Below are 57,044 nucleotides of genomic sequence, written 5' to 3'. Positions count from 1 at the left end.
CGTCGTACACCGGCTCGCCGGAGGCGAACGGGTGGCCCATCTCCTGCAGCATCAGCCGTGCCGTCGGCGTGATGTCCAGCTCGGCCGCGGTGACGCCGAGCGAGTTCATCAGCTTGTGGGCGTTGTCCTTGGTGTGGTCGCTGGTGGCGAAGCCGGGCAGGGTCCAGGCCAGGATGTCGCTGCGCGGGCGGCCCGCGCGGTCCATCGCGCGGGCGGCGACGATCAGCGCGTGCGTGGAGTCCAGGCCGCCGGACACCCCGATGACCACCTTCGGGCCGCCGATCGCCGCGAGGCGCTGCTGGAGGCCTTCGACCTGGATGTTGTACGCCTCGTAGCAGTCCAGGGCGAGGCGGTCGGCGTCGGCCGGCACGAACGGGAAGCGCTCCAGGCGACGGCGCAACCCCAGGTCGGTGAGCGGCGGGTCGAGTTCGAAGGCGACCGTGCGGAAGTCGCTCGTCCGCGCCCTGTGCGTGCGGCGGTTGTCGTCGAACGTGCCCGTCCGCTGCCGTTCCTGCCGCAGCAGGTCGAGGTCCACGTCGGCCACCGCGTACTCGTCGCCGAGGGGGAACCGCTCGGTCTCGGCCAGCAGCGCGCCGTTCTCGTAGACCATGGCCTGGCCGTCCCAGGACAGGTCGGTGGTCGACTCGCCGAGGCCGGCCGCCGCGTAGACGTACGCGGCGAGGCAGCGGGAGGACGCCGAGCGGCACAGCAGCTTGCGGTCCTCGGCCCGTCCGACCGTGATCGGGCTGCCCGAGAGATTGACGAGGACGGTCGCACCGGCGAGGGCCGCCTCCGCGCTGGGCGGCACCGGCACCCACATGTCCTCGCAGATCTCGGCGTGGAGCACGAGACCGGGATCGTCCTCGGCCGCGAACAGCAGATCCACGCCGAACGGCACGCTCTCGCCGCCGAACCGGATCGATCCGCCGCGTTCGTCGGCGCCGTCGCCGATCTGTCGGCGCTCGTAGAACTCCCGGTAGTTCGGCGGGTACGACTTGGGGACCACACCGAGGATCCGGCCGCGGTGCACGATCACCGCGCAGTTGTAGATCCGGTTGCGGTGGCGCAGCGGGGCGCCGACGACCAGTACCGGCAGCAGGTCCGCCGACCCGGCCACCACCTCGCCGAGGGCCTCCTCGACCTGGTCGAGCAGCGCGTCCTGCAGCAGCAGGTCCTCGATGGAGTAGCCGCACAGCCCCAGCTCGGGGAAGACGGCGACGGCGACGCCCTCCTCGGCGCACCGGCGTGCGTGGCGCAGGACCGCTTCGGCGTTGGCGTGCGGGTCCGCGATGACGGTGTGACCCGTACACGCGGCGACGCGGGCGAAGCCATGCTGGTAGATCGACCAGAAGTTCAACGGAGGCACGCGCCCAGTGTAATCGTCAGAGCGACGCGATAGGGGGCGTGGGGTGTCGAGCACCCCACGCCCCCTGGCGCCTACCGCGTCAGCGGATCAGTGGCGACTGTACGACGAGACGTAGCCGTTCGCGGGCGTGCCCACGCCGGTCACGTTGTCGTAGCCCTTCACCGCGGACAGCGAGCTGTCCTTGCCGAGGCTGCGGACCGAGGTCGCGAGGCCGCCGGTGGCGTCGAAGCCGTTCACGAAGTCGATACGGGCCACCGCCAGGCCGGAGCCGGTGGGGTTGTCCGTGACGTCGTGGTAGGCCTTCGTGCCGAACTTGGCGTAGATCGCCGGGTTGGCGAAGCCGAGCGCCTTGCCGCCACGCGCCTCCTGGGCCAGGGCCTGGACCGCCGCGATCACCGGCGCGGCCAGCGAGGTGCCGCCGATGCGGTACTCGCTGTACTGCTCCGTGCCGTCCGGGAAGGTCTGGGTCTGGCCGACCAGGAAGCCGGTGTTCGGGTCGGCGATGGCCGCGATGTCCGGGACGACGCGGTTGCCGGCGGCGTTGTTGGCCGTGGCCAGCGCCTTCGGGACGACGTTCTTCTGGTAGTACGGCTGCGGCACGGTCTTGCTGGTGCCACCGCCCGCACCCGAGGTGAACGCGCCGGGGAAGCCGGTCCAGCTCTTGCCGTCCGCGGACAGCGTGGCCTTCTCGGTGCCCCAGCCGGTCTCCCACTGGTACTTGTCGTCCTTGCCGACGGCCAGCGAGGTACCGCCGACCGCGGTCACCCACGCCGAGTTGGCCGGGGTGTCGACCTGCTTCGTCCCGGTGTTGGCGACCTCGTCGCCGTTGTCACCGGAGGAGAAGTAGAAGCCGATGCCCTCGACCGCGCCCAGCTGGAAGACCTGGTCGTAGGCGGCCGCGAGGTCCGGCGTCTGGTTGGCCTCGATGTCGCCCCAGGAGTTGGAGACGATGTCGGCCAGGTGGTTGTCGACGATCTTGCTGAGCGAGTCGAGCAGGTCGTCGTCGTAGCAGGAGGCGGCGCCCACGTACGTGATGTCCGCGGCCGGCGCGACCGCGTGCACGGCCTCGACGTCGAGGGTCTCCTCGCCGTACCAGCCGGCCGCCCCGCACTCCTTGGTCTTCGTGTAGTTCTTGGGCAGGACCTGGTGCAGCTGGCCCGTGGTGTAGGCCGAGTCACCGTGCTTCTTCGCGTAGCTGGCCGCGTCGAAGGCGATGGTCGGAGAGGCGTACGCGTCCGTGATGGCGACGCGGACGCCCTTGCCCGTGTTGGTGCCGGCGCCGTAGGCGGAGCGCAGCTGCTTGCCGGTGTAGCCCTTGATGGCGTACGGGATCTTCGAGCCGTACGCGTCCGGCAGCGTGGTCGCGATCTTCGAGCCGAAGTACGAGGAGAACGGCCCGGAGTTCTTGAACACCGCGTCCGGCGGGGGCAGCTGCTCGTCGTGGCTCGACTTGTGCGGCGCGTTGTCCAGGCCGGTGACGGTCAGGACGGCGCCCTTCAGACCCGCCGGCACCGAGGCGGTGTGCTGCGGCGCGCGGTACGTCTTGGAGCCCTTGACGAAGTTGTGCAGCTGGGTGCCGAACGCCTTCTCGGCGGCGGACACGTCACCGGTGACGGCGATGTAGTGCTGCGTGACCTTCGTGACCTTCAGCCCGGCCGAGTTCAGCCAGGTCTTGACTGCGGCCACCTGCGCCTTGGTCGCGCCGTAGCGCGCCTGCACCTGCTTGGCGTTCAGGTACTTGCCGTACAGCGGCGAGGACGGGTCGGAGACCGCCTTCGCGTAGGCGGCGAGGCCGGAGGCGTTGCGGCCGGCCAGGTACACCCGGGCGGAGAGCTGGGCGTCGTTCGAGGTGGCGCCCTTGTCCGCCGTGGCCGTGGCCCAGGTGGGCCTGGTGCCGGTGAGCGCGTTCCGGCCCGGGTCCGCGGCGTGCGCCGCGGGTATGCCGAGCGCCAGCGCACCGGCGATCATGGGCAGTGTCGCTGCCATGCTCACCACGGCGCGCGTCTTGGCGCGGTTGGATCTCATAGAACCCCCTGCGATGCGGTTCGCATGCATGTAGTGGTTGGTCATCTGCGATCCGCTCGGGGCCCGCGGCGGCGTCGGCCCGCGAATGGATCACACGATGGGGGCCACTCTTTCGATGAACCGTTCATGCCAGGGGAAGGCAAAAGTCAAGAGAATCTCAAGGAACAGTCATCCGGGGTGAATTGCGGCTTTCGTCCGGGTGGACGTGTCACGAACGGGGCGCGGCGCCGCGCTCCTTGAGCATCCCGGCCATCAACTCGATCTCCGACCGCTGCGCGTCGACCATGCCCTGCGCGAGCCGCTTCTCCACGTCGACCTGGCACTTGGCGACACAGCCCTCGGCCATGTGGATGCCGCCCTTGTGGTGGTCCGTCATGAGCTGGAGGTACAGGACCTCCGCCTGCTTGCCGCTGAGCGTGTTCAGCTTCTTCAGCTCGGTGTTCGTCGCCATGCCGGGCATCAGCGCGCCGTCCTTGCCGGAGGCCATGTCACCCATGCCCATCCAGGTCATCGGCGGCTCGGACGACACCTTGGGCAGCCCCCACAGATCCAGCCAGCCCAGCAGCATGCCGCGCTGGTTGGCCTGCGTCTGGGCTATGTCGTAGGCGAGCCGGCGCACTTCCTCGTTCTTCGTGCGGTCGCGCACGATGTACGACATCTCGACGGCCTGTTGGTGGTGGACGGCCATGTCCCGGGCGAACCCGGCGTCCGCCGACAGTGCGCCCGGCGTCGTCGCGGTGGAGTCGTCGCCCTCGGCGACGGCATAGGTGATCGCGCCGGCCGCGACGAGCACCGCCGCCGCGGCCCCCGCGATCAGTGCCACATGCCTCACTGCGAGAGCCCGTTGGTGCAGGCCGCGCCCGGCTCGGGCGTCTGCTTGCCCTGCACGAACTCCGCGAAGAACGTGTCCACGTTCGGGTCCTTCGCCCCCGTCACCGTGCGCTGGTGCGCCCAGGCGCTGAGCACGATCGGGTCCTTCTGGTCGTCGTCCGGGCTCATCAGCGTGTACGGCGTCTTCTTCACCTTCGCCGCGAGCGCCTCGACGTCCTGCTTGGAGGCCTTGCTGTTGTACGTCACCCAGACCGCGCCGTGCTCCATCGAGTGCACGGCATTCTCGTTCTTGACCGGCTTGGTGTAGACGTCACCGTTGCAGTTCTGCCAGACCGGGTTGTGGTTGCCGCCGACCGGGGGCTCCATCGGGTACCGCACGGTCGAGGTGACGTGCGTGCGGCCCAGCGTGCCCTTCCAGGTCTGCACGCCGTCCTTGCCCATGACGAAGTGGCCGGAGTTCTTCGCGTCGCTCGCCGTGTCGGCCTTGTCGGCGCCCTTGTCCTTCTGTGAGTTCACGAGCACGACACCGCCGACGACGAGACCGGCGACGACCACCACGCTCGCGGCGATGGCGAGGAACCGGTTGCGGCGCTCGCGCACCTGCTCGGCGCGCCGCATCTCCTCTATGCGCGCCCTGCGCGCGGCGTTGCTGTTCTTGGCGGAACCCATGGCTGATGTCCTTCTGGGGGAAAGGGCCGGGACGGACGTGACGGTTGGGCCCGCTGATCGTAATCCTGAAGCGGTGCCCTTCCGTAGGGAGGGCGCGCCAAAGTTAATTTGAACCCTGAATGCGCATTATCTACGCTGCGGGGTATGCGGCTGTTGCGTTCCACCGATCTCGCCCTGCGGGTCCTCATGCGGCTCGCCGTCGCCGGCCCGTCCCATCCCACGACCCGGCAGGTCGCGGCGGACATGGAGGTGCCGTACACGCATGCCGCCAAGGTCGTCGCCGAGCTCCAGCACCTCGGCCTCGTCGACGCCCGGCGCGGCCGGGGCGGCGGGCTCGCGCTGAGCGAGAAGGGGCGCACGGCGTCCGTCGGGGCCGTGGTGCGCTCCTTCGAGGGCGAGGGGGACGTCGTCGACTGCGAGGGCGCCACGCCCTGCCCGCTGAACTCCGGCTGCCGCCTGCGCGGCGCCCTGCGCCGGGCCCAGGAGGCGTTCTTCGCGGCCCTGGACCCGGTGACGGTGGACGAGATCGTCGCCGACCCGACCGGCCCTCTGCTGCTGGGGATCTCCGGCCGACGCCCCTAGGTCCTGTCGTCAAACTCGCGTCGTCCGCCCGGAGGGCGGGCCTGGCGTCGCGGGGCAGGCGGGAGTTTGACGACAGGGCCTAGCAGCACAGCGAAAGTCCCGCCGGCCCCGCCCAGCGGGCGGACGACGGGACTTTCGGGAGAGGGGTTCTCAGCCGGCCAGCCACAGGTCGGGGCCGAACACCTCGTAGTGGATGTCGGCCGGGGCCGCGCCCTTGGCGATCAGCTGGGCCCGGGCGGCGCGCATGAAGGGCAGCGGACCGCACAGGTACGCGCGCGTGCCGGACGGGACCGGGACGTCGCCCAGGTCGAGGAGCCCCGTGCGCGTGCCGGGCTCGGCGTCCCGCTCGTAGAAGAGATGCACGGCGGCGTCCGGGAGCTTGGCGGCGTACGCCTCGTGGTCCGTGCGCAGCGCGTGGTCGGCCGGGGTGCGGTCGGCGTGCACCACGGTGACCGGGGCGCGGTGACCGCTCTCGGCGAGGTGCGCCAGCATCGCGACCATCGGGGTCACGCCGATACCGGCGGAGGCGAGCAGCAGGGGGGTGTCGGTGACCTCGTCCAGGACGAGATCGCCGTACGGCGCGGACAGCTCCAGCACGCTGCCTTCCGCCACGCGCGCGTGGAGGTGGTTCGAGACCTCGCCCTCCGGCGTCGTGGCGTCCTCGGGCACCCGCTTGACGCTGATCTGCCGCACGTCCGTGCCGGGCGCCCCGGAGAGGCTGTACTGGCGTATCTGCCGGGCGCCGTCGGGCAGCGTCACGCCCACCGAGACGTACTGGCCCGCCCGGAAGTCCCGCACCGGCCCGCCGTCGAGCGGCCGGAGCCGGAATGTGACCACGTCGGTGGTCTCCGTGATCCGCTCGGTGACCTCCCACTGAAGCCACCCGGCCTCGTCCGCGCTCTCCTCGTACAGCCGCTTCTCGATGGCGATCAGGGCGTTGGCCATCAGCCAGTAGACCTCGTCCCAGGCGGCCGCGACCTCCGGCGTGACGGCCTCGCCGAGGACCTCGGAGATGGCGGCGAAGAGGTGCTCGTGGACGATCGCGTACTGCTCCGGCGCGATGCCGAGCGAGGCGTGCTTGTGCGCGATGCGGCCCAGCATCGCGTCCGGCCGCCGCTCCGGCTGGTCGACGAGGTGCGTCGCGAACGCGGCGATCGAACCCGCCAGGGCCTGCCGCTGGGTACCGGCGGCCTGGTTGCCACGGTTGAACAGGTCACGCAGCAGCTCGGGGTGGGCGGAGAAGAGACCGGAGTAGAAGCGCGCGGTGATCTCGCCGATGGCGGCCCCCACGGCGGGGAGCGTGGCACGGACGGTGGTGGCGGACTGATCGGACAGCATCGGGTCTCCTCGGGAACTCCATGGATCGACTGCACCGGCACCGTAATAAAACTTGCATCTGAGATGCAAATTAAGCACGAGGCCGGTGATCGGTTCCGGCCGTTACGGATGTCGGTTCGAGCAGGCAAGATGGGCAACAGAGCGGTACACCTGCCGGATGCGACGAGTTCAGGCCGAGGTCGCCCGGGCGATCAAGGTCCGCAACGCGCGTGAAACGCTGTTGTGGTGTGATGCTCAGGTGCCCGACCGCCTCCGGTGGCACCGGGGAAAGGCGGCCTGACCAGCAAGGATGGGGAAGCGGAAGATGGACAAGCAGCAGGAGTTCGTGCTCCGGACGTTGGAGGAGCGCGACATCCGGTTCGTACGCCTGTGGTTCACGGACGTGCTGGGCTTCCTCAAGTCCGTGGCCGTGGCCCCCGCCGAGCTGGAGCAGGCCTTCGACGAGGGCATCGGATTCGACGGCTCCGCCATCGAGGGCTTCGCCCGGGTCTACGAGTCCGACATGATCGCCAAGCCGGACCCCTCCACGTTCCAGGTCCTGCCGTGGCGCGCCGAGGCCCCCGGCACCGCCCGCATGTTCTGCGACATCCTCATGCCGGACGGCTCCCCGTCCTTCGCCGACCCGCGCTACGTCCTCAAGCGCGCCCTGGCCAAGACCTCCGACCTGGGCTTCACCTTCTACACCCACCCGGAGATCGAGTTCTTCCTGCTGAAGGACCGCCCCCTCGACGGGACCCGCCCCACCCCCGCCGACAACTCCGGCTACTTCGACCACACCCCGCAGAACGTCGGCATGGACTTCCGCCGCCAGGCGATCACCATGCTGGAGTCGATGGGCATCTCGGTCGAGTTCTCCCACCACGAGGGCGCCCCCGGCCAGCAGGAGATCGACCTGCGCTACGCCGACGCGCTGTCCACGGCGGACAACATCATGACGTTCCGCCTGGTCATGAAGCAGGTGGCGCTGGAGCAGGGCGTACACGCGACCTTCATGCCGAAGCCCTTCTCCGAGCACCCGGGCTCCGGCATGCACACCCACCTCTCCCTCTTCGAGGGCGACCGCAACGCGTTCTACGAGTCCGGCGCGGAGTACCAGCTCTCCAAGGTCGGCCGCTCCTTCATCGCGGGCCTGCTCAAGCACGCCGCGGAGATCTCGGCCGTCACCAACCAGTGGGTGAACTCCTACAAGCGCATCTGGGGCGGCTCCGAGCGCACGGCGGGCGCCGGCGGCGAGGCCCCCTCGTACATCTGCTGGGGCCACAACAACCGCTCGGCCCTGGTCCGGGTCCCGATGTACAAGCCCGGCAAGACCGGCTCCGCACGCGTGGAGGTCCGCTCCCTGGACTCCGGCGCGAACCCCTACCTGGCCTACGCCCTGCTGCTCGCCGCGGGCCTCAAGGGCATCGAGGAGGGCTACGAGCTCCCGCCGGGCGCCGAGGACGACGTCTGGGCCCTCTCGGACGCCGAGCGCCGCGCCATGGGCATCGAGCCCCTGCCGCAGAACCTCGGCGAGGCCCTCTCCCTGATGGAACGCAGCGACCTGGTCGCCGAAACCCTCGGCGAACACGTCTTCGACTTCTTCCTGCGCAACAAGCGCCAGGAGTGGGAGGAGTACCGCAGCGAGGTCACCGCGTTCGAGCTGCGGAAGAATCTGCCGGTGCTGTAGGCGCAGGTCGGGGCGGGTTTTCGCCGTGTCGATCTCTTGGGGCCGACGGTCGTGGACCGTCGGCCCTGTCGTGTCTCATCGGTTCGTGCGCGCACGGCGTCATGGGGCGAGCCGTGACTCCCCGCTCGTATCGTGAGAAGAGACGCAGCTGCGCTGTGGCAAGGCAGGAAAGTCATGACGGAACCGAAGGTCGACTACGCGGCGGTGTTCCGGGCCCTGCCCGGGGCGGTGGCGCTGCTGACCCCGAAGCTGGTCTACGTGGACGCCAACGTGCAGTTCCTGCGCCACGTGGGCCTCACCCGCAAGCGACTGTGCCGCACCCGCGAGCAAACGGTCGGTCGTCACCTGCCCGACGACCTCCCCGACAGCGACCCCGACGCGCCCCTCCTGTCCAAGATCTCGGCGTCGCTGCGCCGGGTGGCGGACACCGGTGAGCCCGACACCATGGCACTGGTGCGCTACGAAATCGAGGACATGGAGGACCCGGACGATCCCGGGGCACGGCAGGAGCGGTATATGACCCTGACCAACGTTCCCGTCTTCGGTCCGGACGGTCAGGTGGCACTGCTGTTGCACCGGGTGGAGGACGTCACCGAACTCATCCGTGCCCGTGAAGTCGCGCTGAGCCTGCAAGAGGCGATGCTGCCCGCTCCCCGTCCGGTCGGCCGGCATCCGGCGGCCGTGCGTTACCGGCCCGCCGCCGCGGCGCTGAACGTGGCCGGCGACTGGTACGACCTCATCGACCGGCCCGGCGGCCGCATCGCCGTCGTCGTCGGCGACGTCGTCGGCCACGGCCTGCCCGCCGCCGGTGTCATGGGGCAGTTGCGCAGCGCCCTCACCGCCGCCTGTCTGGTCTCCGAGGGGCCCGCCAGCGCCCTGGAAGTCCTCGGGCTCTACGCCCGCACCGTCGACGGCGCCGAGAACACCACCGTGGCCACGGCCTTCATCGACTGGGAGACCGGCACCATCACCTACAGCAGCGCCGGTCACCCCCCACCGGCCCTCCGCCGGACGGACGGGACCGTGGAGTTCCTGGACCAGGCCACCGATCCGCCGCTGGCCGCCCGCCCGGAGCACGCTCCCCGGGTCCAGGCCACCGCGGCCTTTTGCGAGGGCGACGTTCTCGTGCTCTACACCGACGGCCTGATCGAACGCCGGCGCGAGGACATCGACACCGGTCTTGCCCGGCTCGCCGACTCCCTGGCCCGGCACTGGGCAGACGACTGTGAAGCCCTCGCCGACGCCGTGCTCGCAGACCTGCTCCCGCCCGGTGACGCCACCGACGACACCGCCCTGGTCGTCGTGCGCCTGTGAAGGGGCCGCTTGCTACTTCTTGGGGGCGGTGCGGTGGCGCTCTATCTCCAGGGCGAGGTCGCTGCGCTCCCTGCGGGCCGTGTCCGCCTCCTCGCGCACCTTGTCGAGGCGCTCCTCCAGCTGCGCGACCCGCTCGCGGTAGCGGTCCAGTTCGGCCCGTACGAACTCGGCGTCGGCCACCTGCTGCGCCGTCTCCTTGCGGATCTTCTCCGTCTCCGCTTCGAACCTCTCCTTGGCGTCGTCCAGTTCGGCGATGGCCATCTCCGCGGCCTCTTCCGCCAGCGCCGTGCGCTGCTCGGCGGCCAGGGTCCGCTGGGCCGAGGCCTTGGTCACGGTCTCGATGCGCGCCTCGGCGGCGGCCGAGTCCGTGACGATGGCCAACTCCTCGATGTAGACGGGCAGATCCGTGGCCAGCCGGGCCATGAGCGCCAGGAGATCGTCGCGGCCGCCCGCGGCCCCGTCCCGCGCGGATTCCATCGTCAGTACCGCCTCTGCGGCCTGCACGGCCTCCGCCGGCTCCCCGGACTGGGTGTCGGCCCCTGCCTTGGCCGCCTTCTTGGCCTCGGCCACCTGACGCTTCTCCTCCTTGCGCTGCTGCCGCTTGGCGCGGAACTTGCGGAAGGCCCCGAGCGCGTTGTGGTCGGGGTGAGCGCAGTAACGAGGCGCCGGGTCCTCGGGCGTCGGCGCCGCGGGAGGATGGGTGCAGTCCGGGTAAGCGCAGACCGCAAGCGTCTCGACAGTCATCTTCTCGCCTTTCCAGCGATGTTCAGGGCGTTCGTCGATCACGCTAGAGGCGGACGGGGCCGAACGGGCGTCCTGCCGACGGGGCGTCAGCGATCGGTAAGAAGTCGCCAGCCCCTGCCGAGGAGCACGAGCAGCACGAGCAGCACGCCAAGCACGCGAAGCAGCTTGCGGTCAGTGCAGATACGCGGGTGACACCGCCGCCGTGCTGATCCGTCGCGCCCGCCCCGAGCCGTCCGCCGGGACCTCGTACAGATCGGCGCCGTAGTCCCCGGGCAGGGCGTACACGATCGTGCGGGCGTCCTTCCACACCGCCTGGTCGTCCACGCTTCTCGACTCGGCCAGCGGCGTCTCGCGCATCGTGCGCAGGTCGAGGACGTACAGATGCCAGGGGGCGTCCTTCGGGAGGGCCGCCACCCGCTTCTTGTAGGCGATGCGGGTGCCGTCGGGGGAGAGGGAGGGGCATTCGACGTTGGTGTGGAGGGTGGTGACCGTACGTGCGCGCAGGTCGCCCCGGACCAGATAGGTGTGCCCCCCGGTCGCCAGCGTCGCGTAGAACGTGCGGTCGTCCCCGGCGAACGTCACGCCCCAGAAGTTCACGTCCGCCGCGCGGTAGGGACGGCGGTCCTTGACGATCCGGAAGTCCTCCAGGGACGGGATCAGCCGGCCCGTGCGGGTGTCCACGATCGCCGCGCGCGTGGAGAAGTTCGTACCGGCGTACGAGTCACCGCCCACGAACGCCGTCCAGGCGGCGTACCGACCGGTGGGGGAGACCCGGGCGCGGGACGGGATGCCCGGGACGTCGTAGCGGTCCCGGGTGCGCAGGCGGGAGTCCAGGATCAGGGCGCGGTAGGTGTCGGAGACGGCTCCGTGCACCGCCTGGAGGCACACTCCGGTGCCCGATCCGGCGTAGAAACGCAGGCACTTGACGCCCGAGGCGGTGCGCGGGCCGGCCGGGTCCGCCGCCGGGACCGTGGTGAGCTCGTCGCGGTGCGGGCCCCAGGCCATGTTGCGGAACACCATGCGGCCGGGGCCCGTGAGCGTGACCTTGCCCGAGGTGACCTCGGGGCCGCCGGCCTGGGTGTGGTCGCGGCGGTCCGCCCGGGCCGACGCGTGCAGGACGGAGGCCAGGCCGACGGCCGCGAGGACGGCGACGGCGCCGAGCAGGATCAGGATGCGGGTGCGTACGGTCATCCCGTTGCCGTGCCTTTCGGGCGCAGAGGGGTCGGGCTTTTCGGGCGGAGGGTGTAGGAGAACGCCGCGCACGCCGCCAGCGCCGCGGTCGCCGCCACCAGGGCCGTACGGTCGCCCCACAGCGTCCACGCCGCGCCGAACAGGAGCGAGCAGGCGAACCGTGCCAGCGCCTGTCCGGTCTGGACGACGGCCAGGCCCGACGAGCGCAGTTCCTCGGGCACGCGGTCCGAGGCCGCCGCCATCAGCACGCCGTCGGTGGCCGCGTAGAAGCCGCCGTGCAGGGTGAGGACCGCGTACGGCAGGGCGGTGCCGTGCCAGGAGGTGAGCAGCAGGGCGTACGCCAGGAGCAGGGAGCCGTGGCCCGCCAGGAACACCCGCCAGCGGCCGACGCGGTCCGCCAGGCGGCCCAGCGGCACCGCGAGGAGCAGGAACGCCGCGGCGGTCCCCAGTGGCAGCAGGGCGAACCAGCGGTCGGGGACGCCGAGCCGGCGTTGCAGCAGGAGGTAGATGAAGGAGTCGCTGACCGTGGCCAGGCCCAGCAGCAGGGCGCAGACCGTGAGGTGGCGCAGATCGCGCCGCCGGAGGAGGGCGAGCGCGGCGCGCAGGGTGGGCCGCACCGCGTCCGTGGCCGGCTGCGCCGCGGCGTCGGTCTGCGCCGGACCGTCCTCGCTCCCCTGAGGGGCTTCAGGGGGCGGCGCGACCGGCACCCGCTTGCCCGGCACGAACAGCACCAGTACCAGCACACCCGTCACGGCCACGCAGAAGCTCACCGTGAACACCGCGTCGTAGCCGTCCACCGTCGCCCGCAGGATCAGGAAGGCGACCAGGGGTCCGAGCAGCGCGCCCGCCGTGTCCATCGCGCGGTGCACCCCGAAGGAGCGGCCACGGGTCTCGGGCGTGCTGGACAGGGAGATCAGCGCGTCGCGGGGCGCCGTGCGCAGGCCCTTGCCGGTGCGGTCGGCGGCCAGGATCAGGCCGATGGGCGTGAGGGAGTGCGCGAGCAGCAGCAGCGGCTTGCACAGGGCCGAGATGCCGTAGCCGAGCCCGGCCACCCCCTTGTGGCGGCCCCCGCCCCGGTCGGCCAGGTGGCCCCCGGCCAGCCGGACCAGCGCCGAGAAGCCGTTGTAGATGCCGTCCAGGAGGCCGAAGCCCAGGGGCGACAGGCCCAGGCCCGCCACCAGGTACAGCGGCAGCACCGCGGTGACCATCTCGGACGAGACGTCGGTGATCAGACTGACCGTGCCCAGCGCGAGCACCGTGGGGGCGACCGCGGCACGGCGCCGCCCGGCCACAACGGGCCGGTCGGCGCCCTCCGCGGAGGCCGGCGCAGATGGGGGTCCCCCCTGCTCAAGCGGATTCGAGAGCTTGGGGGAGCTCGCGCGGCTGTCCGCTACGTACACGTCACGGCGCCCAGATGCCGGTGATGTCCCTGGCGGAGGCCGCGTTGCCCGCGTGCGCGGAGAGGCCCTGGGTGTCCTCCAGGGTGCGCAGCAGGTCGTAGTGGTTGTAGGTGGTGGAGGAGGACGACCCCGGCGTCACCTGCTGGCCGTACAGGACGGTCGGGATACGGTTGCCGCTGAGCCGGTTGTCCTCGTCGAAGGTGACGACGAGCAGGCTGTTGTGGGTCTTGGCCCAGGTGGCGTAGGCGCCCAGGTTGTTCTTCAGCCAGGTGTCACCGGTCGACACCGAGCAGTCGTGCATGTCGCTGCACAGGTTCGGGACCACGAACGACATCTGCGGGAGCGTGGAGTAGTCGCTCGGGAACTGGGCGAACGTCTTCGCCGTCGAGGTCGGTACGTTGCTGAAGCCGAACCACGGGTTGTGCTTGCGCGCGTAGCGGCCGCTGCCGCAGGTGGTCGAGCCCTGGCTGGGCAGCGACTCGTTGTAGCCGGCCCACGTGCGACCCGCGGCGATCACCTCGGAGGCCAGGTTCGCCTTCGAGGAGAAGCCCGGGGTGTAGCAGCTGTCGTCCGTGACGCCCTGGGTGGAGCCGGAGAACAGCGCGAAGTAGTTCGGCTGGCTGGGGTGGGTCTCGGCGTAGGACTGGCTGAGGTTGGCGCCGCCGGTCCTCAGCGAGTTGATGTACGGGGCGCCGGAGGAGCCGATGACCTGGCTGTAGGCGTGGTTCTCGAAGACCGCGACGACCACGTGGTCCGGGGAAGGCACGGCGCCCGCGGCGTGCGCGGAACCGTTGCCGAGGCCGGTCCACAGCCCGATCGCGGCCGCGGCCAGGGCCGTACCGGACGCCACCATGGTGCGGGCACGGCGAAACGCCGAGCTGGCAGAACTGCCGGACACATCAACCTCCGGAGGGGGGAAGGACGGGGTTGGCGGTGCGGACAGAGCATGCGCACGCCATCATTCCCGTTCCTCACGGGCCGCAACCGGGCGGATGAAGACCGTGTGAACTACTCCTGAGTGTGGGCCAGTTGAGCCGGCACTCGGTGGGGCGGTCCGGTGGCCCGCTTGCGGTACACCCGGCTCGCGCAGCCTCCCCCGGGGGCTATGCGCGGCGCCACCGGGTCTGACTGAACGGTTCGCCCTTTCCGAAGCCGAACACCGTCCCCGGGGTCACCGAGTAGACGACGGCCCGTCCGGAGTCGTGATGGAAGGACCCGTCGCGCACCTCGAAGCGCCAGCCACTGCCGTATTTCGCCTGCCACGCGGCCGCCAGGGCGCGCAGCCGCCCCTCGTCGGACACCCGCACGGCCTCGCCCTCCACCACCAGGTCGTAGCCCTTGTCCCAGGTGTTCGTGCCGGTGGTGAGGACGACGTGCGGGTCGTGCTCCAGGTTGCGTGCCTTGCGCTCCTCGGGGCCGGTGCAGAAGTGCAGCGCGCCGTCCGCCCACACCGCGAGCAGCGGAGTCACGTGCGGTCGCCCGTCCGGCCGTACGGTGGAGATCCAGAACAGCTCGGCCGCGGCGAGCCGCTCCGCCACCGTGGACCAGGCGGGCGCGGCGGCGTCCGGGTCGGAGTAACGGCGGTCCAGCTCGCCCTGGGGTTCCTGCATGGCGCCTCCTCGGATCGGCGGTTTGCCCGCGCAGGGGGACCGGTCGACGGTCTCCCCGCCGATGAGACCGGGCACGGCGGCGGAACTCATCGGTGTCCGCCCCGGAGCCGGTGTCGGCCGGTGCGGTTAGGCTCGGGCCAGGACGACCTTGATCCGAGGGGAGGCCGCGGATGACGCCGGGGCGCAGGAGCAGTACGTTCACTCGGCTGCTGCGGCACGGATTCACGGACCCCTCGGCCGCCGAGCGGCTGCTGGACAGCGACGAACTCGCACCCGTGCGCAACGACCCGTTCCTCCTGGAGGCACTGGGTGCCACCGCCGAGCCGGACCTCGCCCTGCACGGCCTGGTGCGGCTGCTGGAGGCCCAGCCCGGTCCCACGGCCCGCCGCGAGCTCCTGGACACGCTGATAGCCGCCAAGCCGCTGCGCGACCGACTGCTCGGCGTCCTCGGCGCCTCCGCCGCCCTCGCCGACCACCTCACCCGGCATCCGCGCGACTGGGAGGCGCTGGTCACGTACGAGCCGCGGGACCTGCACCCCGGGGTGGAGGAGTTCGAGCGGGGCCTCGCGCAGGCCACCGACCCGGTCTCCCTGCGCGTCGCCTACCGCCGCTGCCTGCTGTCCATCGCCGCCCGCGACGTGTGCGGCACCACCGGCGTCGCCGAGACCGCCGCCGAGCTCGCCGACCTGGCCACCGCCACCCTGCGGGCCGCGCTCGGCATCGCGCGGGCCGCCGCGCCCGACGACGCCGCGCTGTGCCGGCTCGCGGTGATCGCGATGGGCAAGTGCGGCGGTCACGAGCTGAACTACGTCTCCGACGTGGACGTGATCTTCGTCGGGGAGGCCGCCGACGGCGCCGACGAGGGCAAGGCGCTCAGGTCGGCCACCAAGCTCGCCTCGCACATGATGCGGATCTGCTCGGAGACCACGGTCGAGGGCTCGATCTGGCCCGTGGACGCCAATCTGCGCCCCGAGGGCCGCAACGGCCCCCTCGTGCGCACGCTCAGCAGCCACCTCGCCTACTACCAGCGCTGGGCCAAGACCTGGGAGTTCCAGGCGCTGCTCAAGGCCCGCCCGGTGGCCGGGGACCTGGAGCTCGGGCAGCAGTACATCGCCGCCGTCGAACCGCTGGTCTGGAAGGCCGCCGAGCGCGAGAACTTCGTCGCCGACGTGCAGAAGATGCGCCGCCGCGTCGTCGAGAACATCCCCGCCGCCGAGGTCGACCGCGAGCTGAAGCTGGGCCCCGGCGGCCTCAGGGACGTCGAATTCGCCGTCCAGCTGCTGCAGTTGGTGCACGGCCGTTCCGACGCCTCGCTGCGCAGCGGCACCACGCTGGACGCCCTGCAGGCCCTGGCCGCCGGCGGCTATGTCGGCCGCGCCGACGGTTCCCAGCTCGACGAGGCCTACCGCTTCCTGCGCTCCATGGAGCACCGCATCCAGCTCTACCGGCTGCGCCGCACCCATCTCGTCCCCGAGAGCGACGCCGATCTGCGCCGCCTCGGCCGCTCGCTCGGGCTGCGCGCCGACCCGGTGGCCGAGCTGACCCGCGAGTGGAAGCGGCACACCGGTGTCGTACGCCGCCTGCACGAGAAGATCTTCTACCGCCCGCTGCTCGACGCCGTCGCCCAACTCGCCCCGGGCGAGGCCCGGCTGAGCGCCGAGGCGGCCCGTGAACGGCTGGTCGCCCTCGGCTACGCGGACCCCGCCACCGCCCTGCGCCACCTGGAGGCGCTGGCCTCCGGCGTCACCCGCAAGGCCGCCATCCAACGCACCCTGCTGCCCGTCCTGTTGGGCTGGTTCGCGGACTCGGCCGACCCGGACGCGGGCCTGCTGAACTTCCGCAAGGTCTCGGACGCGCTCGGCAAGACCCCTTGGTATCTAAGGCTGTTGCGGGACGAGGGCGCGGCGGCGGAGAACCTCGCCCGCGTCCTGTCCGCCGGCCGCCTCGCCCCCGACCTGCTGATGCGCGCCCCCGAGGCGGTGGCCCTGCTCGGCGACGGGGACCGCGGCAGCGGGCTGGAACCGCGCGTCCGCGTCCACCTGGAACAGGAGATCCTCGCCGCGGTCGGCCGCGCCGAGAACGCCGAGCAGGCCGTCGCCGCCGCCCGTGGCGTCCGCCGCCGCGAGCTGTTCCGTACGGCCGCCGCGGACATCGTCGACTCCTACGGCACCGAGGCGAACCCCGCCGAGCCCGACCAGGGCGCGCTGGTCGACCGGGTCGGCAGCGCGGTCTCCGACCTCACGGCGGCGACCCTCGCGGGCACGCTGCGGGCCGTCGTCCGCGAGGGCTGGGGCGACACCCTGCCCACCCGGTTCACGATCATCGGCATGGGCCGCTTCGGCGGCCACGAGCTGGGTTACGGCTCCGACGCCGACGTGCTGTTCGTGCACGAGCCGTGGGAGGGCGTCGACGAACGGGAGGCCTCGGAGGCGGCCAACAAGGTGGTCGCCGAGATGCGTCGTCTGCTGCAGGCCCCCAGCGCCGACCCGCCGCTGCTCATCGACGCCGACCTGCGCCCGGAGGGCAAGTCCGGGCCGCTCGTGCGCACCCTCAAGTCGTACGCGGCGTACTACCGCCGCTGGTCCCTGGTCTGGGAGTCCCAGGCGCTGCTGCGGGCCGACCCCGTCGCCGGGGACGAGGACCTGGGCCGCCGTTTCGTCGACCTGATCGACCCCCTGCGCTACCCGGTGGAGGGCCTGGGCGACGAGGCGGTGCGCGAGATCCGGCGGCTGAAGGCCCGCATGGAGTCCGAGCGGCTGCCGCGCGGCTCCGACCCGAAGCTCCACACCAAGCTCGGCCCCGGCGGCCTGTCCGACGTGGAGTGGACGGTCCAGCTGCTCCAGCTGCGGCACGGCTGGGTCGAGCCGGGCCTGCGCACCACCCGTACCCGCGAGGCGCTGGCCGCCGCCCGCTCGGCCGACCTGATCTCCACCGAGGACGCCGAGACCCTGGACGAGGCCTGGGTGCTGGCCACCCGGGTCCGCAACGCGGTCATGCTGGTCCGCGGCCGGGCCGGCGACACCTTCCCCACCGACGGCCGCGAGCTCGCCGCGGTCGGCCGCTACCTCGGCTACGGCGACGGCCACGTCGGCGACATGCTCGACGCCTACCGCCGCACCACCCGCCGGGCCCGCACGGTGGTGGAAGAACTCTTCTACGACGCGTGAGCCACCGGACGGACGCCCCGGCCCTTGCCCGGAAGCTCAGCAGTGGCCGCCGGACCGGCCCTGGGGGGTGTCGTTTGGATCAGGCCGGCCGTGACGAACGGTGCGGATCGGCCGACCCGAGCGGGGTCATGGGGGTACCCCCTGTTCGAGCGAAGTCGAGAACTTGGGGGAGTCGGCGAGTGACGACAACGCGGCAGGGGGTCCCCCCTTGCTCGAAGAGCTTGGGGAGTGCGTGCCAGGGCCCGCGACGCCGGGATGATCCAAACGACACCCCCTAGCTAGCTAGGTCTCGCTCGGCAGCAGCGGGCCGTCCGTGCTCCTGTGGGGTGCCGGGCGGGGGAGGGCGTGGGGCAGGGCGCCGTACCAGAGCCGGGCCACGGTGAAGCCGAAGGCGAGGCAGAGGATGCCGCCGACCGCGTCGAGCCAGAAGTGGTTGGCGGTGGCGACGATGACGAGCAGGGTGGTCGCCGGGTAGAGCAGGCCCAGCACGCGCGCCCACGGCACGGAGGCCAGCGCGAAGATGGTCAGCCCGCACCACAGGGACCAGCCGATGTGCATGGACGGCATCGCGGCGTACTGGTTCGACATGTTCTTCAGATCGCCGGACGCCATGGAACCCCAGGTGTGGTGGACCATGACGGTGTCGATGAAGTGGCCGCCGCGCATCAGGCGGGGCGGGGCCAGGGGGAACAGGTAGTAGCCGACCAGGGCGACGCCCGTCGTCGCGAACAGCACCAGACGGGTCGCCGCGTAGCGGCCGGGATGGCTGCGGTACAGCCACACCAGCACACCCAGCGTCACCACGAAGTGCAGCGTCGCGTAGTAGTAGTTCATGCCCACGATCAGCCAAGACACCGAGTTCAGGCCGTGGTTGACCGACTCCTCGACGGCGAGGCCCAGGTGGTGCTCCAGCCGCCACAGCCAGTCGGCGTTGTGCAGTGCTTTGCCCCGCTGCTCCGGGACCGCGTTGCGGATGAGCGAGTACGTCCAGTAACTCACCGCGATCAGCAGGATCTCGAACCAGAGACGGGGCCGCCGGGGAGTGCGCATCCGACGCAGAAGTCCCTGCCCGCCCTCGCCCGTGACGGCCTGCGGAACGGCCACCTGGTTGCGACCTTCCGGTTCTGTCACGGTCGAGTCACTCATGGGCACAGAGTCTGCCAGAAAAGCCTTCTTCGACAGATCATCCCAAGGTCGGGTCCGTGACGCATGTCCTACGGCGCACGGACTCCCGGCTCTCCTACCAGGGAAGTGGCCGCGTTTGTCGGTCTTCCGTCCGAAGGACGATTCCGGACGATTCCAGCGAGATTCAAGGGCGATTCCGGTCACCGGGGGCCGAAGCGGTCGAACCGCGCACCACCAGTTCCGGCATGAAGACGAACTCGCTGTGCGGGGCGGGAGTCCCGCCGATCTCCTCCAGCAGCGTGCGCACCGCGGCCTGTCCCATCGCCGGCACCGGCTTGCGGATCGTCGTCAGCGGCGGGTCCGTGAACGCGATCAGGGGGGAGTCGTCGAAGCCCACCACCGAGATGTCCCGGGGTACTTCCAGACCGCGCTGCCGGGCCGCGCGTATCGCGCCCAGGGCCATCATGTCGCTCGCGCAGACGACGGCCGTGCAGGCCCGGTCGATGAGCGAGGTGGCGGCCGCCTGCCCGCCCTCCAGGGTGTAGAGGGAGTGCTGGACCAGCTCCACCTCGACCACCTCGGGGCTCAGCCCCAGCTGGTCCTGCATCGCGCGCAGGAAGCCCTCGATCTTGCGCTGCACCGGCACGAACCGCTTGGGGCCCAGCGCCAGGCCGATCCGCGTGTGCCCCAGCGACACCAGGTGCGTCACCGCCAGCGTCATCGCCGCCCGGTCGTCGGGGGAGATGAAGGGCGCCTGCACCTTCGGGGAGAAACCGTCGACCAGCACGTACGGCACCCCCTGGGCCCGCAGTCGCTCGTAGCGCTCCATGTCGGCCGTGGTGTCCGCGTGCAGTCCGGAGACGTAGATGATGCCCGCGACCCCGCGGTCCACGAGCATCTCGGTCAGCTCGTCCTCGGTGGACCCGCCCGGGGTCTGCGTGGCGAGCACCGGGGTGTATCCCTGCCGGGTCAGCGCCTGGCCGATGACCTGGGCGAGGGCGGGGAATATCGGGTTCTCCAGCTCCGGCGTGATCAGGCCCACCAGGCCCTCGCTGCGCTGCCGCAGCCGTACCGGACGCTCGTAGCCGAGCACGTCCAGCGCGGCCAGCACGGACTGGCGGGTGGTGGCGGCGACGCCCGGCTTCCCGTTGAGGACCCGGCTCACCGTCGCTTCGCTCACCCCCGCCTGCGCTGCGATGTCGGCAAGCCGTGTGGTCACGGCACTGGACTGTACCGGCCGTATCTCGCCTTGCACACCGATCGGACGTCGTGCGCGAGCGCTCCCACGGCTCACTGCGGGTTGCTGCGTCATCCGCGTCCTCGTCCTTCTCGTCGGCTCGTGGGCCGGTCGGCTGGTCATCGTCGTCCGGCCTGCAAGGGGATGATCCCCGTACCGGAAAGGTATGGCAAGAGCTTGCAGAGTCTTGCACAAGTGTCCGTCAACCCGCTGATCGGCAGCGGATCGGGGTTGCGGGGGGATGGAGCCCAGGTCACGGCGGGGTAACTGTCGTGTCCTCTTGCACTTTTTTTCTGCAAGGTCTTTCGCAACGCTTACATCGCTGTTACGTTCTCGACGCCCGGCGGCCGCAAAGGCGCAGTCGGCAAGTCGCAGGGGCGGCGGACGGGACCGCTCACTGCACCACTCGGGCTTTGACCTTCAAGGAGAACTCATGCGGCGTGGCATAGCGGCCTCCGCGCTGGTGGCGTCCCTCGCCCTCACGGCGACGGCGTGCGGCGGGAGCGACAGCGGTAGTGACAAGGCGGACGGCCCGGTCACCATTACTTGGTGGGACACGTCCAATGCCACGAATGAGGCACCGACGTACCAGGCCCTGATCAAGGACTTCGAGGCCGCCAACAAGAACATCAAGGTCAAGTACGTCAACGTCCCCTTCGACCAGGCGCAGAACAAGTTCGACACCGCCGCCGGTTCCAAGGGCGCCCCGGACATCCTGCGCTCCGAGGTCGGCTGGACCCCGGCCTTCGCCAAGAAGAGCTACTTGCTGCCGCTGGACGGCACCGAGGCCCTCGCGGACAAGGACAAGTTCAAGTCCAACCTGATCACCCAGGCCCAGTACGAGGGCAAGACGTACGGTGTGCCGATCGTCACCGACACCCTCGCGCTCGTCTACAACAAGGCGATCTTCAAGAAGGCCGGCATCACCGAGGCCCCCAAGACCTGGGACGAGCTGAAGTCCGACGCCGCCAAGGTCAAGGCCAAGACCAAGATCGACGGTTACTGGGGCTCCACCCAGGCCTACTACGCGCAGTCCTTCCTCTACGGCGAGGGCACCGACACCGTCGACGCCTCCGCCAAGAAGATCACGGTGAACTCCGACGCCGCCAAGAAGGCGTACGGCACCTGGCTGGGCCTCTTCTCCGGCAAGGGCCTGCACAAGGCCGACACGACCGCCGACGCGTACGCCCACATCCAGGACGCGTTCGTCAATGGCAAGGTCGCCGCGATCATCCAGGGCCCCTGGGAGATCACGAACTTCTACAAGGGCTCGGCCTTCGCGGACAAGTCCAACCTGGGCATCGCCACCGTCCCGGCCGGCTCCTCCGGCAAGGCGGGCGCCCCGACCGGCGGCCACAACCTCTCGGTCTACGCCGGCTCCGACAAGGCCCACCAGGCCGCCGCGCTGAAGTTCGTCAACTTCATGACCTCGGCGAAGTCCCAGTCGACCATCGCCATGAAGAACTCCACGCTGCCCACCCGCGACGACGCCTACACCGACCAGGTCAAGGCCGACCCGGGCATCGCCGGCTACGGCACGGTCCTCTCCGCCGCCCAGCCGCGCCCCGCGCTGCCGGAGTACAGCTCCCTGTGGGGCCCGCTGGACACCGAGCTGCCGAAGATCGCCGGTGGCAAGGAGTCCCTGGACAAGGGTCTGAGCAACGCTGAGCTCGCGATCCAGAAGCTGGTTCCGGACTTCAGCAAGTAGGTCCCGAGTGGCCGCCGGATCTTCCCCCGAGCTCTCGACTTCGCTCGAGCAGGGGGACCCCCACTTCTGACTGGGGGGAGAGATCCGGCGGCCACCGGCCGTGCCCAGCCCGTCCCCCTTGAACATCCAGAAGGTGTCGAACCATGACAGTCGCCATCGACCGCGCGACCGGCAAGCGCCGCGGTGACGCGCCTCGGCCCGGGCTGGGCCAGCGCCTGAAGCACGGATTCCAGAAGCACTGGTACGCCTACGCGATGATCGCCCCGGTGGTCGTCGTGCTCGGCGTCCTGGTGATCTACCCCCTGGTGTACGGCCTCTACCTGACGCTCACCGACGCCAACAGCCTCAACACGGCCCGCACCATCGGCGTCAACCACATCGATGCGACGTACAAGTTCATCGGCCTCGACAACTACAAGGACATCCTGTTCGGCCCGACGTCGTACGACCGCTTCTGGTCGCACTTCATCTGGACGATCGTGTGGACGGCGCTCTGTGTCGCCCTCCACTACGGCATCGGTCTCGGCCTCGCCCTGCTGCTCAACCAGAAGCTGCGCGGCCGCACCTTCTACCGGCTGGTCCTGATCCTGCCCTGGGCCGTGCCCACCTTCGTCACCGTGTTCGGCTGGCGCTTCATGCTCGCCGACGGCGGCATCATCAACTCCTTCCTCCACACGCTCCACCTGCCGGCGCCGGACTGGCTGGAGGACACCTTCTGGCAGCGCTTCGCCGCCATCATGGTCAACACCTGGTGCGGTGTGCCGTTCATGATGGTCTCGCTGCTCGGCGGCCTGCAGTCCATCGACGCCTCCCTCTACGAGGCCGCCGAGATGGACGGCGCCAACGCCTGGCAGCGCTTCCGGTACGTCACCCTGCCGGGGCTCAGGTCCGTCAGCTCCACCGTCGTACTCCTCGGCATCATCTGGACCTTCAACCAGTTCGCCGTCATCTTCCTGCTGTTCGGCAGCACCGCCCCCGACGCGCAGATCCTGGTCACCTGGGCCTACTACCTCGGCTTCGGACAGCAGCCGCGTGACTTCGCCCAGTCCGCCGCCTACGGCATCCTGCTGCTGGCCATCCTGATCGTCTTCACCTCGTTCTACCGCCGCTGGCTGAACCGCAATGAGCAGCAGCTCGCGATCTGAGGCAGGAGCCCCCATGAGCACCACGACACCCGAGATCACCGACGAGAATCCGGTGACCCCCGAGGCTCCCGCCACGCCGAACCGCGGCCCGGCGCGCCGGCGCGGCGCGCGCGGCCGCCTCGGCTCCCTCGCCTCCCACGGCATCCTGACCGTCGCGAGCCTGATCGCGCTCTTCCCGATCGCCTGGCTGCTCTTCCTCTCGCTCGGCCCGGACAAGGACGACTACCTCCATCCCGGAGGCATCTGGTCGAAGATGACCTTCGACAACTACTCGTTCGTCCTGCAGCACACGAACTTCTTCGACTGGCTGAAGAGTTCGCTGATCGTCTCGCTGGGCACCACGGTCGTCGGCGTGCTGGTGGCCGCGACCACCGGCTACGCCGTCTCCCGCATGCGCTTCCCCGGCTACAAGAAGCTGATGTGGGTGCTGCTGGTCACCCAGATGTTCCCGATCGCCGTGCTCATCGTGCCGATGTACCAGATCCTCTCGGACCTGCAGCTCATCGACACCTACCTGGGCCTGATCGTCGTCTACTGCTCGACCGCGGTGCCCTACAGCGCCTGGCTGCTCAAGGGCTACTTCGACACCATCCCGTTCGAGATCGACGAGGCGGGACGCGTCGACGGCCTGACCCCCTTCGGCACCTTCACCCGGCTGATCCTGCCGCTCGCCAAGCCCGGCCTCGCGGTCGCGGCCTTCTACAACTTCATCACCGCCTTCGGCGAGGTCGCCTTCGCCTCGACGTTCATGCTGGACGACAGCAAGTACACCTTCGCCGTCGGTCTGCAGAGCTTCGTCAGCGAGCACGACGCCCAGCGCAACCTGATGGCGGCCACCGCGGTACTGGTCGCGATACCCGTGTCCGCGTTCTTCTACCTCGTACAGAAGAACCTGGTCGCCGGCCTCACCGCCGGCGGCACGAAGGGCTGACCCCTTCGGGGAAAAGGCTCCCGCGCGCCTGTCCGCGCGGGTGGCGGCCGCGGTGCACCTCCGACCCCGCTGGCACCGCGGCCGCCTCACCAGCTTGTCGCCCCACCCACGCTTCCACGACCCGACAGCCCTCCGCCCTCGGCCTCACCCGGGCGGGGGACCCCCCTCGCATCAAGGACGCCATGAGCCAGCACTCCGCCGACCCGGCACCGAACTCCGCCGTCGCCACCGTCGCCAAGCGCCGCGACTGGTGGCGGGACGCGGTGATCTACCAGGTCTATCCGCGCAGCTTCGCCGACAGCAACGGCGACGGCATGGGCGACCTGGAGGGCGTACGTTCCAGACTTCCGTATCTGCGCGACCTCGGCGTGGACGCCGTGTGGCTCAGCCCCTTCTACGCCTCGCCGCAGGCCGACGCCGGCTACGACGTCGCCGACTACCGCGCCGTGGACCCCATGTTCGGCAACCTGCTCGACGCCGACGCGCTGATCCGCGACGCGCACGGGCTGGGCCTGCGCATCATCGTCGACCTGGTCCCGAACCACTCCTCCGACCAGCACGAATGGTTCAAGCGCGCGCTCGCCGAGGGCCCCGGCTCCCCGCTGCGGGACCGCTACTACTTCCGCCCCGGCAAGGGCGAGAACGGCGAACTCCCGCCCAACGACTGGGAGTCGATCTTCGGTGGCCCGGCGTGGACCCGGGTCACCGAGCCGGACGGCACCCCCGGCGAGTGGTACCTCCACCTCTTCGCCCCGGAGCAGCCCGACTTCAACTGGGAGCACCCGGCCGTCGGCGACGAGTTCCGCTCCATCCTCCGGTTCTGGCTGGACATGGGCGTCGACGGCTTCCGCATCGACGTGGCCCACGGCATGGTGAAGGCCAAGGGCCTGCCGGACCTCGGTTCCCACGACCAGTTGAAGCTGCTCGGTAACGATGTCATGCCGTTCTTCGACCAGGACGGAGTGCACGACATCTACCGCCAGTGGCGCACGATCCTCGACGAGTACTCCCCCGAGCTCTCCGAGCAGGGGGGACCCCCAGAGCGTATTTTCGTGGCGGAGGCCTGGACGCCGACCGTCGAGCGCACCGCCAACTACGTCCGCCCGGACGAGCTCCACCAGGCCTTCAACTTCCAGTACCTCGGTACGGAGTGGGACGCGCCGGAGCTGCGCCAGGTCATCGACCGCACCCTGGAGGCCATGCGCCCGGTCGGCGCCCCCGCCACCTGGGTGCTGTCCAACCACGACGTCACCCGCCACGCCACCCGCTTCGCCAACCCGCCCGGCCTCGGCACCCAGATCCGCACCGCGGGCGACCGCGAGCTGGGCCTGCGCCGCGCCCGCGCCGCCAGCCTCCTCATGCTGGCGCTGCCCGGCTCGGCGTACGTCTACCAGGGTGAGGAACTCGGCCTGCCGGACGTCGTCGACCTGCCCGACGAGGTGCGCCAGGACCCGGCGTTCTTCCGGGGCGAAGGCCAGGACGGCTTCCGCGACGGCTGCCGGGTGCCGATCCCGTGGACGCGGGAGGGCTCCTCGTACGGCTTCGGCAGCGGCGGCAGCTGGCTTCCGCAGCCCGCGAGCTGGGGCGAGCTGAGCGTCGAGGCGCAGCGGGGCGTGGCCGGTTCCACGCTGGAGCTGTACCGCTCGGCGCTGGCCGTCCGCCGCTCGCAGCCCGACCTCGGCGCCGGTGACTCGATCGAGTGGCTGCGCGCCCCCGAGGGCGTCGTCGCCTTCCGGCGCGGGGAGTTCGTGTGCGTCGCCAACACCACGGGGGAGTCGGTGACGATGCCCGCGTACGGACGTGTGCTGCTCAGCAGCGACGAGGTGACGGAGGCGGACGGCGAGGCGAAGGTGCCCGCGGACACCACGGTGTGGTGGACGGCGGCCTGACGGACCGTCAGTAGGTAACTTCTTGCATCAACTTTCAACGGCCCGCTGCCCTTTTGGGCGGCGGGCCTTTAACATCTCGCCAACCGAAAGGTTTCAGCAAGGTTTCAGCAAGAGCCTTCAACGGTGAAGGAACCCCCACATGACACGCAGAACCCTCTCCGGGGTGCTGGCTCTCACGGCCACCGCCCTTGTCATGACCCCGACGGTCGCGCAGGCCTCCCCGCCGGGCACCAAGGACGTCACCGCGGTCCTCTTCGAGTGGAAGTACGCCTCGGTCGCCCGCGAGTGCACCAACACCCTCGGCCCTGCCGGCTACGGATACGTGCAGGTCTCCCCACCCGCCGAGCACATACAGGGCTCGCAGTGGTGGACGTCGTACCAGCCGGTGAGCTACAAGATCGCCGGCCGGCTCGGTGACCGCGCGGCCTTCCAGAGCATGGTGAACACCTGCCACGCGGCGGGCGTCAAGGTCGTCGTCGACACCGTCGTCAACCACATGGCGGCGGCGAGCGGCACGGGCACCGGCGGCTCGTCGTACACGAAGTACGACTACCCCGGTCTGTACTCCTCCTACGACTTCGACGACTGCACGGCCCAGGTCACCAACTACGCCGACCGCTGGAACGTCCAGCACTGCGAACTGGTCGGCCTCGCCGACCTGGACACCGGCGAGGAGTACGTCCGCAAGACCATCGCGGGCTACATGAACGACCTGCTCACCCTCGGCGTGGACGGCTTCCGCATCGACGCGGCCAAGCACATCCCCGCCGACGACCTCGCCAACATCAAGTCGCGCCTGACGAGCCCCTCCGTCTACTGGAAGCAGGAGGTCATCTACGGTGCCAACGAGGCCGTCCAGCCCACCGAGTACACGGGCAACGGGGACGTCCAGGAGTTCCGCTACGCCTACGACCTCAAGCGGGTCTTCAACACCGAGCGGCTCGCCTACCTGAAGAACTACGGCGAGGGCTGGGGCTACATGAGCAGCTCGGTGGCCGGCGTCTTCGTCGACAACCACGACACCGAGCGCAACGGCTCCACCCTCAACTACAAGGACGGCGCGAACTACACCCTGGCCAACGTCTTCATGCTGGCCTACCCCTACGGCGCCCCGGACATCAACTCCGGCTACGAGTGGTCCGACGTGGACGCCGGCCCGCCAGGTGGCGGCACGGTCAACGCCTGCTGGCAGGACGGCTGGAAGTGCCAGCACGCCTGGCCGGAGATCATCCGCATGGTCGCCTTCCGCAACGCGACCCGGGGCCAGGTGCTGACGAACTGGTGGGACAACGGCTACCAGGCCATCGCCTTCGGCCGCGGGAACAAGGGCTATGTGGCGATCAACCACGAGGCGAGCGCCCTGACCCGGACGTACCAGACGTCGCTGCCTGCCGGGACGTACTGCAACGTCCAGAACAACACGACGGTGACGGTGAACTCCAGCGGGCAGTTCACGGCCACCCTGGGCAGTAACACGGCACTCGCGATCTATGCGGGCAAGTCGAGCTGCTGAACCGGTCGGAGGCCCGCACCGCTGTGCCATGGCGGTGCGGCTCACGGTGGTTGAAAGTTCTTACCGATGCTTTCAAGCCTCTTGCTGTAAACCTTTCGTCAGCGATACGGTCGCGCGGGCGCCCGGCATCGAAGCCGAGCCGTGGCGTGGGGTCGGACCCAACAGAGCCGCAATCGCAAGGAGTTCCCGCCTGTGATACCGAGATGGCCGGCGCCCCCGACGCGCCGCACCGCCCACGTCAGACGGGTCGCGGCCGTCACTGTGGCCGCTCTCGCCGCCGCCCTCGTGCAGCCCGTCGCCGCCCACGCGGCCGCGCCGCCCGCGCCCCCCTCGGACGCGAAGCTGGCCGCACAGCCCGCCCGGCACGACGACACCCGCGAGCAGTTCTATTTCGTCATGCCGGACCGTTTCGCCAACGGGGACAAGTCCAACGACAAGGGCGGTCTGACCGGTTCTCGTCTGAGCACCGGTTACGACCCGACCGACAAGGGCTTCTACCAGGGTGGCGACCTCAAGGGCCTGACCAAGCGGCTCGACTACATCAAGGGTCTCGGCACCACCTCCATCTGGATGGCGCCGATCTTCAAGAACCGGCCGGTGCAGGGGACGGGCACCAACGCCTCCGCCGGGTACCACGGTTACTGGATCACCGACTTCACTCGGGTCGACCCGCACTTCGGCACCAACAAGGACCTCGAAACCCTCATCTCCAAGGCGCACGCCAAGGGCATGAAGGTCTTCTTCGACGTCATCACCAACCACACCGCCGATGTCGTCGACTACAAGGAGAAGTCCTACGACTACCTCTCCAAGGGCGCCTTCCCCTACCTGACCAAGGACGGGCGGCCCTTCGACGACGCCGACTATGCCGACGGCCGCCGGAAGTTCCCGGCCGTGGACGCCGGCTCCTTCCCGCGCACGCCGAAGGTCGCGAGCGACAGCAAGGTCCCGTCCTGGCTCAACGACCCGACGATGTACCACAACCGGGGCGATTCGACGTACGCGGGCGAGTCCACGACGTACGGCGACTTCTCCGGGCTCGACGACCTGTGGACCGAGCGTCCCGAGGTCGTCAGCGGCATGGAGAAGATCTACCAGCGCTGGGTGAAGGACTTCGGCGTCGACGGCTTCCGGATCGACACCGTGAAGCACGTGAACATGGAGTTCTGGACGCAGTGGGCGACGGCGCTGGACAAGTACGCCGCCGCGCACGGCCGCAAGAACTTCTTCATGTTCGGTGAGGTCTACTCGGCCGACGCCTCGATCACCTCCCCGTACGTCACCCAGGGCCGGCTCGACGCCACCCTCGACTTCCCCTTCCAGGAGGCGGCCCGCCAGTACGCCTCACAGGGCGGCAGCGCGCAGAAGCTGGCCGGGGTCTTCGGCGACGACTACAAGTACACGACCGACAAGGCCAACGCCTACGAGCAGGTCACCTTCCTCGGCAACCACGACATGGGCCGCATCGGGTACTTCCTGAACCAGGACAACCCGAAGGCCACCGACGCCGAACTGCTGGGGAAGGACCGGCTCGCCAACGAGCTGATGTTCCTCAGCCGCGGCAACCCGGTCGTCTACTACGGCGACGAGCAGGGCTTCACCGGCTCCGGCGGCGACAAGGACGCCCGCCAGACGATGTTCGCCTCCAAGGTCGCCGACTACCTCGACGACGACGAGATCGGCACCGACCGCACCCACGCGAGCGACGCCTACGACAAGAGCGCACCGCTCTACAAGGAGATCGCCGCTCTCGCGAAGCTCCGCAGGAACAACCCGGCGCTCACCGACGGCGTCCAGATCCAGCGGTACACGGCCGACGGCTCGGGCATCTACGCCTTCACCCGCACGGACGCGAAGACCGGCGCCGAGTACGTCGTCGCCTTCAACAACGCCGGCGAGGACAGGACCGCGACCTTCGCGACCGGCTCCGCGGACATGACGTACCGCGGGATCTACGGCACGGACGCCACCGCCAAGACCGACGCCGACAAGAAGCTCACCGTCACCGTCCCGGCCGGCTCCGCCGTCGTCCTCAAGGCGGCCGGCACCCTCGCCGAGCCCGCCACCAAGCCGACGATCACCCTCAAGGCCCCGGACACCGGTGCCACCGGAACCGTCGAGCTCTCCGCGGGCGTCGACGGCGGTCAGCTCAACCGGGTCGTGTTCGCCGCCCAGGTGGGCAACGGCAACTGGCGTGTGCTCGGCTCCGCCGACCACGCCCCGTACAAGGTCACGCAGGCCATCGGCAAGAACGTGCCGTCCGGCACGGCCCTGCGTTACAAGGCGGTCGTGATCGACTCCGCGGGCCGGACCGCGAGCGCCACCGCCACGAGCACCACCGGCACCCCGCCCGCGCCGGAGGTCCCCACGGCCTCCTCCCGCGACTACGCGATCGTCCACTACAAGCGCACCGACGGCGACTACGCCGACTGGGGCCTGTACGCCTGGGGCGACCTCGCCGACGGCGAGGCCACGAACTGGCCGGCCAGCCACCCCTTCGTCGGCCGCGACGCGTACGGCGCCTTCGCCTACGTGAAGCTGAAGTCCGGCGCCTCGAACGTCGGCTTCCTGGTCATCGACAAGGACGGCAACAAGGACGTCTCCACCGACCGCACGATCGACGTCACCAAGACGGGCGAGGTCTGGGTCGAGCAGGGCAAGCCGGACGTCCTGACCCAGAAGCCCGACCACCCGGCGCAGGACGAGACCAAGGCGGTCGTCCACTACCACCGCGCCGACGGGAACTACGACGGCTGGGGCCTGCACGTCTGGACGGGCGCCGCGAACCCCACCGACTGGTCGAACCCCCTCAAGCCGGTGAAGACTGATGCCTATGGCGCGGTCTTCGAGGTGCCGCTCAGCGACGGTGCCACCAGCCTCAGCTACATCATCCACAAGGGCGACGACAAGGATCTGCCCGCCGACCAGTCCCTGGACCTCAAGGCCAATGGCTACGAGGTGTGGCTGTTGAACGGCCAGGAGAAGTACCTGCTGCCGCAGCCCGCGGGCAGCGCGGCCGCCCTCGACCTGACCACCTCCAAGGCGGTCTGGATCGACCGGAACACGGTCGCCTTCAACGGCGCCGACGGTGCCGTCTCCACCCAGCTGCTCTCCTCCCACGACGGCTCGATCGCCGTCAAGGACGGGACGCTGACCAGCGACGACGAGCGGTGGCTGCGGCTGTCCAGGACCACCCTCACCGACGCCCAGAAGGCCAAGTTCCCGCACCTGAAGGACTACACGGCCTGGTCCGTCGACCCACGTGACCGCGACCGGGTGCGCCAGGCGCTCGGCGGCCAGATCGTGGCCTCCCAGCGCGCGGCGAACGGCGCGGTGCTGGCCGCGACCGGTGTGCAGATCGCGGGTGTGCTCGACGACGTGTACGACGCGACCAAGGCGAAACTGGGCCCCGTCTTCCGTGACGGCAAGCCGACCCTGTCCGTCTGGGCGCCGACCGCGCAGAGCGTCGCCCTGGAGCTGGACGGCTCCAAGGTGGCCATGCACCGCGACGCGACCACCGGCGTCTGGTCCGTCACGGGCCCGGCGTCCTGGAAGAACAAGCCCTACCGGTACCTCGTGAAGGTCTGGGCCCCGAGCGTCCGCAAGGTCGTCACCAACAAGGTCACCGACCCCTACTCGGTCGCCCTCACCGCGAACTCCGAGCGCAGCCTCGTCGTCGACCTGAACGACAAGGCCCTCGCCCCGGGCGGCTGGTCGACCCTGCGCAAGCCCAGGGCCGTACCGCTGAAGGACGCGCAGATCCAGGAACTGCACATCCGGGACTTCTCCGTCGCCGACAAGACGGTCCCGGCGAAGGACCAGGGCACCTACCTGGCCTTCACCGACAAGGGCAGCGACGGTTCCAAGCACCTGCGTGAGCTGGCGAAGTCGGGCACGTCCTACGTGCACCTGCTGCCCGCCTTCGACATCGCCACCATCCCCGAGAAGAAGGCCGACCAGGCGAGTCCCGGCTGCGACCTGGCCTCCTTCGCGGCCGACTCCGACAAGCAGCAGGAGTGCGTCGCGAAGGCCGCCGCGAAGGACGCCTACAACTGGGGCTACGACCCCTACCACTACACGGTCCCCGAGGGCTCGTACGCCACCGACCCGAACGGCACCGCCCGCACGGTCCAGTTCCGCAAGATGGTCAAGTCGCTCAACGACGACGGACTGAGGGTCGTCATGGACGTCGTCTACAACCACACGGCGGCCAGCGGCCAGGCGGACACCAGCGTCCTGGACAAGATCGTGCCGGGCTACTACCAGCGGCTCCTCGCGGACGGCTCGGTCGCGAACAGCACCTGCTGCTCCAACACCGCGACCGAGAACGCCATGATGGGCAAGCTGGTGGTCGACTCGATCGTCACCTGGGCCAAGCAGTACAAGGTCGACGGCTTCCGCTTCGACCTGATGGGCCACCACCCGAAGGCCAACATCCTCGCCGTGCGCAAGGCGCTCGACGCGCTGACCGTGGCGAAGGACGGCGTCGACGGCAAGAAGATCATCCTCTACGGCGAGGGCTGGAACTTCGGCGAGGTCGCGAACGACGCCCGGTTCGTGCAGGCCACGCAGCAGAACATGGCCGGCACCGGCATCGCCACCTTCTCCGACCGGGCCCGTGACGCGGTGCGCGGCGGCGGCCCCTTCGACTCGGACCCCGGCATCCAGGGCTTCGCGTCGGGGCTCTACACCGACCCCAACGCGTCCACGGCCAACGGCACGAAGGAGGAGCAGAAGGCCCGCCTGCTGCACTACCAGGACCTGATCAAGGTGGGCCTGTCCGGCAACCTGAAGGCCTTCACCTTCACCGACACCGCAGGCAAGCAGGTCAAGGGCTCCGAGGTCGACTACAACGGCGCTCCCGCGGGCTACGCGGACGCGCCCGGCGACGCCCTCGCCTATGTCGACGCGCACGACAACGAGTCGCTGTTCGACGCCCTCACCTACAAGCTGCCCAAGGACACCTCGGCGTCCGACCGGGCCCGGATGCAGGTCCTGGCGATGGCCACGGCAGCCCTCTCGCAGGGTCCGTCCCTGTCCCAGGCGGGCAGCGACCTGCTGCGCTCCAAGTCGCTGGACCGCAACTCCTTCGACAGCGGCGACTGGTTCAACGCCATCCACTGGAACTGCGCGGACGGCAACGGCTTCGGCCGCGGGCTGCCCATGGCGGCCGACAACGAGTCCAAGTGGGAGTACGCCAAGCCCCTGCTCAGCTCGGTGAGCGTCGGCTGCCCGCAGATCACCGGTACCTCGGCCGCGTACCAGGACCTGCTCAGGATCCGTACGACGGAGAAGGCGTTCTCCCTCGGCACGGCCGCGCAGGTGCAGTCGCGGCTCTCCTTCCCGCTGTCGGGCAAGGACGAGACGCCGGGCGTGATCACCATGCAACTCGGTGACCTCGTGGTGGTGTTCAACGCGACGCCGCAGCGGCAGGAGCAGCGGATCACCGGCCTCGCCGGGGCGCACTACCGGCTGCACCCGGTGCAGGCGGCGGGCGCGGACTCTACCGTGAAGTCCTCCTCGTACGAGGCGGAATCGGGAACGTTCGCCGTTCCGGGCCGCAGTGTCGCGGTGTTCACCCGGGCGTCCTGACGGAGCACTAACTTGGGTGGGGCAGGGCCCGTTCTCGGGACTGCCCCACCCTTGGTGCGTCTAGGGCCTGTGGAGATGGACGGTAAAGGCGAGCACACGGACACCACGATCATGGTCGTCGACGACGCGGCGACCGGCCGGTACGCCCTGAGCGCGGTGCTGCACCGCGCCGGGCACCGGGTGGTGCCGGTCGCCAGCGCCGGTGAGGCCCTGGTGGAGCTCGACGCGCGGCTGCGCGAGGGCGTACTGCCCGATGTGGCCCTGGTCGACGTCGGGCTGCCGGACATGAGCGGCTTCGAGCTGTGCCGCCGGGTGAAGGCCCGGCCGACCACGTCCGCGCTGCCCGTGGTGCACTTCTCCGCGGCGGCGATGGGCCCCGACGACCGGTGCCGGGGGCTGGACGCGGGCGGTGAGGCGTATCTGGCGATGCCCGCCGAGCCGGAGGAGATCCAGGCCGTGGTCCGGGCCGCAGTGTGCCGGTCCCGTCGGCGCACCGGGGCCGAGACGCTGGTCAGGCGGCTGACCCTGCTGTCCGAGGCCACCGTCGCCGTCCAGGCGGCGCGCGGCCCCTGGGAACTGGCCGAGGCGGCCGCCGAGGGCGCCGCCCGGCTCACCGCGGGACCCGCCGCGGTCTTCGTGGTCGGCCCCGACGACGAGCTGTACCGGGGCACCTCCCGACAGCGCGGCGGCCTCGCCCCGCCCGACGCCGCCGCGCACGCGGCCGTGGCCCGGCTGATCGCCGGGCTGACGAAGGGCCCGGACCAGGTGCACACGGCCGTCGTGCCCGCCCCGCTGTGGCCGGCCGGCTTCTTCCGCGCGGGAGCCGACGACGCCCACCTCGTCCTGGCCCGCACCCGACCCGGGGGAACCCCGGTCTGCGTCGCCACCCCGGCACACCGCGCCCCCGACATCGACACCCTGTTCGCCCGGCCCGCGTCCGCCGCCCCGGACCCGGCGGGCGACACACCGCTCACCGGACTCGCGCCCCACGGTGCCCCCGCGGGCGAGGGACTGCTCACCGGGCTCACCTCCGCCGGCACCGGCCAGGCCTTCGGCACGCTCGTCACCCGCCTCGCCCAGGTCACCGCGCTGGCCGCCGAGCCGCTGCTGATGTACCAGGCGGAGCGGCGCGTCGCCCGGACCCTCCAGCACAGCTTCCTGCCCCGCCCCGGCGACCTGAGCCTGCCCGGGATGGAGATCGTCGTCCGGTACGTGCCCGCCTGTCCGCGCGCCGAGATCGGCGGGGACTTCTACGCCGCCCTGGCCACGGGCGCCGGCGTGCTCACCGCGGTCGGCGACGTCGCCGGGCATTCGCTGGACGCGGCCACCGTGATGGTGGAGATCCGGCACGCGCTGCGCGCCTACTGCGTCGAGGACAGCGACCCGGGCGGGCTCGCCGCCCGCCTCGACCGGATGCTCCAGCGGCACCACCCCGACGTGACGGCCACCGTCTGCCTGGTCCTGATCTCCCCGGACAGCGGTCGCGCCCTGATCGCCAACGCCGGGCACATCCCGCCGCTCGTCGTGCCCGAGGAGGGCGGCGCCGCGTACGCGCGGGCCGACGGTCCGCTGCTCGGCCTCGGCCTGGAGCGGCCGCCGCCCACCGAGCTGTACCTGCGGCCCGCCGACCGGCTGCTCATGATCACCGACGGTCTGATCGAGACCCGCGGCACGGACCTGACGGCCTCCATGGACAGCCTGCTCGGGGCCGCCGCGGCCGCCCCGCCGGGGGTGGGCGCCCTGTGCGACACCCTGCTCGGCCACTTCGGCCACGACCGCGAGGACGACATCGCCATGATGGCGCTGCGGCTGGCGGACCAAGGGCCTGTTCTAGGGTGAGCCCTGTCGCCATAGAACTGGAGTGCCCATGCCGCAGATCACCGTCGACTACTCCGCCACGATGGCCCCCGCCTTCGACCGGGCGGCGTTCGCGCACGCCCTGCACACCGCGACGGTCGAGATCGCGGCCGCGAAGCCGGAGGCCTGCAAGACCCAGTTCCGCCCGAGCGCGTTCACGGCGTTCGGCTACGAGGACCCCGAGGACCAGCACCACGCGATCGTGCACGTCACCATCGGACTGCTCGCGGGGCGCACCGACGAGACGAAGGCGAAGCTGACCGAGACCGTCCTGGAACTGCTGCGGACGCACGTCGAGGACGACGGGTTCGTCCTGCACGCCTCCGCCGAGGTGCGCGACCTGGACCCGTCCTACCGCAAGTTCGAGCGCTGACAGGACTCAGGGTCCGAGGGCGATCAGCCGGCCGACCAGCTCGACGAAGGTGCCGTCGGCCGGCTCGTCCTTGAGCATGTGGCGCAGTACCGAGGCCATCTCCTCGTCCTGGGTGGCGCTGACCGCCGCCAGCGCGCCGAAGTCGTGCACGAGCTGGACCTCCAGCTCGGCGCGCGGGATGCGCCGCCCGTCCAGCCAGATCAGGGCCGTCGACTCGGTGAGCGAGATCCAGGAACGGACGACCAGTTCCAGCCGGGCCGGCGGATCGGTGATCCGCAGATGCACCAGGATCTGTTCATAGGCGGCCTGGCGTACGGAGTCGACGAGCGCGTTGGTGGCCGAGGAACCCACCGCCGGGCCCCCGCGCATCAGCGCCGAGAAGCCGGGGCCGTGCTCGTCCACGAAGTCGAAGAACCGGCGCATCACCCGCAGCAGCCGACCGCCCAGCGGCCCCTCCTGCGGCTCCGCGAACCGGCCCGCCAGATCCTCCGCCGCCCGCTTCAACGCGGCCTCGTACAGGCTGAGTTTGCCGGGGAAGTAGTGGTACACCAGCGGGCGCGAGATGCCCGCGGCCGACGCTATCTCGTCGATCGAGACCTCGTCGGGCGAGCGTCGGCTGAACAGTTCGAGGGCAACGCCGATCAACTGCTGGCGGCGTTCCTCGACGCCCATTCGGCGGCGTACCCCGGTACTCATGCGAACACCTTACCGATCGGATCCGGCCCCGAACGGGCCGGACCGGTCGTCGGGTTCACGCGAAACCGTCACATGTCCAACACCAGACGCTCACTTCGCGCCCGGGACACACAGATCAGCATCGAGTCCGCGCGCTCCCCGTCCGTCAGCAGCTCGTCCCGGTGGTCCACCTCACCCGCCAGCACCCGCTGTTGGCAGGTCCCGCAGAACCCCTGCTCGCAGGAGTAGGGAGTGTCCGGCAGCGCCCCGCGGATCGTGGCCAGCGCGGTGCTGTCGGCCGACACGGTCAGCGTCCGCCCGCTGCGCCGGAGTTCCAGCTCGAAGGCGTGGTTGCCCTCGGTCGAGGCGCGCGGCGCGAACCGCTCCAGGTGCAGCGTGGCGCCGTGGGGCAGCCGCTCCTCCACCGCCTCCATCAGCCCCTGGGGCCCGCAGCAGTAGACCGCGGTGCCCTGCGCCGTGTCCGTGAACAGCGCGTCCAGGTCCGGCAGACCGTCCTCGTCCTGCGCGACGACGACGAGCTTGTCCCCGGCGAGCTTCTCGACCTCCTCCAGGAACGGCATCGAGGCCCGGGTCCGCCCGCCGTACAACAGCCGCCACCGCGCGTGCTCCGGCAGCGCCCGCAGCATCGGCAGGATCGGGGTGATCCCGATGCCGCCGGCCACGAAGACGTACGCGGGGGCCTCGACCAGCGGGAAGCGATTGCGCGGCCCGCGCACCTCCAGCGTCGTGCCCTCGGTGACCCCCTCGTGCACCTCGCGCGAACCGCCCCGGCCGTCCGGTACCAGCCGCGTCGCGACGGTGTACGACGAGGTGTCCTCCGGGTCCCCGCACAGCGAGTACTGCCGCACCAGCCCGGACGGCAGCACCACGTCGAGGTGCGCCCCGGGCTCCCAGCGCGGCAGCCCGTGACCCTCCAGACGCAGTCGTACGACCCCGTCGGCGACCGTCTCGTGCGCGGTGACCGTCAGCCTGAGCGCACGCGAGCGGGGCCGGCCGGAGATCGGCGGGTCCAGGGCGGGCATCGGCCACAGCGGCGAGGCCTCGATACGGCGGCGCAGGGCCCGCCTGGCGAGCAGGGCGGCGCCGGTGAGGACCACGACGGTGCGCAGCTTCGGCATCACGTCGCTCCCTTCTCGGCCTTCTCGGCGGCCAGCGCGGCGGGGGAGGTGGCGAGATAGGCGAGCGCCTGCTCGGTGCAGCCCTCCTGGGACGGGTGGTAGGCGCGGCTGAGATAGCGCGGGATGGACTTCAGCATGTCGCCGGTCGCGGGCAGGGTGCCGCGCCGGCCGCAGACGTAGAAGTCCTTGAAGGAGGCCTTGCCGTCGACCAGCGTGGGGTCGTTCTCCATGAAGAAGCGGGCCCCGCGCTGCCACAGGAACACCAGCGCGCTGAAGGCCGTCGCCCAGGTGCGCACCCGGCGCCGGTAGCTTCCGTCGACGTGCATGAACAGGTCGAAGGCGACCGAGCGGTGCTCGACCTCCTCGGCGCCGTGCCAGCGCATCAGGTCCAGCATGGTGGGATCGGCCCGGCGCCGGTCCAGTTCGTCGGCGTTCAGTATCCAGTCGCCGAGGAAGGCCGTGTAGTGCTCGATGGCCGCGATGAGCGCCACCCGCTCCATCAGCCACCACCGGCGGGCCCTGCCCGGCGATGGGGGTACCACCCACGAGTTCAGCAGTGGGGGAGTCCGGTCGCCGAGCAGCTTCTCGAAGAACCAGTCGATCTGCGCCGTGTACGGCGTCGGGTCCAGCCCGAGCTCCTTCAGATGCGGCAGCACCTCGTTGTGGGCCTGGGAGTGCATCGCCTCCTGGCCGATGAACCCGATGACGTCCTCGCGGAGCCGGTCGTCCCGGATCAGCGGCAGCACCTGCTTGTACACGTGCACGAACCACCGCTCACCGGCGGGCAGCAGGAGGTGCAGCACATTCATGGTGTGCGTGGCGAACGGGTCCCCGGGCACCCAGTGCATCGGGGTGCCCTCCCACGAGAAGGACACCTTCCGGGCCTTGAGCGGCGTGTTAGACATGGCGTCAATGTACTGACGGGTAAGTACGAGGGAAACCCTTCTGCGCGGACTTGTTGACGCGAGTGTCAGCAGGCCGTTCCGGCAGGCCGGTCAGTGGAGCCCGTGCAGCTCGGAGCCGTCGTCCAGGGTGCCGGTCAGCTCCGCCCGAGCCCCCTGCTTGGCCGGTGCGGCCAGCATCCGGCCCTCGGCGGACTCGGTGACCCCGCCGGTCGAGCGGATCGACTCGGTGCCGCGCCCGCCCGCCGCCAGCAGGTACCAGCTCCCGTCCTCGGACTTCCACAGCACCCCGGCCAGCACATGGGGATCGCGCGGACCGCAGGCCCTGCCGTCCGTGCCCTTGGCCGCGACCGCACCGTACCGCCCGCCCGGCGTGTGGAACTGGGCCAGGGCCACCGTCCCGTCGCCCCGCCAGGTCTCGGCGCGGGTGCAGACCCATTCACCCGTCCCGCTCCCGTCGGGCAGCGGCTGGTCGGCGTACTGCCAGGCGTTGACGCTCCTGATCCCCGCCGAGCGCTGCGCGGCCAGCGAGCAGGCGAACGGCGCCCACTCGCGCAGCCCCTCGGCCGTGGACGCGTCCCGGATCGAGCCCGGCCGCCCCGCGGTGAGCCGTGCGGGGACCAACTCTCCGAGGTCCCCGGCGAGATGCGTGCCGGCGGCGTCGGTCAGCTGGAGCACGTTCCACGACGAGCACGCCCCGGGCTGCAGGGCCGGGCTGGCCAGCGGAGCGGTGACACCGTCGGTCAGGTCGAGGTCCATCGCGCCCGCCGCCGGCTTCGTCAGGTCCCGCTCGGCCGCCTTCGTCACCCAGGGAGCGGTCAGATAGCGGACGTTGCCGTCGGAGCGGCCGAGGACCAGCGCGCTCGCCTCGGTGCCGGTCGCGCCGTCCACGCGGGCGAAGTCGAGGGCCGCGCCCTGCGTGCCGTCCTTCGGCTCGGCGTAGCGGGCGATGCGCAGACCGTCGTACAGGATCACCACACGGGCGTTGTCGACCTCGCCCGCGTACAGCAGCTGGGGCGGGCCGGCCGGGCCGCCGGTCTGGGTGCCGGGGGTCGCCGAGACCCGGACCCGCTCGCCGGGGCGGGCCCAGACGGCGAGGGCGCGGCGCAGCAGGGCGGTGTCGTCGGCGAGGGGCCCGCGCGCGGGCCAGACGGAGAAGTCGGCGCGCGCCGCGGTCTTCCAGGCGGCGGGGGTGACCCGGACCAGCCGGCCCGGGTCCAGGGCGGCCTCGGCGGCCGGGTTCTGGGCGTACGTGGGGGCGGCGGCGCCGTCCGGGCCCCAGCCGCCGCCCGGCAGCGCGACCAGCGCGCCGCACACCGCGAGGGCGGCGACCGCGGCGAGCGCGGCCTTGGTGTGCTGTCGGCGCCGCATCAGGTCGGTGGGCCGGGCCTGCAGCGAGCAGGGGTCGAACTCGGGGGAGGCGAGCAGCGCGTACTGCGCGGGAACGCCGTCCGCCTCCCGCAGTGCCGCGGTCGTGCTCACGACCCCGGCGGCCTTCAGCACCTGGCGTACGTCGCCGTCGGCGAGCCCCTCCAGGCCGCGCAGCACGTAGGCGACGCGGGCCGCGCCGGACAGACCCGCCAGCCGCTGGTCCAGGGCGAGTTCCTCGGCGCCGCCGGAGCGCGGGAACAGGCGCAGGCCCCACACCTGGGGGAGCAGCGGCGGCAGCTGGGACCGCCGGGGCCACACCCGGCGCCCGGACGACGGGCCCGCCTCCAGGGCCGTACGCACCACCTGGAGGCGGACGAAGGCGTAGCCGGGGTCGCCGTCCCGGCCGGTCGACTGGGCCGGGATCGCGGACGCCGCGGACGACCGGCCCCGGGGCAGTGCGCGCTGGGTGAGGGCGTGCGCGGTCAGGACGCGCCGGCTCCGGCCGAGGCCCGGCGGCAGCATCAGGTAGGCGAGCCGCACGAGTCGCGGGTAGTGCTCGACGAGAGCGGCCTCGGCCTGCTCGACGTCGACGACCCGGTCGGTGGAGGCGGACGAGGGGTGCGGGGCGACATCCTGTGACTGCACGTTCAGCTGAACGAGCGAATCGGTGGTTGGTCACCCGCCGCCCGTGTGATTCCCTCCCACGAGGGGTAACCTCACCGGCCGGCCGGCCGGTCTCAGGCCTCCGGTTCCACCAGCAGCCGGGCGTAGTTCGCCATGGACCGCTGGTAGCGCGGCAGGTGCGGGGCGAGGGCGCCGAGGACCAGGGACAGGCCCTCGCGGTCGCGGCCGAGGCTGGACAGGCACAGGGCGAGACAGGCGCGGACCGCGTCGTCCAACTCGTCGGAGGGGGCGTCCAGTTCGGGCGTGAGCAGTGCGACGCCCTCCTCGGCCCGGCCGGTGTTCCGCAGCGAGCTGGACAGCTGGATCCTGGCCCGGCGCCCCTTGTAGCCGCTCAGCCCGCGCGCGAGCGCCTCCCGGTACAGCGGCACCGCCCGGTCCGAGTGGCCGGTCGAGTCCCAGGCGCAGGCCTGCTCGAACGGGCCGAGCGGGCTGTCCCCGGGCAGTTCGGCCACCAGCTTGTCGATCACGGCGCGGAAGTCGGCCGCCTCGTCCTCGGCGTAGTCGTCGAAGGTCGCCCAGGCGGCGGTCACGCGGTCTTCCCAGTCCTTGGTCACCGGCCCACCCTCGCACACGTGTGCCCACCGGGGCAGCGAATTTGAGCGGGACGCCCACGGCGGCCGTATCGAAGGGCGGGGCCCGCAGTCCGGGCTCTCTGCGGCATGCTTACGCCCACCGGGACCGGAGGAACGACACATGAGGTTGACGCGACCGATGCTCGCCGTGACGGGCGTCGCGGCCGTACTGGCGCTGGCGGGCTGCGGCTCGGGGGGCGACGACGCGAAGGCGGTTCCGGCCACCGCCACGGGCAGCCTGGAGAGCCTGGCCGCCGAGGTGAAGTGCAAGCCGAACATCCAGACCGATGCCGACGAGCTCCGCCAGGCCATCTGCAAGAACTCCGACGGCAGGTTCATCCTCGCCACCTTCGCCACCGACCGCGGCCAGCGCGAGTGGATCAACGACGCGAAGGACTACGGCGGTTTCTACCTGGTCGGCCGCAAGTGGGTCGCCGTCGGCGACGACGGGGTCGTCAAGGCGCTGCGCGGCACCCTCGGCGGCGACGTGGAGATCGGCACGAACCACGCCGCGCACAGCGGTCACAGCGGCTGAACCCCGGTCGGCACGGACGAAGGAGCGGGCGGTGGGAGATTCCCACCGCCCGCTCCTTCGCCTCACCGGTTCACGCGCTCCGGCCTACCGGTGCACGTGCTCCGTACGATCCGCTCACGCGCACCGCTGGCCGCGGTTGATGCAGCTGGCGATCCGGTTCGCCAGGCCACCGGTCGTGACGCTGATGAAGTCGTCGTGGTCGGTGGCCGCCTTGTGGAGCTGCTCGGGGAAGCCGTCCACCGCGTAGGCGTTCTTCACCACACCGTTCTGGATGGTCGGCGGCGTGATGTTGTAGGTCAGACGCATCGTCAGCTGCGGGATCGCCTTGAAGCCGTTCTGGCAGTTGCCGCCCGCGTCGGCGAAGGCGACGTGCGTGCGGTGGTTGGCGCTGTCGATGTTCTGGCCGTCCCAGCAGCTCTGGAAGGCGAACGTGCGGACCACCTTGCTGCCCTGCGGACAGATCGGGTACTGCTGCGTCAGCTGGACCTTGTTCTCGAAGCCGGTGCAGCTCCAGTGCGCGTTGGCGTTCGCCAGACCGTTGGTCGTGGTCTTGGCGTCACCGGTGATGATGCGCAGGAACTGCGGCATCGCGACGACCTTGCTGGTCGGGCTGCCGACGTACTTGATCTGGGCCGAGACGGGGGTCAGGATCTTGCCGACGTTGCCTTCCTTGCCACCGCCGTCCTTGTTCTGGTCGAAGTCCTGCGTGCCGTCCTGGATACGGACGACCGGCCAGTAGTACGCCGACAGGTCGCTGCGGTTCTGGCAGCTGGTCCCGCCCTGCAGGAACGTGTTGTTGCTGGAGAACGCGTTGACCTTCTGGTTGCCGACGTAGTCGTGCAGGTGGTGCGCGCCGTTGGTCACGCCGGGCGCCACGATCACGTTGTCGGTGTTGAAGTTCTTGTTCGCGTTCACACCGCAGCGGGTGGTGAACGTACCGTTCGAGGCGTTGCCGCCCCGCTGCGGCTTCGCGGGAACGTTCGGCTGCACCTTCGTGATGTCCACGAAGTCGGCCGCGACCGGGCCGTTGCCGGCCTGCCCGCCGACGTTCTGCTGCTGCCCGCCGGCCTGCTGCTGGCCACCGTTCTGCTGCTGGCCACCGTTCTGCTGCTGACCGCCGGTCTGCGGCTGAGCGGTGTTGGTCTGGCCCGTGTTGGGCTGGCCGGTGTTGTTCTGACCGGTGTTGTTCTGGCCGGTCTGGCCGGCCGTGGTCTGGTTGACCGTGGTTCCGGTGCAGGAGGCCAGGGTCTCCAGGCCGGAGGGCGTGGTGCCGCCGGCCCGGGAGATCTCCAGTTTGATGCGGTCGAGGATCGCCGCGCGGCGGTCCTTCAGCGGCTGGAGGATGGAGTTCTGGACGAAACTCGCGTCCCTGGTCTGCGCGTCCCGGGTGGTGGCCAGACGCTGGTAGGCGTCCGTGATCTGGCTGTCGAGGTTGGCCAGTTCACCGTTGACCTCGGTCCGGGCCCGGTACGGCACGTTGGTCAGCTTCTGGCCGACGTCCGGGCAGGAGATCGTGGCCACCTGGGCACCGGCGGCCTTCGTCTGGTTCCACCCGTTGTTGTTCGACTCGTGAGCCGAGGCATAGAAGTTCGCCCAGATCAGCCCGCCCCCACCGAGCGCTAGGGCCGCCGATGCGGCAATGGCCTTGGTGGCCAGCGGCGTACGGCGTTTTCGTGTGTTGCGTCCCATGGAACTCCTCTGACTTCCTTGCGGGGCAGCATCGAGGCGCCCGACAGGAGTGAAGCGGCGTCCTTCCATACGCATGCCGCCCCAAGGGTGTTCAGCCGCCTCACGAATTCATCAGAGGATTGAGGCGCACGTGACCGTCAACAGCACGCTGAGCAGCGGAAGTTGTAAAAAATTCGTGGAAAATCAGCGCTCCCCGTCCAGGTAGGCCAGCACCGCCAGTACGCGCCGATTGTCGTCGTCCGACACCTCCAGTCCCAGTTTGGCGAAGATGTTGGAGGTGTGTTTGGCGATCGCCCGTTCCGTGACGACCAGTTGCCCGGCGATCGCCGCGTTCGACCGGCCCTGCGCCATCAGTTCCATGACCTCCAGCTCCCGAGGGGTCAGTTGGGCCAGCGGCCGGTCGCCGGCGGCCTGCCGGGACAGCAGCTGCTGGATCACCTGTGGGTCCATCGCCGTACCGCCGGCCGCCACCCGCCTTACCGCGTCCACGAACTGCTCCGCGTCGAACACCCGGTCCTTGAGCAGATAGCCCACTCCGCCGCTGCCGTCGGCGAGCAGTTCGCGCGCGTACAACTGCTCCACGTGCTGGGAGAGCACCAGCACCGGCAGCCCGGGTCTGTCCTGCCGGGCCCGCAGCGCGCACTGCAGGCCCTCGTCGGTGTGCGTGGGCGGCAGCCGGACGTCGACCACGGCGACGTCCGGTTCCAGCTCGGCCAGGGCGCGGGCGAGTTCGGGGCCGGACTCGACGGCCGCGGCGATCTCGAAGTCGTAGGCTTCGAGCATCCGGACCAGTCCGTCGCGCAGCAGGAACAGATCTTCGGCTAGGACAACGCGCACGGAATCTCCATGGTGACCATGGTGGGACCGCCCGCGGGGCTGCTGACGGCCAGGACGCCGTCGAATGTACCCAGCCGCCGTTCGACGCCGGCCAGTCCGGAGCCCGTGCCGATCGCGGCGCCGCCCCGGCCGTTGTCGGTGACCGTGATCCGCAGCATGTCGTCGGCGTGGTGCAGGTCCACCCAGATCCGGTCGGCACCGGAGTGCTTGACGGCGTTGGTGAGGACCTCGCTGACCGCGAAGTAGCCGGCCGACTCGACGGGCGCCTCCGCGCGGCCGGTCAGCTCCACGTCCACGTCGACCGGCAGCGGCAGCCGCAGCGCCAGCGCCCGTACGGCGTCCCCGAGTCCGCGTTCGGCCAGCACCGGCGGGTGGATGCCGCGGACCAGATCGCGCAGTTCCTCCAGGGCCTCGACGGAGTTCCGGCGGGCCTGGGTGATGAGCCTCTTCGCCTGCTCCGGGTCCTTGTCCAGCAGCAGTTCGATCGTGCCGAGGTCCATGCCCATCGCGACCAGCCGGGCCTGCGCCCCGTCGTGCAGATCCCGCTCGATACGGCGCAGTTCGGCGGCCGAGGTGTCCACGGCGTCGCGCCGGGTCTCGGTCAACACCCGCACACGCTCGGCGAGTTCGCCCTGATCTGCGCCGAGGACGGCCCGGGTGAGCCGGAAGTGGACGAGGAGCAGGCGCGGGGCGAGACGGTAGGCGGCGACCAGGAGGACCGCGGCCGTGGCGGCCGCGCCGAGTGCGGACGGCTGGTCGGTGACCGGCACGAAGCCGTACCAGTAGGTCTGGCCGTCGGCGAGCACCCGCCACAGCCCGGCCGCCACCGCGAACCCCTCGAAGGGGTAGAGGAGCAGGACGGCGGGAAGCAGCGCCGTGAGGTAGCCCGCCGTCATGTCCACCAGCAGCCACCGCAGGTCCCGCCGGACCTGCGGGTCGCGGAGCATCCCGAAGCAGCGCGCCCAGGGGTTGGCGTTCGGAGGTATCGGCCGGTACGCCGACGGGATCCGCACCCCGCACCACTCGGCCGCGAGCCGCCGCCGTACGTCCGCGAAGTCCCGCACCCCGCCCAGGACATAGGGGGTCGTGACGATGCCGATGCCGATCGGGATCGTCGCGATGGAGACGACGGCCAGCGTGAAGACGAGCACGGCGACGGGCAGCATCGCCAGGGCCAGCACGAGTCCCCGTACGGCGGCCAGCACCACTTCCCGGGTGCGCCCGCCGGCGCCGCCGCTCTTCGTGTCGGTGTTCATGACATCAGTCTCGCCGACCCCCGGGCCCCGGTCACGGGGCCGAACCCCCATGTCAGGGGGTGGTGCCAACTACACCCCCGACTCCGCCAGCAGCTTCGCCTCCACCTGTGGGTCCAGGCCCTTGACCGTCCGGTCCGGGCGCCGCGGTGCCGTACCGCCGATCTCCGTCAGCCACCGCCAGGTGTCGGCGACGGTCTCGCCCACCGGTCGGCACACCAGTCCCGTGGCCAGCGCCCGGGAGACGTCGGCGCCGTGCAGTTGGCCGTACCACTCGCTGTCCGCCGGTACCCACACGGGCAGTTGCGTCCACGGCTCGACGCCCGCGCCGAGGATCACCTCCGGATCGGTCCAGCGCATCTCGGCTCCCGAACCCGTGACCTCGACGCACGCGTCGAGGAACTCGCCCATCGTGGTGTGCCCCGGCGGACTCACCAGGTTGTACGGCCCGCTCACCTCCCGCTCCACCGCCCCGAGGGTCCACTCGGCGAGGTCGCGCACGTCGATGTACTGCAGGCGCAGGTCCCGTGGGCCGGGCGCCAGTACGGGGCCGCCGCGGGCGATCCGGGTCAGCCACCAGGGCAGCCGGCCGACGTTCTCGTACGGGCCGAGGATCAGCCCGGCCCGCACCAGTACCGAGCGGTCCGCCCCGAAGGCCTCGACGGCGGCCAGCTCGCCGCCCCGCTTGTCCTGCTTGTACTCGGTCTGCTCCGCGTCGGCCGAGGCGTCCTCGACCACGGGTGCCTCCTCGTCGCCGCCGACGGGCTGCGGCGAGACGTACACCGACCGGCTCGACACGTACACGTACCGCCCGGCCCGCTCCCGCAGCAGCCGTGCCGCCTCGTGCACGGCACGGGGAGCGGCCGACCAGGTGTCGACGACGGCGTCCCACTCCTCGGCCCCGGCCAGCGCCGCGAGTCCGTCGGGCGCGGTGCGGTCGCCGTGCAACGACCGCACTCCGGCCGGGGGTTCGTGCCGTCCCCGGTGGAAGACGGTCACCTCCCAGCCGCGCGCCAGCGCCGACTCGACCACGGCCCGCCCCACGAACTCCGTACCGCCCAGCATCAGAAGTCTCATGCCGGTGATCGTGCCCGGTGCGCCCGTGGGGGCGGAACCGAATCTGCCGAGGGCAGACCGATCAGCGGCCGGTAGGCGGCGTGTACTTGTAGCCGACGCGGCGGACCGTCTGGATCGTCCGGCGGTGCTCGGCGCCCAGCTTGCGGCGCAGCCGGGCGATGTGGACGTCGACGGTGCGGCCGTCGCCCACGTGGCCGTACCCCCACACCGTGGTGACCAGCTGGTCGCGGGTGTGCACCCGGTGGGGGTGTGCCACCAGGTGCGCGAGCAGCTCGAACTCCAGGTAGGTGAGGTCGAGTTCACGCTCGTCGACCCGGGCGGTGCGGCGCGCGGTGTCGATGCGCACGAGCGGGTTGCCCGCACCCGTACCGGCGCTCGCCCCCGCGCGCGCACCGGCCTCGGCCTCGGCTTCGGTGCCCGGGGCGGGCGCCGGGCCGTCCGCCTGCTGCTGGTCCGCGACCGCGACGGCGACCGGTGGGAACGGCGGGAACGGCGGCTGCTGGTCCGCCGGCACCAGCACCAGGTAGCCGATCATCGGCGGTCGGCCGGGCAGGGTCGGCAGGGCGTGCGGGGGCGCGGGCAGCCAGGTGGCACCCGGCGGCAGGAAGTCCGGGAGTTCCACGACCTCGTCACGGTCGACGGCACGCAGCCGGTGCCGTGCGCCGCTCGCGGCGGTCGCGGAGACGGAGACGGGAGCCGGGGCGGAGACGGACGCGGCGGGGAAGGAACGAGTGGTCGCCATGAGAGGTCAGCTCTTTCGCGCGAGGAGTTCGTCGGGGAGGACGGCGGCCGCGATTCGTGGTCGGGCGCGCCGAAGGACGTACGTCGTTTCGCGCTGGCCGAAGGCCGGGGTGTACGGCTTTAGAGGGCCCGCGCGTTCATCGCGCGGCAACACACCCGGTCGTAGTCGTGGTGCTGACGGGAGGGCCAGAAGGGCTCCAGGTCATGGCGACCCGTCGCGGTGCACTTCCGGTGGCTGGCCATGCGCCCATTGAAGCAGACGCGGGCCCGCCGCAGGAGCCTCCTCTCACTGCTCGGACACTTCCCCGGCGGGCAGTCGGCGTTGCCTCTCTCACCTCACCAGATGTTTGTGCCAGGTCAGGGAGGTGACATCGATCGCCTTGCCCGGATCGCCGTCCCACATCGTGGACAGCCCGGCGGGGGTGAGAGCGGTGACGACCTCGTGTCCGACCGCCGTGGTGGTCTCGGCCGAGCCGTCGAACCCGCCGTAGTACAGGCCCAGTCCGCCTCCCTCGGCGGCGCATCGCGCTCGTCCCCGCCGATCTCGATGCCCCCACCATGGCACGCGCCACTGACAACGCGAGGGGGCGCCCACCTCGACGGTGGACGCCCCCTCGCTCGGCCGTGGCGCGGATCAGACCTGGCCGGCCTTCTCCAGCGCGGAGCAGCAGGTGTCGACGAGCAGGCGGGTGACCACGTAGGGGTCGACGTTGGCGTTGGGACGGCGGTCCTCGATGTAGCCCTTGCCGTCCTTCTCGACCTGCCACGGGATACGGACCGAGGCGCCGCGGTCGGAGACGCCGTAGGAGTACTCGTTCCACGGGGCGGTCTCGTGCAGACCGGTCAGCCGGTCGTCGATGCCGGCGCCGTAGTTCTTGACGTGGTCGAGCGGCTTGGAGCCCTCGCCGAGCGACTCGCAGGCGGTGATGATCGCGTCGTAACCCTCGCGCATCGCCTTGGTGGAGAAGTTGGTGTGCGCGCCCGCGCCGTTCCAGTCGCCCTTCACCGGCTTGGGGTCGAGGGTGGCGGAGACGCCGAAGTCCTCGGCGGTGCGGTAGAGCAGCCAGCGGGCCACCCACAGCTGGTCGGCGACCACCAGCGGGGACAGCGGGCCGACCTGGAACTCCCACTGGCCGGGCATGACCTCGGCGTTGATGCCGGAGATGCCCAGACCCGCCTTCAGACAGTTGTCCAGGTGGGCCTCGACGATGTCACGGCCGAAGATCTCGTCGGCGCCGACACCGCAGTAGTAGCCGCCCTGGGGGGCCGGGAAGCCGCCCTCGGGGAAGCCCAGCGGGCGGGCGCCGTCGAAGAAGGTGTACTCCTGCTCGATGCCGAAGATCGGCTCCTGCGCGGCGAAGCGCTCGGCCACCTCGGCCAGCGCGGCACGCGTGTTGGAGGAGTGCGGGGTCATGTCGATGTCGAGGACCTCGCACAGGACGAGGATGTCGTCGCCGCCGCGGATCGGGTCCGGGCAGGAGAAGACCGGCTTGAGCACACGGTCCGAGGCGTGACCCTCGGCCTGGTTGGTGGAGGACCCGTCGAAGCCCCAGATCGGCAGTTCGGCACCCTTGGCGTCGTCGGCGAGGATCTTCGTCTTGGAACGAAGCTTGGCCGTCGGCTCGGTGCCGTCGATCCAGATGTACTCAGCCTTGAAGCTCACGGGGCCACATCCTTAGGGGTGGGTCAGGCGCACTTGCGGGTGCTGCGGCGCTGCGGCTTGGGGCGCCGCGGTAATGCCGGGCAGCCTGTCAACAGGCGATTTCCCGATCATTGCCCATGTGTGAACCCTGTGTTACCTGGTGGTTCGCCGAGTGCCCCGGCCGGGGCGGCGACCGTCACCCCCGTACGGTCGCCGACCTCACGGCCCGGTCGGCAGCGCTCCCCGGCGGGGCACCGCGCACGGTGTGCCGGTGCCCCGTCCAGTGCCGGGTGCGCCGCCTGTTCCTCCTGTATCCGGTCGCGTGCCGCGCCGGGTACAAGGCGGCGTACCTGATTCCCCCTTGTCGGTGCCGGACATGTCGGTCCCGCTGCTCCTCGCCGCTCCTGGCCGGGAACAGCGGGACCCTCGACACGGCCGGCGTGGTGGCCCAAACCGGCGGTCGGGCCGTCGCCTCACCGAGGCGCCGGGAGCCCGCGCCTCACCCCACCTTCTCGATGACCGCGCGCCGGATCAGGAATTTCCCGGGCTCCCGGACCTGCTCGAAAGCGGCGTTGTTGAGCAGCACACAGCTGCCGGAGACCGAGGTGACCTTCACCGTCGTGGACTTGTTGTTGTCCAGGTTGGTGACCTTCAGCGTCGTCCCCGCGGGGAACTGGCTGCTGGAGGCCGCCGGGGCGCCGCCCTCGCCGGAGAGCGTGACGGTGGAGCCCTTGCAGACCTGCTGGCCGGCGGCGGCGCCCGCGTTCCCGGCATTGCCCGCGTTCCCGGCGTTGCCTGCGTTCCCGTTGGCACCGGCGGCGGGCTGCGAGGGCTGGCCGGCCTGCTGGTTCCCCTGGCCGTTCTGCTGGTTGCCCTGGCCGTTGGCCTGCCCGTTCTGCGCGCCCTGGGAGCCCTGAGCCGACTCCCCAACCGCGCAACCGGACGCCTTCTGCTGGACCTTGATCTGCGCGATGACCGCCTCGCGGTTGGCGATGCGGGCCGCCGACTGGGCGTCCGGATTGGCCTTCTGTCCGTCGATGAACTTCTGGTTGTTGCCGAGGGCCGTGGCCAGCCCCTGGCAGACCGAGGAGTCCGCGGCGGACAGGGTCCGGGCCTTCTGTGGCGGTGCCGCGTTCGACGTGGTCGCCAGGGCGAAGGCCCCGCCGCCCGCCACCGCCGCGGCGCTGACCAGCAGCGCGACCTTCTTCTTCGTGCTGACAGTTCTCCTACGCGACATGCGCGCCTCCTGAAGAGGTAGGGGAGCGTACGTCGTTATGTACGAGGTGCCGAACAACGTTACTCAGTGGTTTTCGAAGCCTCTGAAGTAACGTGCGTCACACCGGAGTTGAGAAGAGCTCAGCTTTTGTTCCGGGACAGGGCGTCCTGCACGGCCTCCTCCGTGCGGGCCACCAGTGCCGTGCCGTCGTCCGCCGTGATGATCGGGCGCTGGATGAGCTTGGGGTGCTCGGCGAGGGCCTTGATCCAGCGCTCGCGCGAGGCGTCGTCGCGCGGCCAGTCCTTGAGCGCCAGGTCCTTGGCCGCCGCCTCCTGGGTGCGGGTGATGTCCCACGGTTCGAGACCGAGGCGCGCCAGTACGTCCCTGATCTCGTCCTCGCTCGGTACGTCCTCCAGGTAGCGGCGGACGGTGTAGTCGGCTCCCTCGGCGTCGAGCAGGCTGATCGCGCTGCGGCACTTGGAGCAGGCCGGATTGATCCAGATTTCCATGCCGCCCACGGTAGCTCGTGGTACCCGAAAACCCGTGCTCCACCTGCGTCTCAGCCGCCCCGAAAGCCCTTGTGGCCAGGGGGTTTTGTCAGTGGTGGGCAGTAGAATAGAAGCAGTGTTCGAGGGTGTTGCCGGGGGCGCCGAAGTCTCCGGCGGGCGACGCCCTGACCGCGACAGGAGGATGCCTGTGCCCGCTGCCGCACTGAAGCCGAAGTCGACTCCCAAGCCGCTGCCGACCCAGTCCACCACCAAGCGTCCGGTCCGGATGGACCTGCCGTACGCGCCCATGGACAAGCGCCCGCTGCCGCCCGGACGGCCGCGCGAGTGGTATGTCACGCACAACCGCCGCCTCAAGGCCATGCGGCTGGCCATAGCCCTGCTCGACTCGGGTGTCTATGTGCCGAACCAGGCCCGCAACGAGACGATCCGCAGCACGGCGGAGATGATCGGTGTCCATCCGCCGTCGGACACGACGTGCCACATGGTGCGGGCGTTCATGCGGTATTCGCGTTGACCGGTGCGCCGGGTGCCCTGTGTTTTCTGGGCACCCGGCGTCCGTGCTTGCGTCCGGGGGCTGCTGCCCCCGGGCCCTGCTTCGGCCTGGACGGCCTCGTCCTCAATCGCCGGACGGGCTGACTTGTGCGGACCGGTGCTGAGTGGTGCTGCTATGCCGACAGTTCCTTTTCCACCGGTGTGCGGAATCTGGGCGTCACTCTCGCCTCGCCCAGCCAGGTGCGCAGGCGGGCCGCCTCCGACTCGATCGCCGCCTTCGCCTCGCGGTCCACGCCCTGCTCGTCCAGGATCCGGCAGACGATCTCGCCGTCCGCCCGCTGGGCCCACCCGCCGACGACCCGCCCGTTCCACCACACCGTCGGCCCCACGTTGCCGCTGTAGTCGAAGAGGTGGGGGCGCAGCTCGGGCGCGAGATACCAGTCCCGGTCCCGCCAGCCCATCGCCGTCGGGTCCAGCGCGGGGAGCAGGGCCGCCCAGGGCTCCACCGGCGCCGTCACCGGCTGGTCGCCGGCCACCACGTACCCGGTGCCGCCCGTGTCCAGCGACACCGCCTGCGCCGCGATCGCCGCCAGCGCCCGCCGTACCTCCGTCACCCGCCACCCGGTCCACCACTTCAGGTCGGCCTCCGTCGCCGGACCGCAGGTCGCCAGCCAGCGGCGCAGCAGCTCGGCCTGGGCCTCGGCGGCGTCCAGCTCGGGGTGGGCGGGGGCGAGCGCCCAGCGGAACTGGCTCGACGTCCAGGAGCCCAGCGGGCGGCCCCGGACCACCTTTCCCTCCACGCCCAGCACCCGCAGCAGCCGCGTCGAGACCGTGTGGACACCCTCGTAGCTCTTGCCCGCCGCATACGCGAACTGCTCCCGCAGGCGCGGTTCGTCGGCCGCCAGCTCCGTCGCCGTCGCCTGCCCGCGCCGCGCCAGCGCGGCCAGCGTCGACTCCTCGACCTCCGTCAGCCAGGCCGCGGCCGGCGCGCCGGCCTTCGCCATGTCCTTGAGCAGGCCGGCCCGCTCGCGGGCGGCCACGGTCAGGCTCGTCGACGCGTGGACCACGGCGGTGAGATCCGTGGGGAACGACCACACCGTGTGCCGCATGCCGTGCATCCGCACCAGCGCGCGGTCCTCGTACAGAGCGCGCTCGGTCCGCGCCACCGTGCCGGCCGGTTCCGCGAGCCGCGCGCCCACCGCGAGATACACCGTCGCCGGGTCCGAACCGTGCAGCGCCACCAGCGAGGCCGCGACGTCCTCGGGGGCCGCCGCCCGCGCCGAAGGGGCCAGACGGTGGCGCAGCGCCAGCCGCGCCCGCCGCTCCGCCACGCCGATGTGCCGCCGCCCGTCCTCGCCGCCCATGCGTCCTCCGCCCACGTCCGCCACGCCTTGATCCCGTCCTGACCCCATCCTGGCCGACGCCACTGACAATCGGCCCCGTCACCCGTTTCGCCGTCTGGGCATGCGGAAGAACGGCTTCAGCCCGACAGCGGGCGGGAGTCGGCGATCGTACGGCCCTCGGGCAGCTGCTTGGCCAGCCAGGACCGCGTGGCCGTCCAGCCGCTGTCCCCGAGGCCGGTCAGCAACGCGTCGGCGAACTCCCGGCAGTCGTCCGGGTGGTCCTGGAACCACAGGCCCAACTGGTGGGTGGCCTCGGGAAGTTCGAAGCGGGTGAACCGGGCGCGGGTGGCCAGCGACTCCTGGACGGCCTCCGTCACCGGCGGCGGGATGACCGCGTCCGTGCCCGGCACCGCGAGCACCGCACGCCCCTCGAAGCCGCGCAGCACGTCGAGCGCGGGGGACCGGCGCCAGCTCTCCGGCGTCCGGATGACCGCGCTGAACCGTCCGTCCCCCTCCCCGAACGGCAGGTCCCACGCCTCGGGCGCGTACACCGCGGGCGCGCACAGCCCCAGCGCCGCGACCCGTTCGCCGTAGTGCCGGGCGAGGTCCGCCACCGTCTGCCCGCTCATGCTGAACCCGACCAGGACCAGCGGCTCGGCGGCGGGCACCCGCGCGTCGATCACCGCCACGGCCTGCTCGAACCGCCGCCGCAGGCTCGACTCCCGCAGCGCGCCGGTGCTGTCGCCGTGCCCGGAGAAGTCGAAGGCCACGCCCCGGCAGCCGCGCGCGACGAACTGTGCGAGCAGCGGCCGCAGTCGCTCCTTGCTGCCCCTGCCCGCGCCGTGCAGCAGCACCACGGCGGCCCGCCCGGGACCGCCGCCGTGCAGACCGCGGAGGTGCTCACCGTCGTACGCCTGAGTGAAGGTGTCGAGCTCGCTCATGACGCCCATTCACTCACGGAAAATAGGGATGCACGGTGCGTAGCCGCGTCCCTACTCTGGAGCCACGTCGATCACACATCCAAGCGAACGGAGGACCGTCATGGGCACCATCGTCCTGTCCGGGACCGCCGTCCTGGTGATCCTGGGATTCGAGAACCACACCTGGTGGCTCGCCGCCGTCGCCGTCCTCTGCCTCTACGTGCGCTACGGGCGGGCCGGAACCCCGTCCGCGGGCGGGACGGGACAGCCGGCCGCGCCCGCCACCTACCAGGCCTACCGCGAGCGCCGTGACCGTCAGGCCAAGTGGGAGCGCCGCTACCGTCGCGAGCGCCCCTTCGAGGCCCGGCGTCAGGAGCGCGAGAAGAGCCGGTGAGGCTCGGGGGCGCCCCCGGTCACAGGCCGGGCGCGCCCCACACCGGGAACCAGCGGCTCAGGTCCTGCTCGATGCGCAGGTCGTTCGCGAGGACCGCCTTCACCTGGAGCTCCAGCGCGTTGTCGCGACGCTCGGCTCCGCCGGGCAGCGGCGCGAACGGGTAGAAGGAGCCCCGCTTGTAGAGGTAGACGAGGGCCAGGGCACGGCCTGAGTCGTCCCGGAAGGCCGCCAGCGAGCACAGCAGCTGCGGCCCGAAGCCGTTGATCTCCATCGAGCTGTTCACCGCGTGCAGGTCGTTGACCAGCTGCGGCAGCTGGCCGGGGTCGCGCCGCGACACCAGCCAGGAGTAGCCGTAGTCGTCCCGCCGGAGTTCGACCGGGGGACCGGTGCGGTCGGCGTCCGCGTCGAGGAGCGCCTGGACCTCCCGGTGGGTCTGCTCGAAGGCCGAACCCTCGACCGTGGCGAAGCACACCGCGCCGCTTCCGGTCGGCGTGAAGCCGGCCGCCGCCTGGAGCGTCACGGCCGCCGAGGGAAGCGCGAACAGCTGGTCGAGGTCGGGTGCGACGGGCTTCGTACGGCCCAGGAGGATGTCCAGGATCCCCATGCTCAGTCCGTCCTCCCTGGCTTCCCCGGCTTCGCCGCCTCACCCAGCTCGGCCGAGATCCGGCCCAGCTGCTCCAGCCGCTGCTCCAGGCTGGGGTGGGTGGAGAAGAGCCGGGACAGGCCGGGCTCGGCGCCCAGGGCCGGAGTGAAGTAGAAGGCGTTGAAGGCCTGGGCCGTGCGCAGGTCCTTCGTCGGGATCCGCGCGATGTCCCCGGTGACCTTGGTCAGCGCGGAGGCCAGCGCCGAGGGCCGCCCGGTCAGCAGCGCGGCGGCGCGGTCCGCGGCCAGCTCCCGGTACCGGGACAGCGCCCGGATCAGCAGGAAGCTGATCGCGTACACGGCCGCCGAGACGCCCATCACCGCGGCGAACACCACGGCCGTGTTCTGGTCCCTGCGCCCGCCGCCGAACAGCTGCGAGTAGAAGGCGAACCGCACGATCAGGCCCGCGATCACGCCGAGGAAGGACGCGATCGTGATCACGGCGACGTCCTTGTGCGCCACGTGCGACAGCTCGTGCGCCAGCACGCCCTCCAGCTCGCCCGGCTCCAGCCGTCGGAGCAGCCCGGTGGTCACACAGACCACGGCATGGTCGGGATTCCGCCCGGTCGCGAACGCGTTCGGCATATCCATGTCCGACACGGCGACCACCGGCTTGGGCATGTCCGCCATGGCGCACAGCCGGTCGATCACCGCGTGCAGCTCCGGATACTCCTCGCGCTCCACGACCCGCCCGCGCATCGCGAACAGGGCGATCCGGTCGGAGAACCAGAACTGCGCCACGAACATCGCGCCGATCACGACGACGACCAGTACCCAGGACTTCAGCAACACGATCAGTGCGGCGATGAAACCCACGTACAACAACCCGAGCAGGAACAGCGTGACCCCCATGCGCGTGGTCAACCGCCGATCGCTCCGGAAGCGGCTCTGCATCTTGCCTCACCTCGCAGTCAGGCACTCGTCCCGCTGTCCAGTGTGCACCTGTGCATTGTCATGAGGTGGTTCCGAACGACCCTAGGAGCTGCAAAAGGTCCCGGTACGTCGGCGCGGGTGCGCCCCGCTAGTACGACGAGCCCTAGTAGGCCCGGCGGGGCGCGTCCCGGTGGACCTAATAAGGGGAGCGCAGCTGGATGTATCCCAGAAGGACGATCACCGCGGCCACACAGCCGAGCACGATGGTCGTCGACACCCAGGACGCACGGCGGGGCCCCACCGGGTCCGGGTCGGCGCGGAAGGGCGCCGGGTCCGGCGGGTTCTCCTTCCAGCGGGCGGCGAGCATGCGCGCGCGGGCCGAGGGCTCTTTGTGCTCGGCCGAGTTCGCCCACTTGTGGTCGAACTCGTACTCCCGGTCGTCCTGTTCAGACATCCCCGTTCAACCTCTCTCGTACGACAGAGTCAGGAGGGATGATCCCCCGATTGTAGGAAGTCTGTGAAGCGTCGGCGGTTGCACAGGATGCCGGGTGGTCGACGGGCAGCTAGCATCGGATGTTGAGAGCCGTGATGCGGGCTGCGCCCCTGGATGGCGTCGTCCCAGCTCAACGGGGTCCGACAGCCCCCGTTCCGTGTCATCGGGCGGCACCACCTACGACCTCACCGCATGTTTCGCTCCGAGGTCGCGGCCATCCGTCTCGTGCCCGCAAACCGCACGAGGGGGTGGAAGGAGGTACACCATGAATGCACCGCGTGTCAGGCGTCTCGCCGCACTGTCCGCCGTCTCCGTTCTGATGGCCGGTGGCGCCGCCATCGGCGCAGCCGGTACGGCCTCGGCAGCCACCCCGAACCAGGTCTCCCAGGTCTCCACGGGGCGTGGCTGCTTCAGCTGGGGCAACTGTGGCTTCGGCTTCAACAGCGGCTTCGGTTTCAACAACGGCTTCGGCTTCAGCCCCTACGGCTTCAACAACGGCTTCGGCAGCGGCGTCGTCGTAGTCGTCGTGGGCTGACGAAGGCGGTGTGACAACCCTGAGCACGGCGGAGGGCCGCCACCGCGACAATCGCGGGGGCGGCCCTCACCGTTGCACAGGGCGCCCGACGGGCGGCCCGCTCACACGTCGAAGTACAGCTCGAACTCGTGCGGGTGCGGACGCAGCTGCAGCGGAGCGATCTCGTTCGTGCGCTTGAAGTCGATCCACGTCTCGATCAGGTCGGACGTGAAGACGTCACCGGCGAGCAGGAACTCGTGGTCGCGCTCCAGGGAGTCGAGGACGGCCGGGAGGGAGGTCGGGACCTGCGCCACGTTCGCGTGCTCCTCGGGAGCCAGCTCGTAGAGGTCCTTGTCGATCGGCTCGGCCGGCTCGATCTTGTTCTTGATGCCGTCCAGACCCGCGAGGAGCAGGGCCGAGAAGGCGAGGTACGGGTTGCCGGAGGAGTCGGGCGCGCGGAACTCGACGCGCTTGGCCTTCGGGTTGGAGCCCGTGATGGGGATGCGCATCGCGGCCGAGCGGTTGCGCTGCGAGTACACCAGGTTGATCGGCGCCTCGAAGCCCGGCACCAGACGGTGGTAGGAGTTGACCGTCGGGTTGGTGAAGGCCAGCAGCGACGGGGCGTGCTTGAGGATGCCGCCGATGTAGTAGCGGGCGGTGTCCGACAGGCCGGCGTAGCCCTGCTCGTCGTAGAAGAGCGGCTCGCCGCCGGTCCACAGCGACTGGTGGACGTGCATGCCCGAGCCGTTGTCACCGAAGATCGGCTTCGGCATGAAGGTCGCGGTCTTGCCGTTGCGCCAGGCCACGTTCTTCACGATGTACTTGAAGAGCTGGAGGTCGTCGGCGGCCGCGAGCAGCGTGTTGAACTTGTAGTTGATCTCGGCCTGGCCGGCAGTGCCCACCTCGTGGTGCTGGCGCTCGACCTTCAGGCCCTGCTTCTCCAGCTCCAGGGAGATCTCGGCGCGCAGGTCGGCGAAGTGGTCGACCGGCGGGACCGGGAAGTAGCCGCCCTTGTAGCGGACCTTGTAACCACGGTTGTTCTCCAGGGCGCCGGTGTTCCAGGCGCCGGCCTCGGAGTCGATGTGGTAGAAGGACTCGTTCGCGCCCGTCGCGAAGCGGACGGAGTCGAAGACGTAGAACTCGGCCTCGGGACCGAAGTACGCGGTGTCCGCGATACCGGTGGAGGCGAGGTAGGCCTCGGCCTTCTTCGCCACGTTGCGCGGGTCACGGGAGTACTGCTCGCCCGTGATCGGGTCGT

47 protein-coding genes and 1 pseudogene (2 of these 48 cut by a window edge) are annotated in these 57,044 nt (G+C 70.7%); 16 read left to right on the top strand and 32 right to left on the bottom strand.

Translation table 11 applies throughout. From position 1 onward, the window contains the following. The 4 genes from ACWGKT_RS07670 to ACWGKT_RS07655 all read right to left on the bottom strand — a co-directional run. On the bottom strand, positions 1–1,366 hold the 5' portion of the coding sequence (locus ACWGKT_RS07670) for an NAD(+) synthase (protein ID WP_453272880.1). The gene continues 683 nt to the left of window position 1, outside the view; only the first 1,366 of its 2,049 coding nucleotides appear in the window; it begins with the start codon at positions 1,364–1,366; its stop codon lies off the left edge, out of view. An 87-nt stretch (positions 1,367–1,453) separates the two neighbouring features. Next, positions 1,454–3,391: a S53 family peptidase gene (locus ACWGKT_RS07665; RefSeq protein WP_453272879.1), complete on the bottom strand. Its 1,938-nt coding sequence runs from the start codon at positions 3,389–3,391 to the stop codon at positions 1,454–1,456. A gap of 208 nt (positions 3,392–3,599) precedes the next feature. Further along, positions 3,600–4,223 (bottom strand): DUF305 domain-containing protein, encoded by a 624-nt coding sequence (locus tag ACWGKT_RS07660; RefSeq protein WP_453272878.1) that lies wholly within the window; start codon positions 4,221–4,223, stop codon positions 3,600–3,602. After that, positions 4,220–4,891 (bottom strand): DUF3105 domain-containing protein, encoded by a 672-nt coding sequence (locus ACWGKT_RS07655; RefSeq protein WP_453272877.1) that lies wholly within the window; start codon positions 4,889–4,891, stop codon positions 4,220–4,222. The genes ACWGKT_RS07660 and ACWGKT_RS07655 overlap by 4 nt, the downstream gene beginning before the upstream one ends. Positions 4,892–5,035: 144 nt before the next feature. Here ACWGKT_RS07655 and ACWGKT_RS07650 point away from each other — a divergent pair, with 144 nt between their 5' ends. Then, the gene (locus ACWGKT_RS07650; RefSeq protein WP_235460677.1) at positions 5,036–5,473 is read left to right on the top strand and encodes an RrF2 family transcriptional regulator; all 438 of its coding nucleotides are present in this window, start codon (positions 5,036–5,038) and stop codon (positions 5,471–5,473) included. Positions 5,474–5,623: 150 nt separating this feature from the next. Here ACWGKT_RS07650 and ACWGKT_RS07645 read toward each other — a convergent pair whose 3' ends face one another. Next, positions 5,624–6,811: a globin domain-containing protein gene (locus ACWGKT_RS07645; RefSeq protein WP_453272876.1), complete on the bottom strand. Its 1,188-nt coding sequence runs from the start codon at positions 6,809–6,811 to the stop codon at positions 5,624–5,626. A 304-nt stretch (positions 6,812–7,115) separates the two neighbouring features. Between ACWGKT_RS07645 and ACWGKT_RS07640 the strand changes: the two genes are divergently transcribed. Further along, on the top strand, positions 7,116–8,477 hold the full coding sequence (locus ACWGKT_RS07640; RefSeq protein ID WP_356141744.1) for a glutamine synthetase family protein: 1,362 nt from the start codon (positions 7,116–7,118) through the stop codon (positions 8,475–8,477). A gap of 174 nt (positions 8,478–8,651) precedes the next feature. Next, the gene (locus ACWGKT_RS07635; protein ID WP_453272875.1) at positions 8,652–9,791 is read left to right on the top strand and encodes a SpoIIE family protein phosphatase; all 1,140 of its coding nucleotides are present in this window, start codon (positions 8,652–8,654) and stop codon (positions 9,789–9,791) included. A 12-nt stretch (positions 9,792–9,803) separates the two neighbouring features. Here the strand turns inward: ACWGKT_RS07635 and ACWGKT_RS07630 are convergent, their stop codons facing one another. From ACWGKT_RS07630 to ACWGKT_RS07610, 5 genes are all read right to left on the bottom strand, one after another. After that, the gene (locus ACWGKT_RS07630; protein WP_453272874.1) at positions 9,804–10,535 is read right to left on the bottom strand and encodes a hypothetical protein; all 732 of its coding nucleotides are present in this window, start codon (positions 10,533–10,535) and stop codon (positions 9,804–9,806) included. Between the two features lie 171 nt (positions 10,536–10,706). Further along, positions 10,707–11,726 (bottom strand): TolB family protein, encoded by a 1,020-nt coding sequence (locus tag ACWGKT_RS07625; protein ID WP_453272873.1) that lies wholly within the window; start codon positions 11,724–11,726, stop codon positions 10,707–10,709. After that, complete coding sequence (locus ACWGKT_RS07620) at positions 11,723–13,126, bottom strand: MFS transporter (protein ID WP_453272872.1); 1,404 nt, start codon at positions 13,124–13,126, stop codon at positions 11,723–11,725. Before ACWGKT_RS07620 ends, ACWGKT_RS07625 begins: the two co-directional genes overlap by 4 nt. A gap of 1 nt (position 13,127) precedes the next feature. Further along, positions 13,128–13,979 (bottom strand): alkaline phosphatase family protein, encoded by an 852-nt coding sequence (locus tag ACWGKT_RS07615; protein WP_453272894.1) that lies wholly within the window; start codon positions 13,977–13,979, stop codon positions 13,128–13,130. Between the two features lie 250 nt (positions 13,980–14,229). Beyond that, complete coding sequence (locus ACWGKT_RS07610; protein WP_453272871.1) at positions 14,230–14,736, bottom strand: pyridoxamine 5'-phosphate oxidase family protein; 507 nt, start codon at positions 14,734–14,736, stop codon at positions 14,230–14,232. 170 nt (positions 14,737–14,906) lie between these two features. Between ACWGKT_RS07610 and ACWGKT_RS07605 the strand changes: the two genes are divergently transcribed. Then, entirely contained in the window at positions 14,907–17,903 is a 2,997-nt protein-coding gene (locus ACWGKT_RS07605) for a bifunctional [glutamine synthetase] adenylyltransferase/[glutamine synthetase]-adenylyl-L-tyrosine phosphorylase (RefSeq protein ID WP_453272870.1), read from the top strand. 282 nt (positions 17,904–18,185) lie between these two features. On the opposite strand, the gene ACWGKT_RS07600 is transcribed toward ACWGKT_RS07605, so the two are convergent. Continuing rightward, complete coding sequence (locus tag ACWGKT_RS07600; RefSeq protein WP_453272869.1) at positions 18,186–19,049, bottom strand: phosphatase PAP2 family protein; 864 nt, start codon at positions 19,047–19,049, stop codon at positions 18,186–18,188. A 163-nt stretch (positions 19,050–19,212) separates the two neighbouring features. Next, positions 19,213–20,247 carry a LacI family DNA-binding transcriptional regulator gene (locus ACWGKT_RS07595; RefSeq protein WP_356141756.1) on the bottom strand — a complete coding sequence of 345 codons (1,035 nt, stop codon included), beginning with the start codon at positions 20,245–20,247 and terminating at the stop codon, positions 19,213–19,215. A gap of 451 nt (positions 20,248–20,698) precedes the next feature. Here ACWGKT_RS07595 and ACWGKT_RS07590 point away from each other — a divergent pair, with 451 nt between their 5' ends. The 8 genes from ACWGKT_RS07590 to ACWGKT_RS07555 all read left to right on the top strand — a co-directional run bounded on the left by ACWGKT_RS07590 (position 20,699) and on the right by ACWGKT_RS07555 (position 35,273). Next, a complete protein-coding gene (locus ACWGKT_RS07590; RefSeq protein WP_356141757.1) occupies positions 20,699–21,973 on the top strand; it encodes an extracellular solute-binding protein in 1,275 nt (424 codons plus the stop codon). A 143-nt stretch (positions 21,974–22,116) separates the two neighbouring features. Then, positions 22,117–23,118, top strand: a complete 1,002-nt coding sequence (locus ACWGKT_RS07585) for a carbohydrate ABC transporter permease (RefSeq protein ID WP_453272868.1) — start codon at positions 22,117–22,119, stop codon at positions 23,116–23,118. A gap of 13 nt (positions 23,119–23,131) precedes the next feature. Next, the gene (locus ACWGKT_RS07580) at positions 23,132–24,049 is read left to right on the top strand and encodes a sugar ABC transporter permease (RefSeq protein WP_453272867.1); all 918 of its coding nucleotides are present in this window, start codon (positions 23,132–23,134) and stop codon (positions 24,047–24,049) included. Positions 24,050–24,231: 182 nt separating this feature from the next. Beyond that, on the top strand, positions 24,232–25,938 hold the full coding sequence (locus ACWGKT_RS07575; protein WP_453272866.1) for a glycoside hydrolase family 13 protein: 1,707 nt from the start codon (positions 24,232–24,234) through the stop codon (positions 25,936–25,938). A 139-nt stretch (positions 25,939–26,077) separates the two neighbouring features. Continuing rightward, on the top strand, positions 26,078–27,451 hold the full coding sequence (locus ACWGKT_RS07570) for an alpha-amylase (protein WP_453272865.1): 1,374 nt from the start codon (positions 26,078–26,080) through the stop codon (positions 27,449–27,451). A gap of 192 nt (positions 27,452–27,643) precedes the next feature. Further along, positions 27,644–33,043: a pullulanase-type alpha-1,6-glucosidase gene (gene pulA, locus ACWGKT_RS07565; RefSeq protein WP_453272864.1), complete on the top strand. Its 5,400-nt coding sequence runs from the start codon at positions 27,644–27,646 to the stop codon at positions 33,041–33,043. A 75-nt stretch (positions 33,044–33,118) separates the two neighbouring features. Then, the gene (locus tag ACWGKT_RS07560; protein WP_453272863.1) at positions 33,119–34,882 is read left to right on the top strand and encodes a SpoIIE family protein phosphatase; all 1,764 of its coding nucleotides are present in this window, start codon (positions 33,119–33,121) and stop codon (positions 34,880–34,882) included. A gap of 28 nt (positions 34,883–34,910) precedes the next feature. Further along, positions 34,911–35,273, top strand: coding sequence for a 5-carboxymethyl-2-hydroxymuconate Delta-isomerase (locus ACWGKT_RS07555; protein ID WP_356141769.1), 363 nt, complete (start codon positions 34,911–34,913; stop codon positions 35,271–35,273). Positions 35,274–35,279: 6 nt separating this feature from the next. Here the strand turns inward: ACWGKT_RS07555 and ACWGKT_RS07550 are convergent, their stop codons facing one another. The 5 genes from ACWGKT_RS07550 to ACWGKT_RS07530 form a co-directional block, all read right to left on the bottom strand. Then, the gene (locus ACWGKT_RS07550) at positions 35,280–35,969 is read right to left on the bottom strand and encodes a TetR/AcrR family transcriptional regulator (RefSeq protein ID WP_356141771.1); all 690 of its coding nucleotides are present in this window, start codon (positions 35,967–35,969) and stop codon (positions 35,280–35,282) included. 68 nt (positions 35,970–36,037) lie between these two features. Further along, entirely contained in the window at positions 36,038–37,087 is a 1,050-nt protein-coding gene (locus ACWGKT_RS07545) for a PDR/VanB family oxidoreductase (RefSeq protein ID WP_453272862.1), read from the bottom strand. Then, positions 37,087–37,992, bottom strand: coding sequence for a metal-dependent hydrolase (locus ACWGKT_RS07540; RefSeq protein WP_453272861.1), 906 nt, complete (start codon positions 37,990–37,992; stop codon positions 37,087–37,089). The genes ACWGKT_RS07545 and ACWGKT_RS07540 overlap by 1 nt, the downstream gene beginning before the upstream one ends. Positions 37,993–38,082: 90 nt before the next feature. Next, a complete protein-coding gene (locus ACWGKT_RS07535) occupies positions 38,083–40,005 on the bottom strand; it encodes a hypothetical protein (RefSeq protein ID WP_453272860.1) in 1,923 nt (640 codons plus the stop codon). Positions 40,006–40,097: 92 nt separating this feature from the next. Then, a complete protein-coding gene (locus tag ACWGKT_RS07530; RefSeq protein WP_453272859.1) occupies positions 40,098–40,616 on the bottom strand; it encodes a tetratricopeptide repeat protein in 519 nt (172 codons plus the stop codon). Between the two features lie 121 nt (positions 40,617–40,737). Between ACWGKT_RS07530 and ACWGKT_RS07525 the strand changes: the two genes are divergently transcribed. Further along, the gene (locus ACWGKT_RS07525; RefSeq protein WP_235456373.1) at positions 40,738–41,151 is read left to right on the top strand and encodes a hypothetical protein; all 414 of its coding nucleotides are present in this window, start codon (positions 40,738–40,740) and stop codon (positions 41,149–41,151) included. Between the two features lie 114 nt (positions 41,152–41,265). On the opposite strand, the gene ACWGKT_RS07520 is transcribed toward ACWGKT_RS07525, so the two are convergent. The 9 genes from ACWGKT_RS07520 to ACWGKT_RS07480 all read right to left on the bottom strand — a co-directional run bounded on the left by ACWGKT_RS07520 (position 41,266) and on the right by ACWGKT_RS07480 (position 50,115). Then, positions 41,266–42,840, bottom strand: coding sequence for a DUF1996 domain-containing protein (locus ACWGKT_RS07520; RefSeq protein ID WP_453272858.1), 1,575 nt, complete (start codon positions 42,838–42,840; stop codon positions 41,266–41,268). Positions 42,841–43,023: 183 nt separating this feature from the next. After that, a complete protein-coding gene (locus tag ACWGKT_RS07515) occupies positions 43,024–43,677 on the bottom strand; it encodes a response regulator transcription factor (RefSeq protein ID WP_453272857.1) in 654 nt (217 codons plus the stop codon). Further along, positions 43,662–44,933 (bottom strand): sensor histidine kinase, encoded by a 1,272-nt coding sequence (locus ACWGKT_RS07510; RefSeq protein ID WP_453272856.1) that lies wholly within the window; start codon positions 44,931–44,933, stop codon positions 43,662–43,664. Before ACWGKT_RS07510 ends, ACWGKT_RS07515 begins: the two co-directional genes overlap by 16 nt. A gap of 69 nt (positions 44,934–45,002) precedes the next feature. Further along, positions 45,003–46,007, bottom strand: coding sequence for an SDR family oxidoreductase (locus ACWGKT_RS07505; protein ID WP_453272855.1), 1,005 nt, complete (start codon positions 46,005–46,007; stop codon positions 45,003–45,005). 61 nt (positions 46,008–46,068) lie between these two features. Next, a complete protein-coding gene (locus tag ACWGKT_RS07500) occupies positions 46,069–46,749 on the bottom strand; it encodes a winged helix-turn-helix domain-containing protein (protein ID WP_453272854.1) in 681 nt (226 codons plus the stop codon). 330 nt (positions 46,750–47,079) lie between these two features. Next, positions 47,080–47,313, bottom strand: coding sequence for a DUF6891 domain-containing protein (locus ACWGKT_RS07495; protein ID WP_453272853.1), 234 nt, complete (start codon positions 47,311–47,313; stop codon positions 47,080–47,082). Positions 47,314–47,382: 69 nt separating this feature from the next. Next, positions 47,383–48,411: a glutamine synthetase gene (gene glnII / locus ACWGKT_RS07490; protein WP_356141793.1), complete on the bottom strand. Its 1,029-nt coding sequence runs from the start codon at positions 48,409–48,411 to the stop codon at positions 47,383–47,385. Positions 48,412–48,889: 478 nt separating this feature from the next. Then, entirely contained in the window at positions 48,890–49,627 is a 738-nt protein-coding gene (locus ACWGKT_RS07485; RefSeq protein ID WP_453272852.1) for a hypothetical protein, read from the bottom strand. A gap of 119 nt (positions 49,628–49,746) precedes the next feature. Further along, the gene (locus ACWGKT_RS07480) at positions 49,747–50,115 is read right to left on the bottom strand and encodes an arsenate reductase family protein (protein ID WP_453272851.1); all 369 of its coding nucleotides are present in this window, start codon (positions 50,113–50,115) and stop codon (positions 49,747–49,749) included. A gap of 187 nt (positions 50,116–50,302) precedes the next feature. Between ACWGKT_RS07480 and ACWGKT_RS07475 the strand changes: the two genes are divergently transcribed. Then, on the top strand, positions 50,303–50,629 hold the full coding sequence (locus ACWGKT_RS07475; protein WP_235456383.1) for a hypothetical protein: 327 nt from the start codon (positions 50,303–50,305) through the stop codon (positions 50,627–50,629). 151 nt (positions 50,630–50,780) lie between these two features. Here the strand turns inward: ACWGKT_RS07475 and ACWGKT_RS07470 are convergent, their stop codons facing one another. Both ACWGKT_RS07470 and ACWGKT_RS07465 read right to left on the bottom strand, forming a co-directional pair. Continuing rightward, the gene (locus ACWGKT_RS07470) at positions 50,781–51,971 is read right to left on the bottom strand and encodes a winged helix DNA-binding domain-containing protein (protein WP_453272893.1); all 1,191 of its coding nucleotides are present in this window, start codon (positions 51,969–51,971) and stop codon (positions 50,781–50,783) included. Between the two features lie 119 nt (positions 51,972–52,090). Further along, positions 52,091–52,900 (bottom strand): annotated as a pseudogene (locus ACWGKT_RS07465) (alpha/beta hydrolase); the annotation flags it as partial. A gap of 91 nt (positions 52,901–52,991) precedes the next feature. Here ACWGKT_RS07465 and ACWGKT_RS07460 point away from each other — a divergent pair. Next, entirely contained in the window at positions 52,992–53,264 is a 273-nt protein-coding gene (locus ACWGKT_RS07460; RefSeq protein WP_453272850.1) for a hypothetical protein, read from the top strand. A gap of 19 nt (positions 53,265–53,283) precedes the next feature. On the opposite strand, the gene pspAB is transcribed toward ACWGKT_RS07460, so the two are convergent. The 3 genes from pspAB to ACWGKT_RS07445 form a co-directional block, all read right to left on the bottom strand. Then, positions 53,284–53,868, bottom strand: coding sequence for a PspA-associated protein PspAB (gene pspAB / locus ACWGKT_RS07455; RefSeq protein WP_453272849.1), 585 nt, complete (start codon positions 53,866–53,868; stop codon positions 53,284–53,286). A gap of 2 nt (positions 53,869–53,870) precedes the next feature. Beyond that, entirely contained in the window at positions 53,871–54,800 is a 930-nt protein-coding gene (gene htpX / locus ACWGKT_RS07450) for a zinc metalloprotease HtpX (protein ID WP_453272848.1), read from the bottom strand. A 175-nt stretch (positions 54,801–54,975) separates the two neighbouring features. Further along, positions 54,976–55,233, bottom strand: coding sequence for an SCO2583/SCO2584 N-terminal domain-containing protein (locus ACWGKT_RS07445; RefSeq protein ID WP_356141809.1), 258 nt, complete (start codon positions 55,231–55,233; stop codon positions 54,976–54,978). A gap of 304 nt (positions 55,234–55,537) precedes the next feature. Here ACWGKT_RS07445 and ACWGKT_RS07440 point away from each other — a divergent pair, with 304 nt between their 5' ends. After that, positions 55,538–55,807, top strand: coding sequence for a hypothetical protein (locus ACWGKT_RS07440; protein ID WP_356141811.1), 270 nt, complete (start codon positions 55,538–55,540; stop codon positions 55,805–55,807). A 101-nt stretch (positions 55,808–55,908) separates the two neighbouring features. Here the strand turns inward: ACWGKT_RS07440 and glnA are convergent, their stop codons facing one another. Continuing rightward, positions 55,909–57,044 carry the 3' portion of a type I glutamate--ammonia ligase gene (gene glnA / locus ACWGKT_RS07435; protein ID WP_453272847.1) on the bottom strand. Its footprint extends 274 nt past the window's final position, so only the last 1,136 of its 1,410 coding nucleotides appear in the window; the start codon falls outside the window, past its right edge; the stop codon is at positions 55,909–55,911.

Source organism: Streptomyces sp. NPDC054794, from assembly GCF_053611585.1.
Note: the sequence above shows the minus strand (reverse complement) of the source record. Positions and strands in the feature narration are given on the sequence as shown.

What these genes read in the sequence shown, in the direction of transcription:
- ACWGKT_RS07665 (WP_453272879.1), bottom strand. Translation starts at nt 3,391, where the DNA reads ATGAGATCCAACCGCGCCAAGACGCGCGCCGTGGTGAGCATGGCAGCG.
- ACWGKT_RS07655 (WP_453272877.1), bottom strand. Translation starts at nt 4,891, where the DNA reads ATGGGTTCCGCCAAGAACAGCAACGCCGCGCGCAGGGCGCGCATAGAG.
- ACWGKT_RS07650 (WP_235460677.1), top strand. Translation starts at nt 5,036, where the DNA reads ATGCGGCTGTTGCGTTCCACCGATCTCGCCCTGCGGGTCCTCATGCGG.
- ACWGKT_RS07645 (WP_453272876.1), bottom strand. Translation starts at nt 6,811, where the DNA reads ATGCTGTCCGATCAGTCCGCCACCACCGTCCGTGCCACGCTCCCCGCC.
- ACWGKT_RS07640 (WP_356141744.1), top strand. Translation starts at nt 7,116, where the DNA reads ATGGACAAGCAGCAGGAGTTCGTGCTCCGGACGTTGGAGGAGCGCGAC.
- ACWGKT_RS07635 (WP_453272875.1), top strand. Translation starts at nt 8,652, where the DNA reads ATGACGGAACCGAAGGTCGACTACGCGGCGGTGTTCCGGGCCCTGCCC.
- ACWGKT_RS07630 (WP_453272874.1), bottom strand. Translation starts at nt 10,535, where the DNA reads ATGACTGTCGAGACGCTTGCGGTCTGCGCTTACCCGGACTGCACCCAT.
- ACWGKT_RS07625 (WP_453272873.1), bottom strand. Translation starts at nt 11,726, where the DNA reads ATGACCGTACGCACCCGCATCCTGATCCTGCTCGGCGCCGTCGCCGTC.
- ACWGKT_RS07615 (WP_453272894.1), bottom strand. Translation starts at nt 13,979, where the DNA reads ATGGTGGCGTCCGGTACGGCCCTGGCCGCGGCCGCGATCGGGCTGTGG.
- ACWGKT_RS07610 (WP_453272871.1), bottom strand. Translation starts at nt 14,736, where the DNA reads ATGCAGGAACCCCAGGGCGAGCTGGACCGCCGTTACTCCGACCCGGAC.
- ACWGKT_RS07605 (WP_453272870.1), top strand. Translation starts at nt 14,907, where the DNA reads ATGACGCCGGGGCGCAGGAGCAGTACGTTCACTCGGCTGCTGCGGCAC.
- ACWGKT_RS07600 (WP_453272869.1), bottom strand. Translation starts at nt 19,049, where the DNA reads ATGAGTGACTCGACCGTGACAGAACCGGAAGGTCGCAACCAGGTGGCC.
- ACWGKT_RS07590 (WP_356141757.1), top strand. Translation starts at nt 20,699, where the DNA reads ATGCGGCGTGGCATAGCGGCCTCCGCGCTGGTGGCGTCCCTCGCCCTC.
- ACWGKT_RS07585 (WP_453272868.1), top strand. Translation starts at nt 22,117, where the DNA reads ATGACAGTCGCCATCGACCGCGCGACCGGCAAGCGCCGCGGTGACGCG.
- ACWGKT_RS07580 (WP_453272867.1), top strand. Translation starts at nt 23,132, where the DNA reads ATGAGCACCACGACACCCGAGATCACCGACGAGAATCCGGTGACCCCC.
- ACWGKT_RS07575 (WP_453272866.1), top strand. Translation starts at nt 24,232, where the DNA reads ATGAGCCAGCACTCCGCCGACCCGGCACCGAACTCCGCCGTCGCCACC.
- ACWGKT_RS07570 (WP_453272865.1), top strand. Translation starts at nt 26,078, where the DNA reads ATGACACGCAGAACCCTCTCCGGGGTGCTGGCTCTCACGGCCACCGCC.
- ACWGKT_RS07560 (WP_453272863.1), top strand. Translation starts at nt 33,119, where the DNA reads ATGGACGGTAAAGGCGAGCACACGGACACCACGATCATGGTCGTCGAC.
- ACWGKT_RS07555 (WP_356141769.1), top strand. Translation starts at nt 34,911, where the DNA reads ATGCCGCAGATCACCGTCGACTACTCCGCCACGATGGCCCCCGCCTTC.
- ACWGKT_RS07550 (WP_356141771.1), bottom strand. Translation starts at nt 35,969, where the DNA reads ATGAGTACCGGGGTACGCCGCCGAATGGGCGTCGAGGAACGCCGCCAG.
- ACWGKT_RS07545 (WP_453272862.1), bottom strand. Translation starts at nt 37,087, where the DNA reads ATGCCGAAGCTGCGCACCGTCGTGGTCCTCACCGGCGCCGCCCTGCTC.
- ACWGKT_RS07540 (WP_453272861.1), bottom strand. Translation starts at nt 37,992, where the DNA reads ATGTCTAACACGCCGCTCAAGGCCCGGAAGGTGTCCTTCTCGTGGGAG.
- ACWGKT_RS07525 (WP_235456373.1), top strand. Translation starts at nt 40,738, where the DNA reads ATGAGGTTGACGCGACCGATGCTCGCCGTGACGGGCGTCGCGGCCGTA.
- ACWGKT_RS07520 (WP_453272858.1), bottom strand. Translation starts at nt 42,840, where the DNA reads ATGGGACGCAACACACGAAAACGCCGTACGCCGCTGGCCACCAAGGCC.
- ACWGKT_RS07510 (WP_453272856.1), bottom strand. Translation starts at nt 44,933, where the DNA reads ATGAACACCGACACGAAGAGCGGCGGCGCCGGCGGGCGCACCCGGGAA.
- ACWGKT_RS07505 (WP_453272855.1), bottom strand. Translation starts at nt 46,007, where the DNA reads ATGAGACTTCTGATGCTGGGCGGTACGGAGTTCGTGGGGCGGGCCGTG.
- ACWGKT_RS07500 (WP_453272854.1), bottom strand. Translation starts at nt 46,749, where the DNA reads ATGGCGACCACTCGTTCCTTCCCCGCCGCGTCCGTCTCCGCCCCGGCT.
- ACWGKT_RS07485 (WP_453272852.1), bottom strand. Translation starts at nt 49,627, where the DNA reads ATGTCGCGTAGGAGAACTGTCAGCACGAAGAAGAAGGTCGCGCTGCTG.
- ACWGKT_RS07480 (WP_453272851.1), bottom strand. Translation starts at nt 50,115, where the DNA reads ATGGAAATCTGGATCAATCCGGCCTGCTCCAAGTGCCGCAGCGCGATC.
- ACWGKT_RS07470 (WP_453272893.1), bottom strand. Translation starts at nt 51,971, where the DNA reads ATGGGCGGCGAGGACGGGCGGCGGCACATCGGCGTGGCGGAGCGGCGG.
- ACWGKT_RS07460 (WP_453272850.1), top strand. Translation starts at nt 52,992, where the DNA reads ATGGGCACCATCGTCCTGTCCGGGACCGCCGTCCTGGTGATCCTGGGA.
- pspAB (WP_453272849.1), bottom strand. Translation starts at nt 53,868, where the DNA reads ATGGGGATCCTGGACATCCTCCTGGGCCGTACGAAGCCCGTCGCACCC.
- htpX (WP_453272848.1), bottom strand. Translation starts at nt 54,800, where the DNA reads ATGCAGAGCCGCTTCCGGAGCGATCGGCGGTTGACCACGCGCATGGGG.
- ACWGKT_RS07445 (WP_356141809.1), bottom strand. Translation starts at nt 55,233, where the DNA reads ATGTCTGAACAGGACGACCGGGAGTACGAGTTCGACCACAAGTGGGCG.
- ACWGKT_RS07440 (WP_356141811.1), top strand. Translation starts at nt 55,538, where the DNA reads ATGAATGCACCGCGTGTCAGGCGTCTCGCCGCACTGTCCGCCGTCTCC.